This window comes from Rhodoferax sp. GT1R46 (genome assembly GCF_056521285.1).
Genome location: NZ_JBWMBC010000007.1, coordinates 57355 through 115025, shown reverse-complemented (window position 1 = coordinate 115025; position 57671 = coordinate 57355). Strand labels below are relative to the sequence as shown.

48 protein-coding genes (2 of these 48 only partly in view) are annotated in these 57671 nt (G+C 61.1%); 16 read left to right on the top strand and 32 right to left on the bottom strand.

Annotated elements, in window-relative coordinates; all coding sequences use genetic code 11:
- Window positions 1–1036 carry the end of an excinuclease ABC subunit UvrA gene (gene uvrA / locus AC097W_RS15510; RefSeq protein WP_479603650.1) on the top strand. Its footprint begins 2078 nt before the window's first position, so the window shows 1036 of its 3114 coding nt (coding positions 2079–3114); its start codon lies off the left edge, out of view; its stop codon occupies window positions 1034–1036.
- A gap of 19 nt (window positions 1037–1055) precedes the next feature.
- Here uvrA and AC097W_RS15505 read toward each other — a convergent pair whose 3' ends face one another.
- From AC097W_RS15505 to AC097W_RS15470, 8 genes are all read right to left on the bottom strand, one after another.
- The gene (locus AC097W_RS15505) at window positions 1056–5063 is read right to left on the bottom strand and encodes a bifunctional diguanylate cyclase/phosphodiesterase (RefSeq protein ID WP_479603524.1); all 4008 of its coding nucleotides are present in this window, start codon (window positions 5061–5063) and stop codon (window positions 1056–1058) included.
- 83 nt (window positions 5064–5146) lie between these two features.
- Entirely contained in the window at window positions 5147–6676 is a 1530-nt protein-coding gene (locus AC097W_RS15500) for a DUF1501 domain-containing protein (protein WP_479603523.1), read from the bottom strand.
- Between the two features lie 11 nt (window positions 6677–6687).
- Window positions 6688–8499, bottom strand: a complete 1812-nt coding sequence (locus AC097W_RS15495) for a DUF1800 domain-containing protein (protein WP_479603522.1) — start codon at window positions 8497–8499, stop codon at window positions 6688–6690.
- A 123-nt stretch (window positions 8500–8622) separates the two neighbouring features.
- Entirely contained in the window at window positions 8623–9462 is an 840-nt protein-coding gene (gene pyrF, locus AC097W_RS15490; RefSeq protein ID WP_479603521.1) for an orotidine-5'-phosphate decarboxylase, read from the bottom strand.
- 28 nt (window positions 9463–9490) lie between these two features.
- Window positions 9491–10288 (bottom strand): uracil-DNA glycosylase, encoded by a 798-nt coding sequence (locus AC097W_RS15485; protein WP_479603520.1) that lies wholly within the window; start codon window positions 10286–10288, stop codon window positions 9491–9493.
- 14 nt (window positions 10289–10302) lie between these two features.
- Window positions 10303–10770, bottom strand: coding sequence for a ribosomal protein S18-alanine N-acetyltransferase (gene rimI, locus AC097W_RS15480; protein ID WP_479603519.1), 468 nt, complete (start codon window positions 10768–10770; stop codon window positions 10303–10305).
- Window positions 10771–10774: 4 nt separating this feature from the next.
- Complete coding sequence (tsaB, locus tag AC097W_RS15475) at window positions 10775–11539, bottom strand: tRNA (adenosine(37)-N6)-threonylcarbamoyltransferase complex dimerization subunit type 1 TsaB (RefSeq protein ID WP_479603518.1); 765 nt, start codon at window positions 11537–11539, stop codon at window positions 10775–10777.
- A 20-nt stretch (window positions 11540–11559) separates the two neighbouring features.
- Window positions 11560–12612 (bottom strand): DMT family transporter, encoded by a 1053-nt coding sequence (locus AC097W_RS15470; RefSeq protein ID WP_479603517.1) that lies wholly within the window; start codon window positions 12610–12612, stop codon window positions 11560–11562.
- 56 nt (window positions 12613–12668) lie between these two features.
- Between AC097W_RS15470 and dacB the strand changes: the two genes are divergently transcribed.
- Window positions 12669–14075: a D-alanyl-D-alanine carboxypeptidase/D-alanyl-D-alanine endopeptidase gene (dacB, locus tag AC097W_RS15465; RefSeq protein WP_479603516.1), complete on the top strand. Its 1407-nt coding sequence runs from the start codon at window positions 12669–12671 to the stop codon at window positions 14073–14075.
- Between the two features lie 9 nt (window positions 14076–14084).
- Window positions 14085–14357 carry a SemiSWEET transporter gene (locus AC097W_RS15460; protein WP_479603515.1) on the top strand — a complete coding sequence of 91 codons (273 nt, stop codon included), beginning with the start codon at window positions 14085–14087 and terminating at the stop codon, window positions 14355–14357.
- 22 nt (window positions 14358–14379) lie between these two features.
- Here the strand turns inward: AC097W_RS15460 and AC097W_RS15455 are convergent, their stop codons facing one another.
- The 3 genes from AC097W_RS15455 to purE are packed head-to-tail and all read right to left on the bottom strand — an operon-like array spanning window position 14380 to window position 17134.
- Entirely contained in the window at window positions 14380–15444 is a 1065-nt protein-coding gene (locus AC097W_RS15455) for an L-threonylcarbamoyladenylate synthase (protein ID WP_479603514.1), read from the bottom strand.
- Between the two features lie 2 nt (window positions 15445–15446).
- Window positions 15447–16643 carry a 5-(carboxyamino)imidazole ribonucleotide synthase gene (locus AC097W_RS15450; protein WP_479603513.1) on the bottom strand — a complete coding sequence of 399 codons (1197 nt, stop codon included), beginning with the start codon at window positions 16641–16643 and terminating at the stop codon, window positions 15447–15449.
- The gene (gene purE, locus AC097W_RS15445; protein WP_479603512.1) at window positions 16640–17134 is read right to left on the bottom strand and encodes a 5-(carboxyamino)imidazole ribonucleotide mutase; all 495 of its coding nucleotides are present in this window, start codon (window positions 17132–17134) and stop codon (window positions 16640–16642) included. Before purE ends, AC097W_RS15450 begins: the two co-directional genes overlap by 4 nt.
- A 36-nt stretch (window positions 17135–17170) precedes the next feature.
- Here purE and trxA point away from each other — a divergent pair, with 36 nt between their 5' ends.
- Window positions 17171–18127, top strand: coding sequence for a thioredoxin (gene trxA, locus AC097W_RS15440; RefSeq protein WP_479603511.1), 957 nt, complete (start codon window positions 17171–17173; stop codon window positions 18125–18127).
- Between the two features lie 6 nt (window positions 18128–18133).
- Here the strand turns inward: trxA and AC097W_RS15435 are convergent, their stop codons facing one another.
- The 3 genes from AC097W_RS15435 to AC097W_RS15425 all read right to left on the bottom strand — a co-directional run bounded on the left by AC097W_RS15435 (window position 18134) and on the right by AC097W_RS15425 (window position 20660).
- Entirely contained in the window at window positions 18134–18409 is a 276-nt protein-coding gene (locus AC097W_RS15435) for a hypothetical protein (RefSeq protein WP_479603510.1), read from the bottom strand.
- 57 nt (window positions 18410–18466) lie between these two features.
- Window positions 18467–19048, bottom strand: coding sequence for a DJ-1/PfpI family protein (locus tag AC097W_RS15430; RefSeq protein ID WP_479603509.1), 582 nt, complete (start codon window positions 19046–19048; stop codon window positions 18467–18469).
- Window positions 19049–19136: 88 nt separating this feature from the next.
- Window positions 19137–20660: a CoA-acylating methylmalonate-semialdehyde dehydrogenase gene (locus tag AC097W_RS15425; RefSeq protein ID WP_479603508.1), complete on the bottom strand. Its 1524-nt coding sequence runs from the start codon at window positions 20658–20660 to the stop codon at window positions 19137–19139.
- Between the two features lie 130 nt (window positions 20661–20790).
- Here AC097W_RS15425 and AC097W_RS15420 point away from each other — a divergent pair, with 130 nt between their 5' ends.
- The 3 genes from AC097W_RS15420 to AC097W_RS15410 are packed head-to-tail and all read left to right on the top strand — an operon-like array spanning window position 20791 to window position 23137.
- Window positions 20791–21741 carry a LysR family transcriptional regulator gene (locus AC097W_RS15420; RefSeq protein ID WP_479603507.1) on the top strand — a complete coding sequence of 317 codons (951 nt, stop codon included), beginning with the start codon at window positions 20791–20793 and terminating at the stop codon, window positions 21739–21741.
- Window positions 21738–22940, top strand: a complete 1203-nt coding sequence (locus tag AC097W_RS15415; protein ID WP_479603506.1) for a multidrug effflux MFS transporter — start codon at window positions 21738–21740, stop codon at window positions 22938–22940. The genes AC097W_RS15420 and AC097W_RS15415 overlap by 4 nt, the downstream gene beginning before the upstream one ends.
- Window positions 22937–23137, top strand: a complete 201-nt coding sequence (locus AC097W_RS15410) for a hypothetical protein (RefSeq protein WP_479603505.1) — start codon at window positions 22937–22939, stop codon at window positions 23135–23137. The genes AC097W_RS15415 and AC097W_RS15410 overlap by 4 nt, the downstream gene beginning before the upstream one ends.
- 269 nt (window positions 23138–23406) lie before the next feature.
- Here AC097W_RS15410 and AC097W_RS15405 read toward each other — a convergent pair whose 3' ends face one another.
- From AC097W_RS15405 to pyk, 3 genes are all read right to left on the bottom strand, one after another.
- A complete protein-coding gene (locus AC097W_RS15405; protein ID WP_479603504.1) occupies window positions 23407–24315 on the bottom strand; it encodes a phosphoribosylaminoimidazolesuccinocarboxamide synthase in 909 nt (302 codons plus the stop codon).
- A gap of 124 nt (window positions 24316–24439) precedes the next feature.
- Entirely contained in the window at window positions 24440–25504 is a 1065-nt protein-coding gene (fba, locus tag AC097W_RS15400; protein ID WP_479603503.1) for a class II fructose-bisphosphate aldolase, read from the bottom strand.
- Window positions 25505–25596: 92 nt separating this feature from the next.
- Complete coding sequence (pyk, locus tag AC097W_RS15395) at window positions 25597–27030, bottom strand: pyruvate kinase (RefSeq protein WP_479603502.1); 1434 nt, start codon at window positions 27028–27030, stop codon at window positions 25597–25599.
- Window positions 27031–27227: 197 nt separating this feature from the next.
- Here pyk and AC097W_RS15390 point away from each other — a divergent pair, with 197 nt between their 5' ends.
- Entirely contained in the window at window positions 27228–28217 is a 990-nt protein-coding gene (locus AC097W_RS15390; protein ID WP_479603501.1) for a diguanylate cyclase, read from the top strand.
- 10 nt (window positions 28218–28227) lie between these two features.
- The gene (locus tag AC097W_RS15385; protein WP_479603500.1) at window positions 28228–29304 is read left to right on the top strand and encodes a GGDEF domain-containing protein; all 1077 of its coding nucleotides are present in this window, start codon (window positions 28228–28230) and stop codon (window positions 29302–29304) included.
- On the opposite strand, the gene AC097W_RS15380 is transcribed toward AC097W_RS15385, so the two are convergent.
- The 5 genes from AC097W_RS15380 to def are packed head-to-tail and all read right to left on the bottom strand — an operon-like array spanning window position 29305 to window position 33212.
- Window positions 29305–30513 (bottom strand): phosphoglycerate kinase, encoded by a 1209-nt coding sequence (locus tag AC097W_RS15380; RefSeq protein ID WP_479603499.1) that lies wholly within the window; start codon window positions 30511–30513, stop codon window positions 29305–29307.
- A gap of 36 nt (window positions 30514–30549) precedes the next feature.
- Window positions 30550–30912 (bottom strand): AzlD domain-containing protein, encoded by a 363-nt coding sequence (locus AC097W_RS15375; RefSeq protein WP_479603498.1) that lies wholly within the window; start codon window positions 30910–30912, stop codon window positions 30550–30552.
- 2 nt (window positions 30913–30914) lie between these two features.
- Window positions 30915–31661, bottom strand: coding sequence for an AzlC family ABC transporter permease (locus AC097W_RS15370; protein WP_479603497.1), 747 nt, complete (start codon window positions 31659–31661; stop codon window positions 30915–30917).
- A gap of 8 nt (window positions 31662–31669) precedes the next feature.
- On the bottom strand, window positions 31670–32677 hold the full coding sequence (gene fmt, locus AC097W_RS15365) for a methionyl-tRNA formyltransferase (RefSeq protein ID WP_479603496.1): 1008 nt from the start codon (window positions 32675–32677) through the stop codon (window positions 31670–31672).
- A gap of 25 nt (window positions 32678–32702) precedes the next feature.
- Complete coding sequence (gene def / locus AC097W_RS15360; RefSeq protein WP_479603495.1) at window positions 32703–33212, bottom strand: peptide deformylase; 510 nt, start codon at window positions 33210–33212, stop codon at window positions 32703–32705.
- Window positions 33213–33356: 144 nt separating this feature from the next.
- Here def and AC097W_RS15355 point away from each other — a divergent pair, with 144 nt between their 5' ends.
- From AC097W_RS15355 to AC097W_RS15345, 3 genes are all read left to right on the top strand, one after another.
- On the top strand, window positions 33357–34574 hold the full coding sequence (locus AC097W_RS15355) for a LysM peptidoglycan-binding domain-containing protein (protein WP_479603494.1): 1218 nt from the start codon (window positions 33357–33359) through the stop codon (window positions 34572–34574).
- Between the two features lie 30 nt (window positions 34575–34604).
- Window positions 34605–35768: a DNA-processing protein DprA gene (gene dprA / locus AC097W_RS15350; protein WP_479603493.1), complete on the top strand. Its 1164-nt coding sequence runs from the start codon at window positions 34605–34607 to the stop codon at window positions 35766–35768.
- Window positions 35769–35866: 98 nt separating this feature from the next.
- Window positions 35867–36364, top strand: coding sequence for a Smg family protein (locus tag AC097W_RS15345; RefSeq protein WP_479603492.1), 498 nt, complete (start codon window positions 35867–35869; stop codon window positions 36362–36364).
- Window positions 36365–36398: 34 nt separating this feature from the next.
- Here the strand turns inward: AC097W_RS15345 and AC097W_RS15340 are convergent, their stop codons facing one another.
- From AC097W_RS15340 to AC097W_RS15320, 5 genes are all read right to left on the bottom strand, one after another.
- Window positions 36399–38984, bottom strand: a complete 2586-nt coding sequence (locus tag AC097W_RS15340) for a DUF1631 family protein (protein ID WP_479603491.1) — start codon at window positions 38982–38984, stop codon at window positions 36399–36401.
- A gap of 14 nt (window positions 38985–38998) precedes the next feature.
- Window positions 38999–39952 carry a protein translocase subunit SecF gene (secF, locus tag AC097W_RS15335; protein WP_479603490.1) on the bottom strand — a complete coding sequence of 318 codons (954 nt, stop codon included), beginning with the start codon at window positions 39950–39952 and terminating at the stop codon, window positions 38999–39001.
- An 11-nt stretch (window positions 39953–39963) separates the two neighbouring features.
- Complete coding sequence (secD, locus tag AC097W_RS15330) at window positions 39964–41844, bottom strand: protein translocase subunit SecD (protein WP_479603489.1); 1881 nt, start codon at window positions 41842–41844, stop codon at window positions 39964–39966.
- 36 nt (window positions 41845–41880) lie between these two features.
- Entirely contained in the window at window positions 41881–42213 is a 333-nt protein-coding gene (gene yajC, locus AC097W_RS15325) for a preprotein translocase subunit YajC (protein WP_479603488.1), read from the bottom strand.
- A gap of 139 nt (window positions 42214–42352) precedes the next feature.
- Window positions 42353–45994: an indolepyruvate ferredoxin oxidoreductase family protein gene (locus AC097W_RS15320; RefSeq protein ID WP_479603487.1), complete on the bottom strand. Its 3642-nt coding sequence runs from the start codon at window positions 45992–45994 to the stop codon at window positions 42353–42355.
- Window positions 45995–46168: 174 nt separating this feature from the next.
- Between AC097W_RS15320 and AC097W_RS15315 the strand changes: the two genes are divergently transcribed.
- Window positions 46169–46669, top strand: a complete 501-nt coding sequence (locus AC097W_RS15315; RefSeq protein ID WP_479603486.1) for an Lrp/AsnC family transcriptional regulator — start codon at window positions 46169–46171, stop codon at window positions 46667–46669.
- Window positions 46670–46732: 63 nt separating this feature from the next.
- Here AC097W_RS15315 and AC097W_RS15310 read toward each other — a convergent pair whose 3' ends face one another.
- Both AC097W_RS15310 and mltA read right to left on the bottom strand, forming a co-directional pair.
- A complete protein-coding gene (locus tag AC097W_RS15310; protein WP_479603485.1) occupies window positions 46733–47695 on the bottom strand; it encodes a chemotaxis protein in 963 nt (320 codons plus the stop codon).
- Between the two features lie 65 nt (window positions 47696–47760).
- Window positions 47761–48966, bottom strand: a complete 1206-nt coding sequence (gene mltA / locus AC097W_RS15305; protein ID WP_479603484.1) for a murein transglycosylase A — start codon at window positions 48964–48966, stop codon at window positions 47761–47763.
- Here mltA and AC097W_RS15300 point away from each other — a divergent pair.
- Window positions 48899–49066 carry a hypothetical protein gene (locus AC097W_RS15300; protein ID WP_479603483.1) on the top strand — a complete coding sequence of 56 codons (168 nt, stop codon included), beginning with the start codon at window positions 48899–48901 and terminating at the stop codon, window positions 49064–49066. The two genes, mltA and AC097W_RS15300, sit on opposite strands and share 68 nt — an antisense overlap.
- Window positions 49067–49099: 33 nt before the next feature.
- On the opposite strand, the gene AC097W_RS15295 is transcribed toward AC097W_RS15300, so the two are convergent.
- Both AC097W_RS15295 and AC097W_RS15290 read right to left on the bottom strand, forming a co-directional pair.
- On the bottom strand, window positions 49100–49915 hold the full coding sequence (locus tag AC097W_RS15295) for a carbon-nitrogen hydrolase family protein (protein ID WP_479603482.1): 816 nt from the start codon (window positions 49913–49915) through the stop codon (window positions 49100–49102).
- Window positions 49912–54021 carry a YhdP family protein gene (locus tag AC097W_RS15290; RefSeq protein WP_479603481.1) on the bottom strand — a complete coding sequence of 1370 codons (4110 nt, stop codon included), beginning with the start codon at window positions 54019–54021 and terminating at the stop codon, window positions 49912–49914. The genes AC097W_RS15295 and AC097W_RS15290 overlap by 4 nt, the downstream gene beginning before the upstream one ends.
- 15 nt (window positions 54022–54036) lie before the next feature.
- Here AC097W_RS15290 and glnE point away from each other — a divergent pair, with 15 nt between their 5' ends.
- Window positions 54037–56778, top strand: a complete 2742-nt coding sequence (glnE, locus tag AC097W_RS15285) for a bifunctional [glutamate--ammonia ligase]-adenylyl-L-tyrosine phosphorylase/[glutamate--ammonia-ligase] adenylyltransferase (protein ID WP_479603480.1) — start codon at window positions 54037–54039, stop codon at window positions 56776–56778.
- Here the strand turns inward: glnE and rfaE2 are convergent.
- The gene (rfaE2, locus tag AC097W_RS15280; protein WP_479603479.1) at window positions 56775–57269 is read right to left on the bottom strand and encodes a D-glycero-beta-D-manno-heptose 1-phosphate adenylyltransferase; all 495 of its coding nucleotides are present in this window, start codon (window positions 57267–57269) and stop codon (window positions 56775–56777) included. The two genes, glnE and rfaE2, sit on opposite strands and share 4 nt — an antisense overlap.
- 83 nt (window positions 57270–57352) lie before the next feature.
- Here rfaE2 and AC097W_RS15275 point away from each other — a divergent pair, with 83 nt between their 5' ends.
- Window positions 57353–57671, top strand: the 5' portion of a protein-coding gene (locus AC097W_RS15275; RefSeq protein ID WP_479603478.1) for an HD-GYP domain-containing protein. It continues 911 nt past the right edge of the window; only the first 319 of its 1230 coding nucleotides appear in the window; its start codon is at window positions 57353–57355; its stop codon lies off the right edge, out of view.

Here is a 57671-nt window from a genome sequence, read left to right as displayed (position 1 = left end):
CCGCGCCGCGCGCGAAGCCCACCACCAGGCCACGCTGGGCGACCTGCAGGCGCTGCGCGTGGTGGGCGCCACCGGCCACAACCTCAAAAACGTGAGTGTGGACTTCCCGGTGGGCCTGTTCACCTGCGTGACCGGTGTGTCGGGCTCCGGCAAATCCACCCTGGTCAACGACACCCTGTATGCCGCCGTGGCGCGCACCATCTACCGTGCCCACGACGAACCCGCACCGCACCAAGCCATTGAAGGCATTGAGCATTTCGACAAGGTCATCAACGTCGACCAGTCGCCCATTGGCCGCACCCCACGCAGCAATCCGGCGACCTACACCGGCCTGTTCACCCCGATTCGCGAGCTGATGGCCGAAGTGCCCATGGCGCGCGAACGCGGCTATGGCCCGGGGCGTTTCAGTTTCAACGTGGCCGGTGGCCGCTGCGAGGCCTGCCAGGGCGACGGCATGGTGAAGGTGGAGATGCACTTCTTGCCCGATGTGTATGTCCCCTGCGACGTGTGCGCAGGCATGCGTTACAACCGCGAAACGCTGGAAGTGCTCTACAAGGGCAAGAACATTGCGCAGATTTTGAGCCTGACCGTGGAGGCCGCTTTTGACTTTTTGAAAGCGGTGCCCACCATCTCGCGCAAGCTGCAAACCCTGCTGGATGTGGGCCTCTCCTACATCAAGCTGGGGCAAGCCGCGACGACCCTTTCAGGCGGCGAAGCACAGCGCGTGAAACTGGCGCTGGAGCTGAGCAAACGCGACACGGGCCGCACACTCTACATTCTGGATGAGCCCACGACGGGCCTGCACTTTGCCGACATCGATTTGTTGCTCAAAGTGCTGCACCAGTTGCGCGATGCGGGCAACACGATTGTGGTGATTGAGCACAACCTGGACGTCATCAAGACCGCCGACTGGCTGATTGACATGGGGCCTGAAGGTGGTTCCGGTGGCGGCACGGTACTGGGCGTGGGCACGCCCGAGGACATTGCGGCGAACCCGGACAGCCACACCGGAAAATACCTGCAACGACTGCTCTGAAAGGCCGCGGTCGGCAGTGCTAGGTGCGGGCTTGCACAAAGGCTTCGAAATCAAGAGATGCCAGGGGCTTGCTGAAAAAGTACCCCTGCACCTCATCACACCCTTGCTCGCGCAAAAACTCCAGCTGACCCGGCGTCTCCACACCCTCGGCAATGGTCTGAAAACCCAGGCTGCGCGCCAGACCAATGATGGCACCCACAATGGCCTTGTCATCAGGGTCATCGGTAATGTCACGCACAAACGATTGGTCAATCTTGAGCTTGTAGACCTGGAACCGCTTGAGATAGCTCAGTGAAGAATAGCCCGTGCCGAAATCGTCAATCGACATGCGCACGCCGCGCCGGTGCAGCTCGTCCATGATCGTGATGGCACCCACCGGGTCCCCCATTGCCACGCTCTCTGTCAACTCAAGTTCCAGACACTGGGGTGGTAGCCCGACTTCATCCAGTATGGTGGATACCAAATCCGGTAAATTGGCTTGGCGGAACTGCACCGCCGAGAGATTGACCGCAACCAGCGGCACCGACAGACCAGCGGCCTGCCACACCTGCAGTTGGCGGGCTGCGGTGCGCAGCACCCATTCCCCAATCGGCAGAATCAGGCCGCTGTCTTCGGCCACAGGAATGAACTCCGCTGGTGACACATGACCCAGTGTTGGGTGCGTCCAGCGCAGCAAGGCCTCGGCGCCAACAATGCGGCCATCGCGCAACGACACTTGCGGCTGGTAGACCAGATGCAGCTGCTTGTGCTCCAGCGCACGGCTCAATGCATTTTCAAGCTGCAGCGCGCGGGTACTCTGGGCCTGCATTTCTGTTGTGAAAAAGCGGTAGGCGTTGCGCCCGGTCTGCTTGGCCCGGTACATGGCGGTATCGGCTCGCATGGACAACTCCTCGAACGTGTCGCCATCGGCAGGAAAAAGCGCAATCCCGATCGAAAACGTGATGGTCAGCTCCTGCTGTTGAATCAGGTAGCGAGGGGACGTCGCCTCCATCAGCTTGCTTGCCACATGGGCCGCACCACTGGCATCCGTATCGGAGCACAAAATCACGAACTCATCGCCCCCCAGACGGCAAACCGTGTCCTGCTCCCGCAGAGCCGCCTTCAGGCGCTGCGCAACCTGGACCAGCAGTTCATCGCCCACGTGATGGCCCAATGAATCATTCACATTCTTGAACCGGTCCAGGTCCAGAAACATGATGGCCAGCGATTCATGGTTTCGCTGCGCATGGCTGAGTGCGGTTTGGACCCGGTCCTGTAGCAAGCGCCGATTGGGCAGCCCGGTCAAGGGATCGAAGTCGGCGAGTTGCCGAATGTGGGCCTCGTCTTCCTTGCCCTTGCTGATGTCCGTGGCGATGGCGATGTAATTGGTTACTGCTCCGCTACCGTTGCGCAGCGTGCTGATCGACAACCATTCAGGGTACACCGAACCATCCTTACGGCGGTTCCAGATCTCACCCTGCCAGTACCCTTGACCCAGGAGGTTGTCCCACATGGCGCGATAAAAATCCTTGTCCTGGCGCCCGGATGACAGCATGCTCGGGCTGCGCCCCAACGCCTCGGCTTCGGTGTAGCCCGTGGTTTGCAAAAAGGCATCGTTCACACGCATCAGGCAGCCATGGCTGTCAGTGATCATGATGACCTCGTTGCCCTGTTCAAACACTTTGGCGACCAGTTGCAATTGCAGTTCGGCATTTTTCCGCTCAATCGCAATAGCGGTGAGACTCGCGGCCATCTCAATGAGGCCGATCTCGTACGCATCCGGTAAGCAGGGCACATGGTGGTAGATGGCAAAGATGCCCAGTACCTTGGCGTTGCCAGAGAGAATCGGTTCGGACCAACAGGCGGCCAAGCCGGCCTGCGCAGCGACCTGCCTGAACGCGACCCAGTTGGGGTCGCTGGCAATATCACCGGCGATCACGCGGCGACCCGTGAATGCGGCGGCTCCGCAGGAGCCCACCTGCGCACCAATCTGCACGCCGTCGATGGCCTGGTTATAAAACTCCGGCAGGCTGGGCGCAGCACCCAGCTGGAGATGCAGGCCTTCGCCATCCAGCAGCAAGATCGTGCACACGGCGCCCGGCAGTACGTCCTCAAGCCGAAGCACAAAATCCCGCATCACCTGGTCCAGCGGCAAGCTGCTGGTCAACTGTTCCAGCATGAAGCTGCGCAATGCATCCATTTGCTGTGTCCGCACCCGCTCGGTCAGGTCCATGTTGGTACCTGAGACCCGCTCTGCCTGTCCTGAAGCATCCCGCGTGATCAAGCCGCGCACCAGCACCGGGATGTAGTGCCCGTCGCGGTGCTGCAATCGGCATTCGGCAGAAAAACTGTCGCCGCCCCCCCGCAGGTAATCACGCAACAACTTCTCGACGCCAGGAACATCCTCGGGATGCATGACCCGACGCCACAACCCGGAATCCACCGGGAACTGGTCTACGGCGTATCCCAGCATGTGCCACCAGCGGGGCGAGTAGTACAGACGCTGATGCGGACGGTCCCAGTCCCACAAAGCGTCCTGCGATCCTTCCAGAGCCCGCGCCAGCCGGGCTTCTGATTCTGCCGTGCGGGCCTCGGCAAGGGCCCTGGCAGTCTCCCGATCCATGTTCTTGAGCGCAAAGTCGATATCCAAGGCCATTTCCACCAGGAGCGCCTGCACCGTCTTGTCGAAAGCGCAGGCCTGTTCTGCATACACATTGAACGTGCCCACAACCTGGCCATTGCGGTGCAGCGGCAACGCCGCTGACGCTCCCCACCCATGGCGGACACCCTGCGCATGCCACGGAGACGTGATCGGATCCCTCTGATAGTCCTGACACCAGCATGGCGCATTGGACACAATGGCCACAGCGGTGGGTCCGCGGCCATAGGCGCTGCCATCGTCAATAACCACATGCAATTCCGCCACCGTATCTGCACCCTCACCGTAGGCAACCGCCTCCTTGACCTCGCGCTTGTCCAGATCCAAAAGTCCGATCCACGCCATCTTCATGCCGCCATGATCGACTGCGCTGCGACAAACCAGCTCAAAAAGCTGTCGCTCGCTGGTGCTGCGCACGATTGCCTGATTGCAGTCGCTCAGCGCCGCATAGAGACGGGCCGACTGCCCGAGTCGGGCTTCCGAATCCCGGTACGCCTGCACCATGTCATTGAGGCGGCGCTGCGTATGGGCCAGCCATCCCAGCACGCTGTTTTCCGAGCCGGCTTTCAGGGAGATGGCGTCGGTGAAATGCCCCTGACCAATGCGGGTGATGTGTTCGTGTATTGCATCTACGGGGCCGCCCAGTGTCCTGTCCAACACTTTGAATGAGCGCCGAAGCACCCACAGCAGCCCCAGCGCTACCAGGATGAAGGCCATGCGCAGCAAGGTGGCATTGTTCTCCGCCTGGCGAACCGCGGCGAGCGTACGCTGATCGGACAGTAGATAAAACGCATCAATCGGCGCCATGAAGCCGGCCTTGGCACGGTGATAGGCCGCATCATGGAGCAACTGTCCGGCCTTCAGCCGACGCGCTGCAAGGTCAGGCCCGGGTGGCGCAACCAGCGCCATGGCCTCGCGTTCAATCGAAGTCAAAGCGTCCGAGTTCTTCTTGGCCAAAGTGAGTCGCTTCAACTCCTCCGGGCTAAACCCTGCCAACTCCATTCTCCGTACCAAAGGGACACGGGTTTCACCCTCGTTGCCCGCAGTCTTCCCCAGAACGTCAACAGTATCCCAGTAGATTCCACCGTAATTCCCTGGACGCGGCTTGCGACCGTCCCGAATATCCAGAATGTCGAAATAGTGCTGCCGGTAAGCGGGTTCGCCGGTCAGCACATAGGTGCGAACCATGCGGGTCAGGTCGTCCGAAGACTGACGCAGCTCGTCTGCAAGCAAGTAGGACTGGTAGCGCTGCTCGTTGGCGGAGTCAATCCGCTTTTCCGAAAGGACATAAGCAGCAAAAACGGCGATCAGGGCGAGCGCAAACGCGGCGGCAAACCGCAGGTGGGACGAAAACGTGGCAAGCTTGATCGTGGTTTTCAATGGGGACACACCAAGGTTGGTACCGCAGTATGGCGAGTCGACCCATTATGCCCAGCCACCCTGACGTGGGCAATGGCGGCCCCCTGAAGTCCTCAGAGCATGAAACCCAAATCCCTGGGGTAGTCAGCGCGGCCTGCTTCCGAGCCAAAGTTGACAATATTGGGCAGGATTCCCGGCAGTTCGGTCACCGGGTCCACGCCGAACCATTTGGCCATGGTGCCGGCATACTGATCCACAGAGCTACTGGGCAACAGGCGTCCCTGGCCGACGTGCCATTGCTCCTCGGCGGTATAGACACGGGGGTTGCCGGTACCGTCGGTCACGTTCAGTGGCGGCGGCGTGCCATAGAAGGCTTTGCCTTTGACGGCACCGCCCACGACAAAATGGTGACTGCCCCAGCCGTGGTCGGAGCCGTCACCGTTCGATGCCAGCGTGCGGCCAAAATCGGACGCGGTGAAAGTCGTGACCTGGTTGGCTACGCCCATTGATGCTTCTGCGGTCGCTTCATAAAACTGCGTCATGGCATCACTGACCCGCCCCAGGATGGCGGGGTGCTGGGCGATCAGGTTGTCGTGCAGATCAAAGCCACCAATCGACACAAAAAACACCTGCCGCCGCGCACCCAAAACGTTGCGGCCTTTAATGAGTCGGGCCACCATTTTGAGCTGCTGCGACAGACTGTCTGTGCCGAATACGGTGGCGAGCGCTGTTCCGCCACGCGCGGGATCGGTCTGCTGCAAGGCGTTCGAAATCAACAGTTCTGCGTCCAGCGCCCGCCGGGTCACGGCGTTGTATTCATTTTCCAGTTTCTGGCTACCCGCGGCTTGCGATACCAGGGCCTTCAAGGCTGCCGGGACCGCCGTAGAGCCGTAGACGGAGGCGTCAGTTGCCGGGCGAATCTTGATCGCACCACCGGTGCTGACCTGGTACTGCAGGGCAGAAACGCCCGACAGAAAGACTGCATTGCCAGACACCGAAATGCCCGTAAAGAGAGAATTGGTGTTGAGCGACTGGGTCAAAACCTTGTCGTTGATATTGCCGCCCCAGCCCACCTTGGAACCTTCGGGCGAAGACGACTGCCAGATGGACTGCTGGTCGTTGTGCGAAAACAGTTGCGGAGGCCTGGGATAGACCGATCGGGAACCGTTGTACTGGGTGCGGGTCAGCGGCTGAACCAGCGGCCCCACGTTGAGTTGAACCGCCGCCTTTCCGGCATTGAACAAGCCCGCCAGTCCGGTCATGGCCGGGTGCAAGGCGTATTGCCGCGGCTGGTTCAGAACATCCAGCGGGGCAGTCGTGGGCGCCAGCAGCGTTGGCGTCAGTGCGGCTTTGGCCAGAGCAATGCCACCGGCGGTTTGTCCGGCGCCACCACCCCGAATGGTGCTGTATTTGTTGTAACTGGTGTCGTCATAGGGGATGACTGTGTTGGCGTAATCATTCCCGCCAAACATGAAAACGCAAACCAATGCCTTGTAGTCACCCGCTGGCGCATTGAAGGCTGCGGCTTCGCCGATGGCCGCCAAATTGAGCACGAAAGGCAAGGCGGTGCCGGTCAGGGCCAGCTGGCCTGAGCGGCGCAAGAAGGCCCGTCGACTGGGGAGTTGAGAGTCAAATGCATGCATGGCTGGGCTTTCTACTTCTGGATCAGGTATTGGGCACCGGCCATGGTCAGCAGCACTGCGGCACAGACACGGTTGCGTTTGTTGTCCGCAGTGGCGGAGGTCATGGACCCGACAGCCGCCGTAATGGCCGAAACGGTGGCGGGAGACAGCTGCCCGGCGCACAGCAGCAGATTCAGGCGTTGAACCAGTGCGCTGGGATTGGCTGCCGTAGGACTGGTGGCCAGCGCCACCTCGCTCGCATAGGTCGCCTTGATATCGCTCGCCGTGTTGCCCACTCCGTTGCCAATCACGCCCATCATGTAATTCAGGTAGCCGCCGACGCTGCTTTCGTTCACCAGTTGAAACTCCGGCGCCACTTTCCCTGCCGTCAATGCCGTATTCGCCGGCACATAGCCGGGTCGGAAAAAATTAAATACCGAGGGCGAGCGCAGCGGGCTTTGCCCGAGTCGCGAACCGGGATCGCTCAAATCGCCGATTTTCCAGGCCCCGCTGGTGGAGGTCACGCCGAATGTGCGCACCCACTGCACCAGCCGCACCACGGGCTCGCGCAGCTTGCCAAACTCCGGTGCTGTCAGCCCCGCCGGATCACGCGCCTCGTCATCCAGCAGGATGGCTGAAAAGACCTGGGCGAGGTCTCCGCGCACGTTCGCGCCGTTGTTAATAAACTTGGCGGCCACCCGCTGCACATAGGCTGGACTGGGGTTGCTGGTGACCAGCCGCTGGATCATCTGCTTGCAAAAGAACGGCGCCGTGTTGGGGTGGTTGAAAAGCGTATCCAGCGCGGTCTTGAGCGCTGCTGCTGCGGGCGTGTTGGCCGCAATGGTGACGCCTGCAGGCCCGGTCACGCCGGCATTGCCCAGAAGCGTCGCAGCCAGCGTAGAGTGGTTGTTGCCCACCTGTTTCAGTGGCAAACGGGCGAAGTCGGTGCTGGGAACGACCCGGGTACCACCGCCAGTCTGGGCAATCGTCGTCGGGGCGTTCTGGCTCTGGTCCAGGTCATAGCCGGTAAATACGCGGGCCAGGTTACTGACGTCGCCGGGTCCATAGGTGTCGATTCGGTGGCTGGAACCATCCAGCTGCGGTGTGCCATCCGGATTGAGCATATCAAGGCCGACGCTGAACAGCTGCATGACCTCGCGGGCATAGTTTTCGTCCGGTTGACGGGCCGAACTGCCGGAGCCGCTTTCCTTCAGGTTTCCCTTGGTGTTCAGGTAGTAGCCCATGCCCACGTTCAGGGTGATGGCCTCGAGCAAGTCGCGGTAATTGCCCAACGCATGTTTGCACAGCGTATCCCAGTAGCTGGCCATGATGTGGCTGGGCCAGGTAGCGGAAACTCCCGTCAAAGAGACCACAAAGAACTCGGAGAGGGCCAGCGCCACGCGTTTGCGAAGCGGGTCGGGAGCCGTCATGAGCTGGTTCCAGACCATGTAGTCGGCCTGAGCCGTGCTGTCGTAATAGTTGCTGGCGCTCTGAACGTCGCCGTAGCCCTGGATGTTGAGCCAGTCCCAACCCGTGGTGTAGGCCGTCGCTATCTGGGCTTCCAGCCAGCGGGCGTATCCCAGGTTGCGCACAGACGCAATGTCGGCATCGGTCGCCGCAAACTGGGCCTGCTGCAAAAAGCGGGAGGCCTGCTCGTCGCTACTGATAGTGAGGAAGGAGTACCCCGCTGTGGGCACGATGACAGTGCTGCCGGCCACTGGCACCGCAACATAGGGGCTGGACGCGGCCCCGCCGCCTCCACCACCGCAAGCGGCCAGCGCTGCAGCGGCCGCAACTGCAGCAAGGCGGGCCGGCGAAAGCGCGCCTGTCGTATCTTCAACCATTGGGATCTCCTGACGGCACCAACACCGTCGTTGGACCACGCGCCGCAGGTTATCGGCAGGGCATTAAATTCCCTAACGCCTTTACAAACATTTACCCCTCAGACAAGGTTGAAACAAGTCGGCTCAGGAACAGGCCGCCTTCAACAGGTCCCGCGTCAGGACTGCGGCACTGCGCGCAGCCTGCGCATAGTCTTGCGCACTGGAGGCATACAGAATGGCGCGCGAGGAGTTCACCACAATCGGTGCGGTGGTTTCGCCATTGGCACTGCGCCAACCCGCTTTCACCGTGGCGACCGCGTCCCCACCCTGGGCGCCCACGCCTGGAATCAGCAGTGGGAGCGTGGGCGCCACGGCGCGCACACGCTCGATTTCCGCAGGATACGTGGCACCGACCACCAGTCCCAACTGGCCGTTCAGGTTCCAGGAACCCTGCGCCAGGTGGGCGATGTGTTCGTACAAAAGTGGCGAGCCGTCCACCGTGGAGAGGCGCTGGTTTTGCAGGTCGTCGCCGCCGGGGTTGGAGGTGCGGCACAGCAGGAATGCACCCTTGCCGTGGTACTTGAGGTAGGGCTGCACCGAGTCAAATCCCATGAAGGGCGACAAGGTGACCGCATCTGCGCCATAGCGCTCGAATGCTTCAATGGCGTATTGCTCGGCGGTGCTGCCGATGTCGCCCCGCTTGGCATCCAGAATGATGGGCACCTGCGGCGCCGTGCTGCGCATGTGCGCCATCAGTTGCTCCAGCTGGGCCTCGGCACGGTGGGCTGCAAAGTAGGCAATTTGTGGCTTGAATGCAATGACGAGGTCGGCCGTGGCGTCCACAATCGATGCGCAAAAGTCGTAAATCTTGCTGGCATCGCCACGGTAGCGGTCAGGGAATTTGGCGGGATCGGGGTCCAGCCCCACGCACAACAAGGAGCCGTTTTGGCGCTCGGCAGTGCGCAACTGGTCTAGAAAAGTCATGGCCCCTATTGTAGGGAGCGCATGGCGTTCACGCCGCGGCCATTGCCTCAAAAGCCAGGCACAGATCGGCCCAGGCCTTCGCTTTGTCCGCGCTGGCGCGCAACAGCACTTTGGGGTGGTAAGTCACGACGACCGGGATGCCACGGTAACGGTAGACCATGCCGCGCTGCTTGCCCAGCGGCAAAGCCGCTTGTTCCGGGTGTTCCGACAGCAGCACCTGGGTGGCAAACCGGCCCATGGCCAGAATGACCTTGGGCTGCACCAGTGCCACTTCGCGGTGCAAGTAGGCTGCACACTGGGCCAAATCGGCCGCTTGGGGCAACTGCCCCTGGGGCGGGCGGCACTTCACCACATTGGTCAGGTAGGCGCCCTGCCGGCCCGCACCCGTGCGGCTGGCGCCCACGGCTTTGAGCATGTTGTCCAGCAACAGGCCCGCCTGCTCCACAAAGGGTTGGGCGAGGCGATCTTCGTCTTCATCCGGCGGGTCACCCACCACCAGCCAGTCGGCTTGCGCCACGAGAGGCGGATGGAGTGTGGAGTGCTTGCGCCCGGCGCACAAGCTGCAGGCCTGGCAGGTGGCTGCGGCTTGTTGCAGCGCAGGCCAGCCGGTGGATGACAACACCACGGCCTCAACCGGCGGGGCTGCCACGGCAATCGGCGAAGCCACTGCCGGCGCCCTAGGCGCCGCGGGAAGCTGTGCCGGCGCATGCCGCACTGGCGCAACCGGTGTTTGCAGCACTGGCTCGGAAATGGGCAAAGGCAACCAGACGTGCACACCCATCTCCTGCAGCATGGCGCGTTGGCGTTCGTCCAGTTCAAGTTCCATGGTCTTTTCCAGATTCACAATTGCAGGCCCATGACCACCGCATCTTCGCGCTGGCCATGCCCTGATGGATAGTAATCCTTGCGCTGTCCCACGCGCCGGTAACCGTGACTCTCATACACCCGCATGGCGCGTGCATTGCCAACGCGCACCTCCAGCCACAACCATTTGGCCGACTGACCACGCGACCACAGGGTCAGTGCATCCAGCATGACCCGCGCCCAGCCCTGGCCCTGGTACTCCGGCGCCACCGTGATATTGAGCAGGTGCACTTCTTCCACGCCTTTCATGGCAACAAAGTAACCCAAAATCATTTCATCCGCCATCAGGATTTCGGCCTGGTAGCCCGAGTGCAGCGCGTCCAGAAAGTTGGCGCGGTTCCATGGGTGGGCATATGCGCGCTGCTCCACCTGCACCACGTCGTCCAGCCGATCGGCCAGCAGGGCTTCAAACCGCACTTCAACGGCTAGCTTTTGATCGCGCATGAATTCAAACCGCCACAGCAGCCAGGGCAGCCGCCTTTTCAGTGGCGCGCTCCTGCGTCGTTTTGGCTACCTTGTCGCGGATGTAGCTGGGCAAGGCGTGTTCGGCACTCACCGCCTTGCCGGCGGCGAGCAACTGGGGCGCCAGGCGCAACATGGCCGTCGCCGTGGGCAGGGCGGGGAGCCGCAAAGCCGAGGCCGCACCGGGGGCCTGTGCTGCTACGCGCTCGCCATACACGGCAAACACATTGCCGGCCATCACCCACGGAGCATCCGTCTCCGACTGCGCAGGATCGGTGGGAGACAGCGCTTCGGGTCGCACCAGGCGGCTGGCCTGCAACTCGGTCCACTGGCCACCCTCAAAGGCGTAGGTGGCGGCATACATCTCGTCCATGCGGGCATCCAGAAGTGCCGTGATCTGCCCACGCGGCTGAGTGCCCAAAGACGAGAACCGTGCATCTTCCGCTACCGCCAGCAGCGAATCCACCGGAAGCACCGGCACATTCACGCCAAAGGCCAGCCCCTGCGCCACGGAGCACGCGGTGCGCAGGCCGGTAAACGAGCCCGGCCCGCAACCAAAACAGATGGCGTCCAGAGCGTCCAGGCGCAGACCGGCTTGCCCCATGAGATCCAGAATCGTGGCAATCAGGTGGGTGGACGCCTGCGCGCCGCCCGCGCTGGTGTGCTGCCACTGCTGCACGCGCCCGTCCGCCATGCGCGCCACGGCGATGGACATCATCTCGGTTCCCGTATCAAAAGCCAGCAGGTTCATAAATTTAAGCCCAACAAGCCTCAAGCCCTCGTATTGATTGCGGTAGCAGCTATCGGTTTGATAGCAAGTGCTGCGCCCTTGCGCACCCCGAACACAATGCCCGTCGTCACCAGCGCCAGCCCGGCCAGCAAATTCCAGACCAGCGGTTCACCCAGAAAGATGGCCGCTGAAATGGCCGACAAGCCCGGCACCAGCGCGGTGATCATGGTCGAGCGCACCGGGCCATAGTGCTGAATCATCTTGGTAAAGGCAATGCCCGAAAGCACCACCGAACCCACGCCCTGAAACAGCATCTGGAACGCCACATCGTGCAGCGGTGCCACCAACACCTGGCCCGGCACCCAATGCAGCAGCAACAGCGCGGTGTACACCGGCACGTAAGTCACAAAAGCCAGTGCGGTGATGGCGATGGTGGCACGCACGGCGTCGAGCGCAAAGCGGCGCACCAGCACGCTGTAGGTGGACCATACGATGGACGAGAGGATGAACAGCACATCGCCGCGCCAGATGCCGCTGCCATCCAGCGCGTGCAGCAAACTGCTGCCACCGACGAGCAAATCGCCGCCCACAATACACACCAGCCCCAGCGCACGGGTGGGGGTGATGCGCTCACCCAACACCACCACGGCCAGAAGCGCCGTCCACAGGGGCAGGCTGCCCGGCATCAGCACCGAGGCATGGGCAGCCGGCGCGAACACAAAGCCACTGTAGGCCAGCATGGCGTACAGCAGGCCGCCCAACACCCCAATTTGCAGCGTGCGCCGCAAGGGCAAAGGCGACAGGCCGCCCAGCGACGAGCCGGTGCCCAGCGCTTGCGGCACACCGGCTTCCTGCGCGCGAAGGCGGTCCCGCCAGGTCAGCCACAGGCCCCAGGGCAACAGAATCAGGCTGGCACCCCAGATGCGGCTGTAGACGATGTCAAACGGGTTCAGCACGCCACCACGCGCCGGGTCGGCCGAGGCGCGGGCAATGACGATGAACGAGGTCCAGATCACCACCGTGACCACTGCGGCAATCAGACCCACCGCTTTGGGAGACAAGGTGCCGAAAGGAGTTTTGAGTGAAGAAGACATCAAGGGATTATCGGGGAACCGATCGCCAGCCCCATGCTGGCGGGATAATCCTGTCCATGCCCATTCGTGTTTTATTGCTGGCCGCCCCACTGGCCATTCTTTGTGGCCTTGCCACCCCTTTGCAAGCGCAAAACCTGCCTCCGGAAGTAGACGCTGCTCTGGTCCGCGCCAAAGTGCCACGCGATGCAGTGGCCGTGCTGCTGGTGGACGCCCAGGGCCAGAGCGCGCCGCGCCTGAGCCATCGCGCCAACGCACCCATGAATCCCGCCTCGGTGATGAAGCTGGTGACCACTTTTGCGGCACTGGAGCTGCTGGGCCCGGCCTATACGTGGAGCACTCCGGTGTTTGTGGAAGGCGCCGTGCGCGACAGCACGCTGTTTGGCAACCTCTATGTGCAGGGCCAGGGCGACCCCAAGCTGGTGCTGGAACGCCTGTGGCTGCTGCTGCGCCGGGTACAGGGGCTGGGCATTCAGACCATTGCAGGCGACGTGGTGCTGGACCGCAGTGCGTTTGATGTGATACAGACCGACCCGTCAAGCTTTGATGGCGAACCCTTGCGCCCCTACAACGCGGCCCCTGACGCCCTGCTGATCAACTACAAATCGGTGGTGATGACGCTGCTGCCCGAGCTCAGCAGCAACATGGCCCGCATCCAATTTGACCCGCCGCTGGCCGGCGTACAGATGCAGGCCACCGTGCCACTGCTGGCCGGAGACTGCAATGACTACCGCGGCGCGCTCAAAGCCGATTTCAGCGACCCCACCCGTATCCGCTTTGCGGGCGGTTACCCCGCGAGTTGCGGCGAAAAGGTATGGCCCGTGGCGTATACCGACCCCAAAACCTACGCCGCACGCGCGGTGCAGGGCATGTGGCAGGACATGGGTGGCAAGCTGGGGGGCGGCGTTCGCATCGGGCCGGTTCCACCGGCACTGATCGCAGGCAAACCGGCTTTTGAAGTCCGCTCGGCCCCCTTGGCCGAAGTAATTCGTGACATCAACAAATACAGCAACAACGTGATGGCCCAGCAGGTTTTCTTGACGCTGGGGGCTGGCAACTTCGACACAAGCCGCACCGTGGTGCAGAACTGGTGGAAGGACCGTATCAGCCCCACTGATATCCCCGTGCTGGACAACGGCTCGGGCCTTTCGCGCACGGAGCGCATCAGCGCGCAGGCGCTGGGCCGACTGCTGCAAACCGCCTGGGCCTCACCCCTGATGCCCGAGTTGATGGCGTCGCTGCCCATCACGGGCGTGGATGGGACCTTGCGCCGCGTCAAATCCCGGGCGTCAGGCAGTGCGCATTTGAAAACCGGTTCATTGAGCGATGTCGTGGCCGTAGCCGGCTATGTGCACGCCGCAGGCGGCAAGCGCTATGTGCTGGTCGCCCTCATCAACCACCCCAACGCCAAAGCCGCCCGCCCCGCCATCGATGCGCTGGTGGAGTGGGCGGCGAAAGAACGCTAAGGACACACCATGCAACTATCCGATTGGGTCGGCTTTGCCGCCGCGACCCTGACCACCGCCAGCTTTGTACCGCAAGCCTTGCACACCTTCCAGACCAAGGACGTGCGCGGCATCTCGCTGACCATGTACAGCGCCTTCACGGCGGGCGTCGCCCTCTGGCTGGTCTATGGATTGCTGCTGGGCGCGTGGCCCGTGGTGATTGCCAATGCGGTTACCTTGTCGCTGGCTGCGGCGATTTTGCTTATGAAGCTGAAGTACCACGAGGCCCCTCCGCAGGATTAGCAGATCCAGGTGGACACGTCCGTCAGGCCGATGCCCGCTGCAACCGGTCCCGCACACCTTCCCACTCCAGGGTATCGGGCGGGGTTTCCACCCAGATGAGTTTGACGCCGGTGGCATCGAGCTCGCGCAGCACGGAAAACAGTTCGTGCGCCGTGACCGCCGCCGCTTGCGGCATGGTGCGCAGCAGAATCTGGCGTGGTACTTTTTTCAGGGGCGTTCGGGCGTAGACGGCAATGGAGGCATTCGTCGCCTGGTCGATGGCGCCATCCAGCAAGTCGAGCGCGGTGCGCAGTGCTTTGGCGTCCATGAGCCGCACTTTGGCGTTGGGCGCGTAGTGCGACTCCAGTGTTCCAGATGCTCTGGGAGCCAGTCGACCGTTTAAGCCATTTAACCCGCTTCCAGCTTGCGCAGCCAGCTCTTCTTTTGATAGCAATTTCCGACCGCAGGCCTGCTCCACCTGCGCACGGGAAATGGAACCCGGGCGCAGCAACACCGGGGCACCACGCGTGCAGTCGATGATGGTGGACTCAATGCCCAGATCGCAAGGGCCGCCGTCGAGAATCAGCAGGTCGGTTCCCAGTTCGCTTTCCACATGCGCCGCCGTGGTGGGGCTCACGCGGCCAAAACGGTTGGCGCTGGGCGCGGCCAGTCCCCACACGGGCGCTTGCCCCTCAGGCGCATCGTGCAGGGCGCGCAGCACGGCTTGCGCCGCCGGGTGCGCCGGGCAACGCAGACCAATCGAGTTTTGCCCACCAGCGGCGGCGGTGCCCACGCCTTCGCGGCGCGGCAGGATCAGCGTCAACGGGCCGGGCCAGAACGCCGACATGAGCTGCTGCGCAAACGAGGGCACCTGGGCCGCGAAATGCGCCACACCGGCCATGCCGCCGTCCTGCGAGGACACATGCACGATCAGCGGGTGGTCCGCCGGACGGCCTTTGGCAGCAAAAATTTTGGCGACCGCAGCGTCGCTTCCGGCATCCGCCGCCAGGCCATAGACCGTCTCGGTTGGCAAGCCAATCAGGCCACCAGCCCTTATGGATGCTGCGCAAGCAGCTATGGATTCAGGAGCAGAGGCAGACAGGATCATGACTAGAACGCTTCCATGCCCAGCAGGCTCGCGGCCTGCAGAGCTGTCGCGCGCACCTGCTGGATGCTGGCACCGGTCACCGTCAGGTGGCCCATCTTGCGTCCCTTGCTGGCTGTGGCCTTGCCGTACAGGTGCAGATGGACTCCAGGCAGCGCCAACACCTGCGCCCAGGGCGGCTCGCCCGTAGTTTGAACGTTTTGGCCTCCAAGGCCGACGCCGGGCCAGAGGTCGCCCAGCAGGTTGAGCATGATGCTGGGGCTGTGCTGGCGCGGCTGGGTCAGCGGCAGGCCCGCCAGGGTGCGCACCTGCAGCTCGAACTGCGACACGTCGCAGGCGTCCATGCTGTAGTGGCCGCTGTTGTGGGGGCGCGGAGCCATCTCGTTGACCACCAGACCGCCCAGCGCCTGGGCGGCGGGTGAAGTGGGGTCGAGCACAAAGAATTCGACGCACAAAACGCCCACGTAGTGCAGGCCGTTTGCTATCGATTTTGCAGCAGCTACCGCACGTTCCACGAGGGCTGCAGGCAGATTTCCTTCATAAACCTCGGTCACCGCCAGAATACCGTCGCGGTGCAGGTTGCGCTGCACGGGCAGGTTCACGCAGGCGCCGTCCGCGCCGCGCGCCACGATCACCGAGCACTCCAGCTGCAGGGGCAGCATTTTCTCCAGCACGCAGGGCACGTTCTTGAGTTCGGCCCAGGCGGCTTCCAGCGCGGCACGGCTGGCGACGCGAATCTGGCCTTTTCCGTCGTAGCCCATGCGGGCCGTCTTGAGAATGCCGGGCAACAGGTCGGCGTCTACGGCTGCGAGCTGCACGGGCGTCTCGATCACCGCATACGGGGCAACCGGCACGCCGCAGTCCTCAAAATGGGCTTTTTCGCGGGCACGGTCCTGCGCAATGCCCACGGCATTGGCGCTCGGTGACACCGGCAGGGTTTGGGCCAGCTGTGCCAGTGCGGGGGCGGGCACATTCTCGAATTCGGTGGTCACTGCCCTGCACAACTGTGCCAGCTGCTGCAAACCGGCCGGGTCGGTGTAAGCGGTCTGAATGTGGTGGTGGCTCACGCGCCCCGCGGGGCTGAGCGGATCCGGGTCCAGCACGGCGGTGAAATAGCCCATGCGCTGCGCGGCGTGCACAAACATGCGGCCCAGCTGGCCGCCGCCCATCACGCCGAGCGTGATCTCGTTGGCTGCGCTCATAAAGCAGGCGGCACCGTCATGCCCCGGGCTACTTCGGTCTGGTGCGCGCGGTATTCGTCCAGCTTCTTCAGCAAGGCCGGGTTATCCGCTGCCAGCATGGCCACCGCAAACAGCGCCGCGTTGGCCGCGCCCGCCGCGCCAATGGCAAACGTGGCTACCGGCACACCCTTGGGCATTTGCACGATGCTGTGCAGCGAGTCGACGCCCGACAAGTGCTTGCTGGGCACCGGCACGCCCAGCACGGGCACCGTGGTTTTGGCCGCCAGCATGCCCGGCAAATGGGCGGCGCCCCCCGCTCCGGCGATGATGGCGCGCAGGCCACGGCCCACGGCGGCCTCGGCGTAGGCAAACATATCGTCGGGCATGCGATGGGCGGATACCACCCGCGCTTCGTGTTGGACGCCAAAGTGTTGGAGAATCTGGACTGCATGTTGCATGGTGTCCCAGTCGGAGCTGGAACCCATGACGACGCCGATGTGGATGTTTGTCATCCTTGAATTTTACTTTTTCGCCTTGAGCTATCCAAAATGATCAACGTCACTATCGAAAACTTCGACGCCGAAGTGGTTGCCGCCTCTGCCACGGTCCCTGTTCTGGTCGATTTCTGGGCCCCTTGGTGTGGCCCCTGCAAGGTCATCGGACCGGTGCTGGAAAAGGTGGAAACTGAATACGAAGGGCGCTTCAAGCTCGTCAAGATTGACTCCGACGAACAGCAGGAACTCGGCCAGGCTTTTGGCATTCGCAGCATTCCCACCTGCGTGTTGCTGATCGACGGCAAGCCGGTGGACGGCTTCATGGGCGCCAAGACCGAGGGTGAAATCAAGGCGTTTCTCGACAAGCACGTGCCATCGCCCGAGGCGCTGGAAGCCCAAAGCGAAGCCGAAGACGCGCAGGCCCTGATTGCCGCAGGCGACCCGCAAGCCGCGCTGCACAAGCTGCACGAAGCCCTGAGCATCAACCCCGGTAACGACGATGCGCGCTACGACTACGTGAAGCTGCTCATCGAGAGCGACATGCTGGACGATGCAGAGGCCGCGCTGGCCCCGGCACTGGCCGAAATTCCGCGCCAGTTGCGCTTTGAAGCACTCGGACAATTCTTGAATGCTATCAATTTTGTAACTGCAGACGCAAGAGGAGCGTGGGCTCCCGAACAATTTGACGCATTGATAGCCGCCAACAAGCGCGACTTCGACACCCGTCTGGCCAAAGCCCGCGTCTTGATGGTGGGCGGCGACTGGACCGGTGCCATGGACGAGCTGCTGGAAATCATCATGCGCGACAAGGCCTGGGGCGACGCCGTGCCGCGCAAGATGTATGTGGCTATATTGGAACTGCTGACTCCACCCAAACCCAAGGCGAATCCGGCGGACGCGGGCAAGACGGCTGGCGGCATCGAAATTGCCGGCAAGCCGGTAGCCACCCTGGACCCGCAGGCCCAGCTGGTCGCCACTTACCGGCGCAAGCTCAGCATGGCACTGAACTGAGGGGACCTAAGCTACGCGCGTCAACTGCGCGTCGCGCGGCACCACTTCAAACGGCGCGTAGGCCTCCCGCGGCCAGCGCTCGGTATCCAGCACCCGCTGGGCATTGAGGCTGCTGACGGGAATGCTGGCGTCCTGCGGAATACCACCCGAGAGTTGCAACGCCAGATAGCGGCCACAGCACACACGCAAAAACGAGACAAAGTTGTCCACCCCGTGCAGGCGCACGGAGCGGACGCGGCATTCGTACAGATAGGGGTCCGCGCTGATAAAAACCTGGCACATGGTGTGTCTCCCGCTCGTACTTGTGGCCAGCCATCATGCAGCGCCGGGGCGCGGGCGTCAATGTGTGATTTGGGTTCCCAGCGCGGTCAGAAACTGGGCTATCCACGCGGGGTGGGCGGGCCATGCGGGGGCGCTTACCAGGTTGCGGTCGGTGTGGGCACCGTCGATGGCAATGTCGGCATAGGTGCCGCCAGCGCGCTCCACTTCCACGCGGCAAGCGGGGTAGGCGGAGCAGGTGCGGCCCTTGAGTACGTCTGCGCCGGCCAGCAATTGCGCCGCGTGGCAGATGGCCGCCACCGGCTTGTTGGCGTCGAAGAAGTGTTTGACCATGGCCACCACCGCCGGGTAGGTGCGCAGGTACTCGGGGCCACGACCACCGGGCAGCACCAGCGCGTCGTAGGCTTCAGCCTTGATGTCGGCAAATGTGGCGTTGAGTGCGAAGTTGTGGCCGGGCTTTTCACTGTAGGTCTGCGCACCTTCAAAGTCGTGAATAGCGGTCTTGATCTGGTCGCCGGCCTTTTTGTCCGGGCACACCGCATGCACCGTGTGGCCTACGGCCAGCAGTGCCTGAAAGGGCACCATGGTCTCGTAGTCTTCACAGTAGTCACCACAAATCATCAGAATCTTTTTGGCTGCCATCTCTGTCTCCTGGTTGTTGAACGGGAGACCGATTCTTGAGCGCCGCAGGGCGCTTGTGGTGGTACTGGGTTGTTACATCGCGCCGGGGCTACTTCGCCGTCGGCATTACAAATTCGGCGCCCTTGCCAATGCTCTCGGGCCAGCGCTGCATGATGGATTTTTGCTTGGTGTAGAAACGCACGCCTTCTTCGCCATAGGCATGCATGTCGCCAAACAGGCTCTTCTTCCAGCCGCCAAAGCCGTGCCATGCCATGGGCACGGGGATTGGCACGTTGATGCCCACCATGCCCACCTGAATGCGGCGGCTGAATTCACGCGCCACGTTGCCGTCACGGGTGTAGCAGCTTACGCCGTTGCCAAACTCGTGGGCATTGATGAGGTCGACCGCTTCAGCCAGGTCTTTCACGCGCATGCACGACAGAACCGGGCCAAAAATTTCTTCCTTGTAGATGCGCATCTCGGGCGTGACGTGGTCAAACAAGGTGCCGCCCATCCAGAAACCGCTGTCACAGCCTTCACCGGCAGATTTGCCGTTGAAGACGCGGCCATCGGCCAGCAGCGTGGCGCCTTCTTTGACGCCCTGCTCGATGTAACCGGTGATGCGGTCGTGCGCCGCCTGGGTCACGATGGGGCCCATTTCAGCAGCCAGGTTCATGCCGTCGAGCACCTTGAGGGTTTGGGTGCGTGCCAGCAACTTGGGCATGAGTCGCTCGGCCACATCCCCCACCAGAACGGCCACGCTGATGGCCATGCAACGCTCGCCAGCGGAGCCGAATCCTGCGCCAATCAATGCGTCCACCGCCTGGTCAATGTCGGCGTCGGGCATGACCACCATGTGGTTCTTGGCACCGCCCAGGGCTTGCACGCGCTTGCCGTGGTGGGCGCCAGTCTCGTAGATGTGGTTGGCGATGGGTGTGGAGCCGACAAAGCTGATGGCTTTGACGTCCGGATGCTCCAGCAGGGCATCCACGGCCTCCTTGTCACCTTGCACCACGTTGAACACACCGTCGGGCAGGCCGGCTTGTTTGAACAGATCCGCAATCATCAGACTGGCGCTGGGGTCCAGCGGGCTGGGCTTGAGCACGAAGGTGTTGCCCGCGGCAATGGCCACCGGGAACATCCACATGGGCACCATGACCGGGAAGTTGAACGGCGTGATGCCAGCCACCACGCCCAAGGGCTGGCGCAGGGTCCAGTTGTCGATGCCGGTGGAAACCTGGTCGGTAAAGTCACCCTTCAAAAGCTGGGGCATGCCGCAGGCAAATTCGACGATGTCAATGCCGCGGGACACTTCGCCCTGCGCATCGGTAAACACCTTGCCATGCTCGGCGGTGATGACGCGTGCCAGTTCATCCTTGCTCTGGTTGAGCAGTTCCAGGAACTTGAACATGATGCGGGCGCGGCGAATGGGCGGCGTGTCGGACCAGGCGGGAAACGCAGCCTTTGCCGACGCGACCGCTGCATTCACGTCTGCTGCATTGCCCAGGCGAATCTGGCGCGCCACGGCACCCGTCGCGGGGTTGTAGACCGGTTGGGTGCGCGTGCTGGAGCCTGCAGTGCGCACGCCCTGGATGTATTGGGCGACTTCGGTGGCGTCTGAATAATGCGTCATGGTGTGTCTCGTCGTGTGGTGAATGAAACGTCCGCAAGCTGCGGCAATGGAGTGCAGTTTAGGGACACTGCCGGCACAGTACAAGACCTTCCAACTGAACTGATTGTTTTATTTGGTGAACAATAGACGAATGACCGAGCAAAAAATAAATGACCTCTGGAGCCACCTGCATTGGCTCAATGTGCTGGCGCAGCAAGGCAGCTACACCGCCGCTGCCGCCCGGCTGGGCGTGAGCAAAGCCGCCATGAGCCAGCACATTGCCGAGCTGGAGCGCACCGCGGGCGTACCCCTGGTCCAGCGCACCACGCGCAGTGTGCGCCTGACCGAGGCGGGGCAGCGCCTGGTGGACGACACGCGCGCCCCATTCGAGCAGATTGCCCAGAGCTTTGCCGAAGTGCGCGACCTGGCCGGGGTACCACGCGGTCTGCTGCGCGTCACGGCGCCTGTGGCATTTGCACGCCAGCAGCTGGTGCCGCGGCTGGCGGACTTTCTGCGTGACTACCCTGAAGTGCGGCTTGAATTGGAGTTGTCTGACCGATTGAGTTCGCTGGCCACCGAAGGCTTTGATCTCGCAATTCGACACACCGCGGCGCCGCCCGACACCCATGTGGCCTGGGAGCTGTGCCCCACGCGCACGGTGCTGGTGGCCAGCCGCGCTTACCTGCGCCGCAGGGGGGTGCCCACCACACCGCATGACCTGCTCACCCACAGTTGCCTGCATTACCCGCGCACCCAGGACAGACCGGCCTGGACGTTCGAGCCGACCGAACCCGGTCATGCCACTGAGCGCGTAACGGTGCCTGTGTCCGGGCAGTTATCAGCCAACAACAGTGAAGCGTTGCGGGACGCCGCTTTGTCCAACCTCGGCATCGCGTTACTGCCAGATTTCACCGCGCAGGCGTGTCTGCAGACGGGCAAGCTGGTGCAGGTGCTGCCGCAATGGAAACCGGTTGGCGCATTCGCGGAGCAGTTGTACGCCATTCGCCCTTACTCGGCCCATGTGCCACGCGCCGCCACCGTCTTTGTTGCGTATCTTCGCCAGGCGCTGGCCGGTGGTTTTCAAGCAGGAATCCAGTCATGAAGTCCCATTTTTTCCGAACGGCTCTGGTGTTGGGCTTGCTGTCTGCCATTGGCCCCTTTGCCATCGACATGTATTTACCGGCACTGCCATCCATCGGGCAGAGCCTGAACGCGTCGGTCAGTGCCGTTCAGGCCAGTTTGATGGCATTCTTTGTCGCCATGGGTGTTGGACAGATCATCTACGGCCCCGTCTCCGACATGGTGGGCCGCAAGGCACCGCTGGTCTTTGGCCTGTTGCTGTTTGCGGCGGGCAGCGTGGGCTGCGCACTGGCGCCCGACATTCACACCCTGATCATGCTGCGCTTCGTGCAGGGCCTGGGAGCATGCGCGGGCATGGTGGTGCCGCGTGCAGTGGTGCGTGACCTGCACACCGGGAACGATGCGGCGCGCCTCATGTCGCTGCTGATGTTGGTGTTCAGTGTGTCACCTATTCTGGCCCCGCTGATGGGCAGCTTCCTGATCGAATGGAGCGGCTGGCGCAGCGTGTTTTGGGCCGTAACGGTGGCGGCCGCTTTAGGTCTGGTTTTGCTGGCAACCAGTCTGCCGGAAACCCGGCCCGCGGCGCAACGCGTCCACAGCAGTGTGCGTAGCGCATTGTCGGGCTACGGCGTGCTGCTGCGCGACCGCCATTTCATGGGGCTGGTGCTGATTGGTGCTTTTGGCATCTCCAGCTTTTTTGCCTACCTCGCCAATTCATCGTTCGTTCTGATCGACCACTACGGGCTCACCCCCCGCCAGTACAGCTACGCTTTTGCGGCGAACGCGGCCTCATTCATCGGCATGTCACAACTCACGGGGCGACTGGCGGGCCGCTTTGGCCTGGTGCCCATGGTGAAGGTGGCCGTTGCCGGCTATGCGACGGTAATGGTGCTGCTATTGGTGCTGAATCTGTCAGGCATAGACCGACTGGATGTGCTCATGGGCCTGCTGTTTGTCGGGTATGGCTTTCTTGGACTGGTGATGCCCACTACAGCGGTGCTGGCGCTGGAAGAACATGGCGCCATTGCAGGCACCGCATCGGCGCTCATGGGTACCTTGCAGTTTGTAACTGGCGCGGCCGTCATGGCGCTGGTAGGCGTGTTTGTGGATGGAAGCGCGCGCCCGATGGTCATCGGCATTGCCAGCTCTGCCGTGATCGCCTTTGTGCTGACGGTCAGGACTTTGGGCAACCCTGTAGCCGCGAAGGCAGATGTCCGATGAGCATTGCCGATCTGCCTGCAGTCGCCCTGCCGGAGGCCCGTCCTTCAGAACACCCAATCACGACGCAATACAGCCTGGACGAAGCGACACGGTCATTGGTGCTGCTGTCGGCAGCGAGCTGCGCTGTGCTGACACTTTTTGCTGCCATCGATGGTGATCTTCGGAGCGGCCATGAGTCTCTACGACGTGGCGATTAACACCGAAGGCTCGGCAACCGAAAATTTGAGCGGACGCGCCATCATGCGTAGCCTGCACGGAATGACAAGAGGTTCACCCGTCGCAAGACCAGGCTTCATTCATCGGCTATAGCGGCTTCAGGGTTGGGCCGCCGCTGATCGGCGGCATTGCGCACGGCACATCATCCACTCGTGCGCCGGAGTTTGCTCCTGTTTTTATAGCTGCTTGCGCCCTATACACGGGGGCTCAAGCCACTTTCCGCATCATTTCTCCGCGCAGACCTCGCCAGTCAGGCTGTCAGTCGCTCCAGCGCTTCCTGGTACTTGGCGGCGGTTTTGGCGATTACCGCATCCGGTACGCGCGGGGCGGGTGGGGTTTTGCTCCATGGCTTGCCATCTACTTGGGCCTGCTCCAGCCAGTCGCGCACAAACTGCTTGTCGTAGCTGGGCGGGTTGGTACCCTCCTGGTAACTTTCCTGCGGCCAGAAGCGCGACGAGTCGGGGGTGAGCACTTCGTCCATCAGGGTCAGCGTGCCGTCCTTGTCCAGGCCAAACTCGAATTTGGTATCTGCAATGATGATGCCCTTGGTCAGCGCAAATTCTGCCGCCGCCTTGTAGATGGCAATACTGATGTCGCGAATGCGGGTGGCCAGGTCCAGACCAATCATCTCGACGGTTTTCTCAAACGTAATGTTCTCGTCGTGGTCGCCCACCGCCGCCTTGGCAGCCGGGGTGTAGATGGGCTCGGGCAACTTGGAGGCGTTCTTCAGGCCCGCAGGCAGTTTGACGCCACAGACGGCACTGTTTTCCTGGTATTCCTTCCAGCCACTGCCAGCCAGATAGCCGCGCACCACAGCCTCCACAGGAAGGGGTTTGAGGCGCTTGACCAGCATGGAGCGGCCTTCGACCTGGGGCAACTCCCCCGGTGTGACGACGCTCTCGGGCGCATCTCCGGTCAGGTGGATCGGGCAGAGGTTCAGACCCTTGGGGCCGAGCTTGTCAAACCAGAACAGCGCCATTTGCGTGAGCAGCTTGCCTTTGCCGGGGATGGGCTCGCCCATAATGACATCAAAGGCGCTCAGACGGTCGCTGGCCACCATCAGGATGCGGTCATCTCCCACGGCATAGTTGTCACGGACCTTGCCACGGGCAAGCAGGGGCAGGGAGGTCAGGGCAGAGGTGTGTACGGTAGAGGTCATGATCGCAAATCAGGGCAAAAACGGGATTCCACAATGAAAAAGGCCCGCTGAACAGTCAACGGGCCTGAAACTATTCCTGCCGATTATCGCAAGGAACGGAGGTTTTGGGAGCCTTGACGCCCCATCACTGCACGGTTTGCGCCAATTCGCCTCGTGCGTACTGTGCGGCCACCACGGCCAGACTGTTGCCCTTGATCTTGGCCGCCTGGCCTTCGCAACCGAACTGGATATAGCGCTGTTTGCAGATTTGCTTGGCTGCCTCGCGGGCGGGCTTGAGCCAATCGCGCATGTCGAACTTGTCCGGGTTTTCGAACAGGAACTTGCGCACCGCAGCGGTCATGGCCAGCCGGATGTCGGTGTCGATATTGATCTTGCGCACGCCAAACTGGATGGCCTTCTGGATCTCTTCCACCGGCACGCCGTAGGTCTCTTTCATGGAGCCGCCGTACTGGTTGATGATCGCCAGCAAGTCTTGCGGAACGCTGCTGGAGCCGTGCATGACCAGGTGGGTGTTGGGCAAACGGCGGTTGATTTCCTTGACGCGGTCGATCGCCAGAATGTCGCCTGTGGGCTTGCGCGTGAACTTGTAGGCGCCATGGCTGGTACCAATGGCGATGGCTAGGGCGTCGAGCTGGGTGCGTTTGACAAAATCTGCCGCCTGCTCGGGGTCGGTCAGCATCTGCTCGCGCGTCATGGTGGCGTCAGTGCCGTGGCCGTCCTCCTTGTCGCCCTTCATGGTCTCAAGAGACCCCAGACAGCCCAGTTCACCTTCCACCGTGACACCGGTGGCATGGGCCATTTGCACGACCTTGCGGGTGACTTCCACGTTGTACTCGTAGCTGGCAATGGTTTTGCCATCACCCATCAGGGAGCCGTCCATCATCACCGAGCTGAAGCCCAGATTAATGGCACCCTGGCACACTTCGGGGTTCTGCCCGTGGTCCTGGTGCATCACCAGCGGAATATGGGGATAGGACTCGATGGCGGCCTGAATCAAATGCTTGATAAAAGGTTCGCCCGCGTACTTGCGGGCACCAGCGCTGGCTTGCAGAATAACCGGGGCGCCCACCTCGTCGGCCGCCGACATCACCGCCTGAACCTGCTCCAGGTTGTTGACGTTGAAAGCTGGAATGCCGTAGCCATTGACGGCTGCGTGGTCCAGCAGTTCGCGCATTGAAACGAGTGCCATGATGAATCCCTATGAAGTTGGTAACCGCTTGGTAATTTTTACCGTTACCGCATTTTAAACATCACGGGAAAACGCGAGGCTTACTCCGCCACTTACTCCACCCGGCAGATTTTCAGCATATTGGTGCCGCCTGGCGAGCCCATGGGCTCGCCGCAGGTAATGGCATAGACATCACCCTTCTGGACGATGCCACGCGCCTTGAGGTGGTTCTCGGCTTCGCGCAGTGCGGTATCACGGTCGGCACTGGTGTCAATAAAGAGCGGACGCACATTGCGGTAAAGCGCCATTCTGCGCTGCGTCGCCACTTTGGATGTCAGCGCATAAATGGGCACACGTATCAAGTGCCGGCTCATCCACAGGGCAGTGGAACCGCTGTCGGTCATGGCGACGATGGCTTTGGCGCCCAGGTGGTGGGCGGTGAAGAGCGCCCCCATGGCGATCGTCTGATCAATGCGGCTAAAGGTTTTTCCAGTGAAATCCGCCTCAATTTCGAAGTCCTCGTGGCCTTCGGCGGCATGGCAAATTTTTGCCATTTCAACAATGGTTTCCAGCGGGTACCTGCCCGCGGCGGTCTCGGCAGACAGCATCACGGCGTCGGTACCGTCCAGCACGGCATTGGCCACATCGCTCACTTCTGCGCGGGTGGGCACCGGGTTGGTGATCATGGATTCCATCATCTGCGTCGCGGTGATCACGAACCGGTCGTTTTCCCGTGCCAGCTTGATCATGCGTTTTTGCAGACCAGGGACCAGCGCGTTACCTACCTCCACGGCCAGGTCACCACGGGCGACCATGATGCCATCGCTGGCCAGCAAGATTTCTTCCAGACGGGGTATCGCTTCAGCCCGCTCGATCTTGGCAATCAGACCCGGCTTGTGGTTGTATTCAGCTGCAGCCACGTTGCAGAGCTGGCGCGCCATTTCCATATCGGTGGCGTTTTTAGGGAAGCTCACGGCAACGTAATCGGCCTGAAAGCTCATGGCCGTGCGAATGTCGTCCATATCCTTCGCCGTCAGGGCTGGTGCGGTCAGGCCCCCGCCTTGCTTGTTGATGCCTTTGTTGTTGGACAGCTCACCGCCCAGCTTGACGGTGGTGTGCACCGCTTCGCCCTTGACGGCATCCACCGTGATCACGATCAGCCCGTCATTCAGCAAGAGCACGTCGCCAGCCTTGACCTCACGCGGCAGTGCCTTGTAGTCCAATCCCACTGCATCAATGTCACCCAGTTCAGTACGAGCCGCGTCCAGCACAAATTTCTGACCCGGCTCCAGGAATACCTTGCCCTCGGCAAACTTGCCCACGCGAATTTTGGGACCCTGCAGGTCCGCCATGATGGCAACCTCCCGGCCCGCGCGGTGGGCGGCTTCCCGGACCAACTTGGCGCGATCAATATGATCCTGCGCCTTGCCGTGGCTGAAATTCAGACGCACCACATTGACACCGGCACGAATCATCTGCTCCAGCAAAGCGGGGTCACTCGAAGCGGGGCCCAGGGTGGCAACAATCTTGGTAGCGCGACGTGGCATGAATCAGTCTCCTTGTATTTGGAGGTCATTTTCACATGGATACCGGTAACAGGAGGTTACAGCCGAGCGTCAACTTGTACCGCTGGGTGCTGATTTCCCGGGAGAGAAGGCAGGGCGGGGAAACCCTCTTCTGCCTCAGCACAAGGTGTGGTTCAATAGGAAACTCTGCATCAATAACTCTACCCAGCAATTTTTCCATGATCGCTCTCGACACGCCAATGGATGCATTGCTGGACAGCACCCATGGCAAGCCGAGGTTACTGGTGGTGGACGACCAACCCATCAATATCCAGGTCATGCACCAGGTGTTTGCTGGCGACTACCAAGTCTTCATGGCGACCAGCGGTGCCCAGGCTCTTGCGGTTTGCAGGAATAACCCCCCAGATCTGGTGCTTCTGGATATCGTCATGCCGGGTATGGACGGTTTTGAGGTGTGCGCACAACTCAAGGCCCATGAGGCAACAGCCAACATCCCTGTCATTTTTGTGACCGCACATACGGATGCAGCACAGGAGACGCATGGATTGAGTCTGGGCGCAGTGGACTTTATCGCCAAGCCGATCAATCCGGCCGTAGTACGCGCCCGGGTAAAAACCCATCTCACTCTTAAATTTCAGTCCGATTTGCTGCGAAAACTGGTGTTTCTGGACGGACTTTCCGGCGTATATAACCGACGGTATTTTGATCAGCAATTGTCTGTGGAATGGGCGCGCGTAGCGCGCAGCAAATTGCCCCTGTCCGTCATCATGCTGGATGTAGATTTTTTCAAGCGATTCAACGACCGGTACGGACACCAGGCTGGCGACGACTGCCTGCGCCAGATTGCCGGAGTACTGAAATCGTGCCTGAAGCGGCCTGCTGATCTGGTGGCACGCTATGGAGGCGAAGAGTTCGCCTGCATTCTGCCCGACACCAAATTTGACGACGCAATGGCTCTGGCGACGAATATGGAGCGCCGGGTACGGGAACAAGAAATTGCCCATGAGAATTCGGATGTAGCCCCAGTAGTGACGATCAGCATCGGTTTGTCTACCCTGGCTGGGGACTTCGATGGCGGCGCCTTGGCATTGGTCGGACTGGCCGATACCCAGCTCTACAACGCAAAGCAAAGCGGCCGCGGACGTGTATGTGGTGCCGTCCTCCAAGGCTCTGCCCTGAGCCAGGTGCCCGTTCACGATGGGGAGTAGAGGCGAGGTCATGGACAACTTGCCAGAAATCCGTGCCGCGCACCTGGTTGACCACCTGGTCCGCCTCAGCGGGCTTCGCAGTCGGGATGATCTGTTACGGGGTCTTACGCTGGCATTGATTGAGTCAACCAGCGCGCGCAGGGTTGAAATACACAGCCTCGTCCTGGATGAGAACCAGCGTTTCTGGCAAATGCTGACGTGCGCCGTTGCAGGCGAAAAGGTCCGGATCGTCTCAAACACCATGCAAACCGATCCGAGCGCGCTGACTCCTATCGACAGCGAACCTGAGCGCCTGCGCTGCGTGGACCGCGCAGAAATACGGGTTGCAATACCTGCGGCGCCCCAACAGGGCCAACTGACACGCTTTCCCGTAATGCTGTCCGCAGAGACCCACCCCTGGGGGGTAGTCGAATTGCAGTCGGAAGCCCCTTTGGGGAAGTCAGAGGTAGTGGCGGCCCAACGACTGATTGCCCTCTATGGCAATATCGTCGACATGCTGGATTACAGCGAATGCGACGCACTGACCGGGTTGTGGAACCGCAAACCGTTCGACGACCTTTTTTACAAGTCGCTTTCATCAACACAGACCACTGAAGAACCCCCGACCCCCGTAGAGCATCGCGCGGCAACGCCGGCCAGTGGTTTCTGGCTGGCGATGGTTGACATAGACCATTTCAAACAGGTCAATGACAATTACGGCCATCTGATTGGCGATGAAGTCCTGATCCTGGTCGCCCGAATCCTCAAAACATCTTTTCGGGCCTACGACCGCGTTTACCGTTTTGGCGGGGAAGAATTTGTGGTGGTCTTGCGCTGCAACGACCACGACGCAGCAGTCGTTGCCATGGAACGTTTTCGCGTCGCCATGGCCAATTACGCGTTTCCACAAGCGGGGCACATCACTGCCAGTCTTGGCCTGACCGAGATCGTGGCGGGAGACTCTCCCGCCGCCGCCTGCGAGCGGGCCGACCGCGCTGTCTACTATGCCAAGCACCATGGTCGCAATCAAGTTTGCAGCGAGGCAGACCTGCTTCGCAGGGGGCTCCTCACGACCGACCTGAAGGTCGGCGAGGTCGAACTCTTCTGATCAGCCCGCTGCGCGGCGAGACAGCACCTCAAAGGCCGGCAGGGTTTTACCTTCCAGAACCTCCAGAAATGCGCCTCCGCCGGTAGAGATGTAGCTCACCTGCTCCTCGATCCCATACTTGGCGATCGCGGCCAGCGTGTCGCCGCCGCCGGCAATGGAGAAAGCGCTGGACTCGGCAATGGCATGTGCAATCACCTTGGTTCCGTTTTCAAATGCGGCAAACTCGAATACGCCCACAGGGCCGTTCCACACAATGGTGCCAGCCGACTTGAGCTGATGTGCCAACGCTTGCGCAGTTTGCGGGCCAATGTCCAGAATCAGGTCGTCATCAGCCACATCGGTTGCCGCCTTGATGGTTGCAGGGGTGTCAGCAGAAAAGGTCTTGGCAGTCACCACGTCGGTCGGAATGGGCACCGCAGCGCCGCGGGCCTTCATGGCCTCCATGACTGCGCGGGCTTCCTCCAGCAATCCCGGTTCGGCCAGGCTTTTACCAATATTCAGACCCGCAGCCAGCATGAAGGTGTTGGCAATGCCGCCACCCACGATCAACTGGTCCACTTTGTCGGCCAGGCTCTTCAAGATGGTCAGTTTGGTGGACACCTTGGACCCCGCCACAATCGCCACCAGTGGGCGCTTGGGAGCCAACAGTGCTTTTGAGATGGCATCCATCTCGGCCGCCAGCAGGGGTCCGGCGCAGGCAATGGGTGCGTACTGGGCAATGCCATAGGTAGAAGCCTCGGCGCGGTGGGCAGTGCCAAAAGCATCGTGAACAAAAATATCGCACAGGGCGGCCATCTTGCGGGAAAGGGATTCGTCGTTCTTTTTCTCGCCCTTGTTAACGCGGCAGTTCTCCAACAGCACCAGTTGACCGGGGACCAGCGCTTTCCCATCCAACAGTACACCGTCAACCCAATTGCTGACCAGTGGAATGCTACGCCCCATGAGTTCCGCCATGCGTGCAGCTACCGGGGCCAGCGAATCGGCCGGCGTGAAAGCGCCTTCGGTGGGACGACCCAAATGGGAGGTCACCATGACAGATGCCCCGGCGTCCAGTGCCATCTGGATGCAGGGGATGCTGGCACGAATGCGGGTGTCTTCGGTAATATGGCCTGCGTCGTCTTGCGGCACGTTCAAATCGGCACGGATGAAAACACGTTTGCCGGCAACTTGGCCACTGGCGCACAGATCGGAAAAGCGGATGACGTTCATGAAAAACCTCGGGTTAATGGGGGGATTGTAAAAGCGCTACCAGCCCAGGCCAATGTGTAGCGGCAGGTACACCGCCATGCCCGTGACGATGGTACCCAGCACGACCTGTCCAGCACCCCGACGCCAGAAGAAATAGCCGACACCCGCCAGCGCGGCGTACAGCCGGGCATCCTGCAAGGTATGAATCAGAACACCCTGGGTCATCACAATCTCGGGAACAATGACCGCCGACAGGGCTGCAATGGGGGCATATTGCAAACCGCGCTGCGCCCAGTGGGGCAAAGACCAGTTTTTCTCGGAGATAAAGAAGAACGAGCGCGCAATGACGGTGATGCACGCCAGGCCCACGATGGTGGCCAGGGTCCAGACATCGGTCTCACCGGCGAAAAAATCGTTCATGGTCAACGCCCGCCGCGCCTTGGCGCATTGGACGGCGGCAGCATCGACTCTTCCAGAAGCAGGCACACCGCCACTGCGGCGGCGATAGCCACCAGAATATTGAGCTTCAGGGGCAGGGCAAAGGCAGCCACCGCAGCGGTACCCGCAACGGTGGCTGACACCCAGCGCAAGCGGCTCGATGCCAGTGAGCACAGCATGCCGACCAGCGCCAGAATGCCCGCAAACCCCAAGCCCCATTGCGCCGGAATAGCGTTAGCCAATACGACACCCAGCACGCTGAAAAAGGTCCAGCTGAACCAGTTGATACCGCCGTTGCCCGCCAGATACGCCATTTGGGCGGCATGCCCCCGGGCGTCGGTCGCGGGCTTGGTGAAACGTTTGACAAACAATACGTAGGTCAAATCCGCCGTCAGGTAGCCGGTCACCAGCCGCTGCCAGCGCGGCAGGTGCATCACATAGGGCCGCATGTGCACACTGAACACCACAAACCGCAAATTCACGCACAACCCGGTGGCCAGAATCACCCACATGGGTGCTCCCGCCAAAATCAGCGGAATGGCCGCCAGCTGGGAACTGCCGGCAAACACGATCAGGGCCATGAGAAGCGCCTCAAAGGTGCTCATGCCGGACTTGACCATCGCCACGCCCGTCATCAACCCCCATGCGGCAATCCCGGGTGCGACGCCCAGCATGTCGGTGAAACCCTGGCGAAATTCAGGGTGCCGGTAATTGGCGCGCAGAAAAAACATGCCGAAGGTCAGCCCAGCCGCATGCCTGGCTGAACGTCAAAGCCGCGCAGGAAGTCTGCCACCGGCAGCCTCTTGCCACCAGGACGCTGCAACTCCGTCAAAATTGCTATCGAATTCATAGCTACTACCGCAATACCCTCGGGGGCTACCGCCACAATAGTGCCCGAATCCACTGGCATACTGGCCGCAGACGCTGCGCGCGCCTGATCAGACGACGCCACATGGGCAGACCACACTTTGATGGTTTCACCATTCAGCACGGTGCTGGCCCCAGGAAATGGATTGAATGCCCGCACCCGCCGAGCGATGATCTGCGCGCTCTGGTGCCAGTCGATCGCCGCCTCGTGTTTTTCAATCTTGTGGGCGTACGTGACTCCTGCTTCAGGCTGGGTTTGGGGCTGCAGGCGCCCTGCAGCCGCCCGATCCAGCGCCTGCACCACCATGTCAGCACCCCTATTCGCCAACTGATCATGCAGGAAGCCCGTGGTGTCCTGCTCGCCAATCGGCACGCTTTGCACCAGCAGCATGTCCCCGGTGTCCAGGCCGGCATCCATTTGCATGATGGTGACCCCGGTTTCGGTATCGCCCGCCTCAATGGCGCGGTGAATCGGTGCAGCACCCCGCCAGCGCGGCAACAAGGAGCCGTGAATATTCAAGCACCCCAAGCGACGCTGACCATTCGTGCGCGACGCCACCATGTCATCCAGCACCCATTGCGGCAGGATCAGACCGTAGGCGGCTACTACCATGACGTCAGCGTCTGCCTCAGCCATAGCCTGGCGCGCAGCCTCTGCGTCCTGCGGATACTTGCCATCCAGTCGCAAGCTGCGCGGTTGCGCCACGGGGATTGCGTGGTCCAGGGCGAACTGCTTGACTGCCGAAGGGTGCAGTTTCATGCCGCGTCCAGCCGGGCGATCGGGTTGGGTCAGGACCAGGGGAATGGTGTGTCCACTGGCGTGCAAACGTTCAAGAGCCACCCGGGCGAATTCGGGCGTACCCGCGAAGATAACCCTCATGACGCGCAGCGGGCGGGCGATGCCCTCATCGCTCATCCTCGCGTTGGGCCTTGAGCATTTTTTTCTTGATGCGGTTGCGCTTGAGTGGCGAAAGGTACTCCACGAACACCTTGCCCATCAAGTGATCCATTTCGTGCTGGATACAAACCGCCAGCAACTCGTCGGCTTCAATCGTTCGTACTTGCCCATTGAGGTCCATTGCCCGCACATGGACAGCGTCAAAACGCTCCACGCCGTCGTAAATGCCAGGCACGGACAGGCAACCTTCCTCATTGACGTGGGTGGTGGGGCTGGTCCAGACGAGTTCGGGGTTGATCAGCACCAGCGGCTCGTCGCGCTCCTCGGACACGTCAATCACGATCAGACGTTCATGAACATCGATTTGTGTGGCCGCCAGGCCGATGCCCTTGGCGTCGTACATCGTTTCAATCATGTCGGCGGCGATCGCACGGATGCGCGCATCCACTGTGGCAACCGGTTTGGCAACCTTGTGCAACTTGGGGTCTGGATAACAAAGAATGGAAAGTAAAGCCATGGGTTCTTTTTCGAAGATGTCGCTATTTTCGCCACTTTTAGGGCTCGCAGCACAGTCCATCCGCCAAAAACGTTGCCGAATCAAGGGCTTGAGCGCAAAATCGTGCGTAAATTATCAAGTTACTCCTTCGGACTGCGGCACGATATGACGACACATCTAATGGCGAAATCCACAGTGGCAATAGCCGCGCTGACTACATTGGTCAGTGCGTTAGTGGCCGCTCCCGCATGGGGGCAGAACTTTCCGATCACCCCCGATCAAAGGCAAACAGCCAATCAGGTAGCCGATAAAGGCGTGCCGCTGAACGAACTGGCCGCCAGCGCACCCGATCGCTACACGGTCAAAAGCGGCGACACGCTGTGGGCCATTTCCGGTTTGTTTCTGAAGCGTGCGTGGCGCTGGCCCGAGTTGTGGGGCATGAATCTGAGCGACATCAAGAACCCGCACCTGATTTATCCCGGGCAGATTCTGGTTCTGGAACGCAAAAACGGCGTTGCCCGCCTGCGTGTCGAGGGCGCACAGGTCACCGACGAAGCCCCCACGGACACCGTGCGTGTATCCCCACGAACCCGGTATGAGGCTCTCCCCAACGGGGCACTCTCCACTTTGCAACCCAACGTGATCGAGGCCTTCCTGTCTGAAGCAATCATCGTGGATGAAATGGGGCTCAGGGCGGCGCCCCGCATCGTATCCACCCAGGAAGGGCGTGTGATGGTGACTACGGGAGACCGCGCCTACGCGCGCGGACCGAGCGGAAAACCCTTAATGGACGATCAGCCACAACTGCAGCAGTTCCGTATCTTTCGCAGTGCGACGCCATTGAAAGATCCAACAACCGGTGAGGTGCTGGGATACGAAGCGCAGTACGTGGGCAAAGCCACGCTGGTGCGCGGCGAAACAACGGCTGAGATTGAAAACAAAGACGGCTCGCTGAGCAATGCGGTTGTGCCGGCCACCATAGACATCATGGCAGCCAAAGCGGAGATGCGGACGGACGACCGCATGCTACCCGAGCCTCCCCGCCAGTTGCAGACTTACACACCCCACGCGCCAGAAGCCCAAATGAGTGGTCGAATCGTGTCGGTCTATGGTGATGCCGTAGTAAACGCTGCGCAGAATCAAGTCGTCGCAATCAACCGTGGCACCCGAGACGGCATGGAAGTCGGTCATGTCATGGCCATCCTCAAAGATGGCGCGCGCATGGTGGACAAGTCCGATGAAGCGCGCCCCGTGATGAAGCTACCCAACGAACGTAACGGGCTGCTGATGGTTTTCCGCACATTTGATCGCTTGTCCTATGCGCTGATACTAGAAATCACCGATGGCGTTCGCGTGGGCGATCGCCTGACCAACCCGCGCTGACCAGCTTCCGCGACATATCGAGTGCAATTGATGGACCGCGAAGAACTCGCTGTCTGGTTGCGTTTGCACCTGACGCCAGGCGTGGGTAATGCAACCGCACGCAGGCTGTTAACTGCATTTGGCCTGCCGAATCGCATCTTTGAACAGCCCGCAGCCACATTGGGCCAGGTTGCAAGCGCCCAGCAAAGTGCCGCTCTGCAACGGGAACCTCCAGAGTTGCCGCCGCTGTTGACCACCACGTGGGAGTGGCTTCAGGCTGACCCAGAGCGAAACAGAGTGCTCACGCTCGGTGATCCGGCCTACCCGCAATCACTGCTCAACATGGAAGATCCGCCTTTGCTGCTGTACGGTATGGGAACGCCCGCGGCCTGGCAAAGTGGCGGGCTGGCCTTGTGTGCTCCGCGCTCGATCGCCGTGGTGGGAAGCCGCAACCCGACACCACAGGGTGCGGCCAACGCCCGGCAGTTTTCTCAAGCGCTCGCAGAGGCCGGGCTGACCATCGTTTCGGGTCTTGCACTGGGTGTCGACGGCGCAGCCCACGAAGGGGCGCTCGACGGAGCACCCACCGGTCAATTGGCCACCATTGCCGTGGTGGGGACCGGACTGGACCGCGTTTACCCTAAACAGCACCTGAACCTGGCTCACCGCATCGCGCAGCGTGGGGTATTGCTCAGCGAATACGCGCTGGGCACACCCCCGGTTCCCGCCAACTTCCCCAAGCGCAACCGCCTCATTGCGGGGCTTTCTTGCGGCACGCTGGTGGTCGAAGCGGCATTGAAGTCCGGCTCATTGATCACGGCACGGCTGGCAGCCGAACAAGGCAAGGACGTTTTCGCCATACCGGGGTCTATCCATTCCACCCAGGCACGCGGCTGCCACGCTCTCATCAAACAAGGTGCCAAACTGGTGGAGAACGCACAGGACGTACTCGAAGAACTGCAACTGGGGCACGCTACGAATGCCACACCGGATTTGGCAGATGGCCAGACAAATGGTACTGAGGCGACCGGTCTTTCTGATTCGGTGAACGACTTGCTCGGCGCTTTGGGCTATGACCCCACCGGGCTGGATGCGTTACAGGCCCGCACCGGCCTGGACACACCGACGCTCCAGGCCCAACTAATGGAGCTCGAAATACATGGCCATGTCGCGCGCTTGCCGGGTGGGCTGTTTCAGCGGATAGCACGTGGTTGATGGGTGTGAATTTGCGTACCCACGCTGGCTAAACGCGGAATAGCGGGGCAAGTCCATCAGACCGTGCGAAGCAGAATTTTCTGCGCTATATTGGCACCATGTTTGAAGTACTTGTGTTCGTCTACGAAAACTATTACGCCGGGGACAGTTGCCCTGAACCGGCGCATCTGGAGCGTAAGCTCAATGCCGTTGGTTTTGAGTCAGAAGAGATCGACGATGCGATGACGTGGCTCAACGGCCTCAACACTGCGGCGCGCGGTTCATCTGGTTGCGTCAGCACTTCGCAGCCCACACCGCCTGAGCCTTGGCTGCGGGAGCCTTCCCCTGCCAGTGTCCGTATCTACCCTGCGGCCGAGCAAAATCATTTGGGTACCCAATGCTTGGGTTTTATCAGTTTCCTGGAGTCTGCCGGCGTATTGCCAGCGCCCATGCGCGAGGTCGTTATTGATCGCGCCATGGCGGCTCCTGGCTCACCCGTGTCACTGGACGACCTGAAAATTATCATCCTGATGGTGTACTGGAGCTTCGGACAGGAGCCTGATGCGTTGGTTCTCGACGAGTTGTGCGACGACTTGTGCGAACGCGTAGCCCACTAGCCGCCAGGGCTGTTCGCCAACCACCCTGATCCGATCAGGCCAACAACCGTTCGGGGTTGGCTTCCAGCTTGGTCATGGCGTCGCGCGTAGCACGCACGGTTAGCGTTTCTTCTTCTTGCGGCAGGAGCAGGCCCGCTTGCAGATAGGCCGCGAGACGACCTGCCTGAATCAAGAAGCTCTTGCCTGAGGTTGCGGCAAACAAATTCAAATGCTTGCGGTCGCTGCGCCAGGCAAACTGTACCTGCGTGATCTGATTGTTGTGGTCCAAGGTGTACCAGGAGCCCAGTTGCAACTCCTGCGCCCAGGCCAGCATGGCCGCAGTAGGTTTTGATCCGCCATTCGCAACCACTTCGATGTCCGACGCATCGATGCCAAGCATCATCTCGATGCTCTCCGAATCCAGTGGCAAATCACCCATACCATCTTCACTGACAAAATCTTCCAAATTGCCCAACCGCTGGGCCATGGCGTCAATCTTGGCTTGTGGGATGGCTTGCGTCTTGGACATAAACGCATCGGCCAGGGTGTCACTGATCGTCTTGACGTGGCGCTCCTGCTCAGAGGGCGCCATTGCAAGCAAAGTCATGCCCGAACGCAGGCGCAACAGCAAATTGGGCAGATCCTGAATAACGCGTGCGCGGTCAGCACGGTTGGGCTTAGCGCTGGCCGCCCATACCAGATCAGTCGCCGATTTTTTTAGCGTCAATGTATCCGCGTGTTGTGGACCCTTACGCACCGCCGCTACCGCCAGCACCTCAGCCCAAACCTTGAACAGGAAATCCCTGATCTCATCACGCACGGGCATGTCCTTGAGCATGTTGCGCATCTCAATGGTGTATTGAATGGTGAGCGTCTCCTTTTGCTCCACCTGTTGCGCAACGCTCACCACCTTCTTGGCAGGTCCTTTCTCGGTCAGGAACTTGCCCAGGAATTTCTGAAATTCATCGTAAACAATCTGGTACACCTTCTTACCCGTTTCCGGGTACTGCTCGATCACTTGCACGATGCGCTTGATTTCAGTCTCCATCGCGCCACCATGTACACCCGCTGAATCGAACCCCATCACGCACGACCCCATGCGGTCAATCAACAAGCGCGCCGGGTGCGTGGTGGTGCCAAAAAAATCGGGATCTTCCAGCGCGACCCGCAGCACCGGCATTTGCAGGCGGGCAAACCACACTCGAATGCCGGGGGGAATGCGTTCTTCGGCAAGGATCGCCTGAAACATCAGGGCAACGATTTCAATCGTCGCCTTTTCACCCTTGGTCTCCGCTTTCTTTTTGAGCTCAGCCGTCTTCTCGCGCAGGTCACCCGCTACCCGCGCCATCCCCGCGGGGCTGAAATCCTGATAAAGGGTGCCTCCTGACGCGTAGGCGGCAGCGTGTCCTGGACGGGGAGGCGCAAGTGCTGCAGCCAAGGCTGGTGATGGCGCCTGATGCGCAGTACCTGAAAAATCCCCACCGCCGTGGCTGACAAACATGCGGCGAATCTGTCCAATGACCCCCTGCGCCCGGCTACGGGCACGCGCCAAAGGCGTGTTGGACGTCATCATCCGGGTTTCATCGGAAGCCCCGTAATTTTGCCCCGGCCCGCTTTGCCCTCCAGCTCCCTGTTTCCAGAATGGCGCGGACGGAGAAGATGTCGGTCCCTGTCCGCCGGAACTTGGCGGGCCTGCGGACGCGGCCTCTCCCCCGGCTTGGGCCGCATTGGCGCCAGCTTGGCCCCAACCCAAACGACCACCGAAAAGCCCACCCCCACGTGGCGCAGGCGCCCCATTACCGGAGCCGGACGGAGCCACACCCTGGTTTGATCGTCCCCCCGGACTGCCGTATGTTTGACCTGGCGCGTAGGAACTGCCATCACCAGCATCACCATATGCCCCAAGTGGAACCCCACCAGATTGCATGGGAGCATTCGACGAATCCACCGATGGCCGTGACCGCGGCGGCGTCGCACTGCGCACCCTGGCTTTGACGCGGTCCTTCAACTCGATTGTGGGCATGACACCCTTTTTAATGAGCACCTCATTGGCGTTGGCATAAGCCACCGTCAAACGGTCTATCAGCAGCTTCTGAACGACGTCATTGACCATAGGCCAAGAGTCGCCCGGCATACCCGAAGTAGCCCATTGCTCCACCATCAGCAAAACCAGTACTTCCGGACGCAAGACATCACGTCCGTCCAACTCTTCTGTGCCTTCCAGGAAGCGCATGCGGAGTTTCAGATCTTCCAGTTGCGCGCCGACTTTCTCCATGACCGCCAGCACCATGCGCGAAGCCAGAATCTTGTTCTCAACCACTTCGGTGCCAACCAATTCCAGTCCGCCGGATTCCGCCTTGGCAGCACTCTCCGATTTTCGGTCTTTGGGAGGATCCAGACAATCCCGCCACACCTTCATGGTGCCATCCAGCCAGACCGGGCGACACCGTTTGTAGGCCATCCAGGTGTCGCGTCGCGCCTGGCTTTCCCGCGCATTGGCGGGCTCATCCATCAAGGCGGTAATCCGTTCATGCACCGCGCCACTGATCTCGATCATGGCCTTTCCGGCCTCGGCGACGAAGCGTTCGCGCACCGCTCTGGCGAACTGCAATCGGGGTGACAGGCTGGGTGGGGTTGCCATGGGTCAGGAAGCGGTCAAACAGTCGCGCCCGCGTTAGGATCGCTGGGATCCTCTTCCTTCTTGACCGGGCCCTTGATCAGGTCTTCACGTTGAATACCGAGCCACATCGCAATGGCTGCGGCCACAAAGACGGAGGAGTAAATGCCGAACAAAATACCAATCGTCAATGCCAGCGCGAAATAGTGCAATGTCGCGCCACCAAACAACAACATGGACAAAACCATCAATTGGGTAGAGCCGTGGGTAATGATGGTGCGGCTGATGGTCGACGTGATCGCGTTATCGATGATCTGCGTCGTGTTCATCTTGCGATAGCGGCGGAAGTTTTCACGGATCCGGTCAAAGATCACCACCGATTCGTTCACCGAATAGCCCAGCACGGCGAGCACTGCAGCGAGTACCGGCAGCGAGAACTCCCACTGAAAAAATGCGAAAAATCCGAGAATAATGACCACGTCATGCAAGTTGGCAATGATGGCAGCCACCGCAAACTTCCACTCGAAGCGCAACGACAGGTAGAGCATGATGCCGACGACCACACTCGCCAGTGCCTTGAGGCCATCGGCCGCCAGTTCGTCTCCCACCTGGGGGCCGACAAACTCGGTTCGGCGCAGATTGGCTGAAGCATCGCCCCCCTTCAGGGCGGCCAGAACGCGTTCACTTTGCTGGCCGGAACTGCTGCCTTTTTGAACGGGCATGCGGATCAGTACATCCTGCGCATTGCCAAAGTTCTGCACCTGCACATCGTTGATGCCCAGGGACGCAACCGTGGTTCGAATGGCGTTGAGGTCTGCAGGCTGGGAGTAGCTCACCTCCATCAGCGTGCCGCCGGTGAATTCCACCGACAAATGCAAACCCCGGGAAAACAGAAAGAAGACGGCCGCCAGAAAAGTAACCAGCGAGATCAGATTGAACACCAACGCATGCCGCATGAACGGAATGTCGCGGTGGATTTTGAAAAATTCCATGCCGTTTCCCTTTAGTCTGCCGAGACCTGATTGCCAGAATCAGGCCGCCAAACCGTCCCTATGGACACATTTTTGAGTTTCTTTTGTCGACCGTACCATAAATTTACCACTCCCCGGGAGAAGAACACCCCGGAAAACATGCTGGTCAGGATACCCAGACAATGCACCACAGCAAAACCCCGCACCGGCCCGGAACCAAACGCCAGCAATGCCAACCCGGCAATCAAGGTGGTCACGTTGGAGTCAATGATGGTAGCCCACGCACGGTCATATCCGGCATGGATGGCTGCTTGCGGGGACGCCCCATTGCGTAATTCTTCACGGATGCGCTCGTTGATCAGCACATTGGCGTCGATCGCCATACCCAGCACCAGCGCCATGGCGGCCATTCCAGGCAAAGTCAAGGTGGCTTGCAGCATGGAGAGCACCGCCACCAGCAGCAACAAGTTAAACGCGAGCGCGATGCTGGAAATCACCCCAAACAACATGTAATAGGCACACATGAAGATCGTGACCGCCACAAAGCCCCACGTCACACTGTTGAAGCCTTTGGCAATATTCTCAGCGCCCAGGCTCGGGCCTATCGTTCGCTCCTCGATGATTTCCATGGGCGCAGCGAGCGATCCGGCGCGCAGCAACAAAGCCGTGTCGTTAGCTTCCACTGTGGTCATGCGACCGGAAATCTGGACCCGTCCGCCGCCAATTTCCGAGCGAATGACCGGCGCCGTGACCACTTCGCCCTTACCCTTCTCGAACAGGAGAATGGCCATGCGTTTGCCGATGCTTTCACGGGTTACATCGCGAAAGATGCGAGCGCCCTTGGCATCGAGCGACAGATTGACGGATGGTTCCTGGGTTTGGCTGTCAAAGCCCGGCTGGGCATCCGTCAGATTTTCTCCCGTCAACAGGACCTGTTTCTTGACAATAACCGCTTGCCCGTTGCGTTCCAGATACCGCTCGGAACCAAATGGCACCGGACCGGTTCCCTGCTCAGCCGCGCGAGCTTCCGTGCCTTCATCCACCATACGGATTTCCAGAGTGGCGGTGCGCCCCAGAATATCTTTGGCCTTGGCTGTGTCCTGCACGCCGGGCAACTGGACCACGATGCGGTCCTGGCCCTGCTGCTGAATCACCGGTTCTGCAACGCCCAACTCGTTGATCCGGTTGTGCAGCGTGGTGATGTTCTGTTTGAGCGCCTGGTCCTGCACCGCGCGCGCCGCCACTGGCTTGATGGATGCCACCATCTTGAACTCGGCGCCCTCTGGAGACTCGACCGTCGTCAGATCAGGAAACTGGTCTTGAATGACACGCTTGGCCACCTCTACGGTCTGGGTATCGCGGAAACGGATTTCAATCGTCTGACCATTGCGGTTGATACCGCTGTGGCGTACGTTCTTTTCCCGCAGGATGGTGCGAATATCGCCCGACAGGGACTCCGCTTTCTTGGACAGCGCCGCCTGCATGTCGACTTGCAGCATGAAGTGCACGCCACCACGCAAGTCCAGCCCCAGGTACATGGGGGAAGCGTGCAGGGCGGTCAGCCACGCGGGTGAGCGGGACAGCAGATTGAGCGCCACCACATAGCCGGGTTCTGCCGCATCGGGGTTGAGCGATTTCTGGATCGCATCCTTGGCCTTCAGCTGCACATCGGTGCTGCCGAAACGGGCCTTGATGGAGGTGCCTTCGAGAGCAACCGCGTCTGCCGCAATACCTGCGGTCTTGAGTGCCTCTTCCACGCGGGACAGGGCAGCGGCATCAAGCTTCATCGATGACTTGGCCACCGATATCTGCACGGCAGGCGCCTCACCAAACACATTGGGCAAAGCGTACAGGCCGCCCACCACGAGCGCGATCAGAATGATCGCGTATTTCCACACCGGATAACGGTTCATGATCGCGCTTAAAAAGGTAGAGGGAAGTTGCGAGGACTACTTGATCGTGCCCTTAGGCAAGACCTGTACCACGGCGCTGCGTTGAATTTGTACTTCAACGCCATTGGACACTTCCAGACCCAGGTAGTTGTCGCCCAGCTTGCTGACTTTACCCAGCAAACCACCGGAGGTCACGACTTCGTCCCCTTTGGTGACCGCCTCAATCATGGCGCGGTGCTCTTTCTGCTTCTTCATCTGGGGACGAATCATCACGAAATACAACACCACGAACATCAGCACCAATGGCAGCATGCTCATCAGCGAGGACTGCATGTCTCCGCCAGCGGCAGCAGCGGGGGCGGTTTGGGCAAAAGCAGAAGAAATGAACACAGGCAACTCCACAAAACAAGGGATAACGACAAACCCGCACCCTGACACAGGGTGGCCCGCTGACTAGCGCGCGCAGGGGAGAACAGCCCGCGATTGTAAGCGGGCCGTGTTCATCGCAATTCTGCCGCCCGGCTTGGCCCTAAGAGATTTGGGGACCCGTTCGGTGGAACTGCGCTTGCAGAACATTCCATTGCTGGCGTGCCGCGACCAGATGCCGCTCCTTGACATGCCCAAACCCCCGTATTTGCTCCGGTACGCGGGCGAACGCCAGCGCTGCATCCCTATTTTCCTGCGTCAACAAGGACAACATGCCTTCAATAACACCTTGATACTCTTGTGCGAGCGCCCGCTCCTGGCGGCGCTCGGCGGTGTAACCGAAAACATCCAGCGGACCGCCGCGCAAGACCTTGAGCGGCGCAAGCAGGCGGAAGGCCGTTTGCATCCAGGGTCCAAAACTGCGTTTTTGCAGTTCGCCCGCCGCGTTGCGGGGCGACAGCAAGGGCGGCGCCAAGTGGTAATGGAGCGTGAAGTCGCCTTCAAACTGGGCACCGACCTTGGCGAGGAAGGCCGTGTCGGTGTGCAGGCGTGCCACCTCGTATTCGTCCTTGTAGGCCATGAGCTTGAACAGGTAACGGGCGACTGCCTGGGTCAGCGGTAGCTCGGGTTGTCTTGCGGCCACGATGGAAGCCGAGACGGGCAAAGCCTCTTCGACGCGGCGCACCTGATCCACAAAGTGGGCGTAACGCGCTGCATAGGCCGCATTCTGGTACCCCGTCAGGAATGCGACACGCTTGTGCACCATCTCATCCAGGGGCTGTATTGCGCGGGGCGTAAATGCCACGACCTGACCGGGATTGAGCAGTTTTTGAACAGCAGGCCAATCGTGCGCAGCCTGCCGGCCCCAGGCAAAAGCGGCCTTGTTGTTCTCCACCGCGACGGCATTGAGTTCGATGGCGCGGATCAACGAGGCCAGCGCCAACGGGATCCAGCCTTTTTGCCACGCATAGCCCAACATGATGGGGTTGGTGTAAATGCTGTCACCCATGAACTGGGTGGCCATGGCGTCGGCATCAAAGGTCCCGACGCATTCCTTGCCCACCACCTCGGCGATTTCTGCCAGGCAATCCTGCCCAGGATTGGTCCAGTTGGCATTGTGCACAAAAGCTGCTGTGGGCGCGCTATGGGAGTTCAGTGCGACATGGGTGCGCCCACGGCGCATGCGCAGGGCGGTTTCTTTGCCGGCCACCACAATGGGGTCGCAACCAATAATCAAATCGGCCGAGGCCATGCCCACACGGGTGGTGCGAATGGCATCCTGCGTGGGGGCGATCAGCACATGGCTCCAGGTGGCACCGCCTTTTTGGGCCAGGCCACCTGCATCTTGCGTGACCACGCCTTTGCCATCCAGATGGGCGGCGACACCCAGCAGCTGGCCTATGGTGATGACGCCGGTGCCACCCACGCCCGCGACAACAATCCCCCAAGCACCGACGGCGCTCTCCGCACCCAGCTGGTGAAGCTGCGGCTCAGGCAGCGCCCCCAGCTCAAACGGCGAGGGCGCGGCACCCTTGGCTTTCTTGCGCAGCTGCCCGCCTTCCACCGTCACGAAACTGGGACAAAAGCCGTTGACGCAGCTGTAATCCTTGTTGCAGGTGCTCTGGTTGATCTGGCGCTTGCGGCCGAATTCGGTTTCCAGCGGCTCCACGCTCATGCAATTGCTCTTGACGCTGCAGTCGCCACAGCCTTCGCACACCAGCTCATTGATGACTACGCGCTTGGTCGGGTCCACCAGCGTGCCCCGCTTGCGGCGGCGGCGCTTCTCAGTCGCGCAGGTCTGGTCGTAAATGATGACGGTAGTGCCTTTGATTTCCCGAAACTCACGCTGGATGCGGTCCAGCTCATCACGGTGGTGCACGCCCACTCCGTCGACGAGTTTGACACCGTCGTACTTCTCGGGCTCGTCGGTCACTACTACGATTTTGATAGCGCCCTCCGCCCGCATGGACTGGGCTATCTGCACAACGGAGTGCCCTTCAGGGCGCTCGCCCACCTGCTGGCCACCGGTCATGGCGACCGCATCGTTGTAAAGAATCTTGTAGGTGATGTTGACCCCAGCGGCAATGGCCTGGCGCACCGCCAGCAGCCCGCTGTGAAAGTAGGTGCCATCGCCCAGATTGGCAAACATGTGCTGGTCGTGACTGAAAGGCTGCTGCCCGACCCACGGCACGCCCTCGCCGCCCATCTGCGTGAAGCCCACGGTGGCGCGGTCCATCCAGATCGTCATGAAGTGGCAGCCAATACCTGCCATGGCGCGTGAGCCCTCGGGCACCTTGGTGCTGGTGTTGTGCGGGCAACCGGAACAAAACCAGGGCTGGCGCTCGGCCCCCTTGACCCCGCTCACTTCCAGCACCTGCATCGCACTTTCCTTGGCATTCAGAATGGCCAGCTGCGAATCCACGCGTGCCGTGGTGTCCGCATCCAGCCCCAGCTTCTTGAGGCGCTGGGCAATGGCGCGGGCGATGATGGCGGGCGACAAATCGGCATTGGCACGCAAGAGGGTGCTGGCGATGGGGTTGGGCATGGACCACTCGCCACCGCTGCCATATTCCGACCGCTGTCCGTCCGCCGATCCCACCTCGTTGAACTTGCCCAGCACTGTGGGGCGCACATCGGCGCGCCAGTTGTACAGCTCTTCCTTCAGCTGGTATTCAATGACCTGGCGCTTTTCTTCCACCACCAGAATCTCTTGCAGGCCAGTGGCAAATTCGCGCGTAAGTTGCGCCTCCAGCGGCCACACCACACCCACCTTGTGCAGGCGGATGCCAATGCGCCGGCAAGTGGCGTCGTCCAGCCCCAAATCCAGCAGCGCCTGGCGCGTATCGTTGTAGGCCTTGCCGCTGGCCATCAGGCCAAAGCGGTCGTTCGGCCCCTCAATCACGTTGTAGTTCAGGCGGTTGGCACGGATGTAGGCCAGCGCGGCATACCATTTGTAGTCAAAAAGGCGCGCCTCCTGCGCCAGCGCCGCGTCGGGCCAGCGGATGTGCACGCCGCCCTGGGGCATCACAAAGTCCGTCGGGATTTTGATGTGCACCCGGTCCGGGTCAATCATCACGGTCGCGCTGGATTCGACGATCTCCTGAATCGTCTTCATGCCCGCCCACACACCCGAGAAGCGGCTCATGGCGAAGGCGTGGATACCCAGGTCCAGAATCTCCTGCACATTGGCCGGGAAGAACACCGGCGTGCCACAAGCCTTGAAGATGTGGTCGCTCTGGTGCGCCGCGGTGGAGCTTTTGGAAATGTGGTCATCCCCGGCCACCGCAATCACGCCGCCCCAGGGCGTGGTGCCGGCCATGTTGGCGTGTTTGAACACGTCCGAGCAGCGGTCCACACCCGGGCCCTTGCCGTACCAGATGCCAAACACGCCATCGTATTTGTTGCTGCCCGGCGGGGCAAAGCCCAGTTGCTGCGTACCCCACAGGGCGGTGGCCGCCAGCTCTTCGTTCACGCCCGGCTGGAACACCACGTGGTGCGCCTTGAGGTATTTTTCGGCCTTGACCAGGGACTGGTCATAGGTTCCCAGCGGCGAGCCCCGGTAGCCGCTGATGAAACCCGCCGTGTTTTTACCCACGCGCATATCGCGCACGCGCTGCAGCATGGGCAGCTTGACCAGCGCTTGCACGCCGCTCATGAAGGCGTGCCCGTAATCCAGGGAATATTTGTCGTCGAGGGTGACGGTCTCCAGCGATTGGCGGATGTGGGGGGGCAGCGGTGCGTTCATGGTGGCTTGTCTCCGGGCTATGGGCTTTACGTTGGCTTGCACGATCAAGGATGTCCTTCGTGGGGACTCCTTTTTTTGATGGGTCAGTGTATGCGCGACTCGCAGAACTGTCTTTGCGTTCTTTGCCTGATTCAGGCTATCCTTAGAAAGGATCTTGCGCAAAAAGACGGGAATATGGAAACTCTGGACAAATTCGACCTCGCCATCCTGGGCGAACTGCAAAGCGATGGCCGGCTCACCAATGCCGAACTCGCCTCGCGCGTGGGCTTGTCAGCCGCACCGTGCTGGCGTCGCGTGCGTGCACTGGAAGACAGTGGGTTCATCACCGGCTACCGTGCCGAGATCAGCCGCCACAAGATCGGGCTGGGCGTGCTCGCCTTTGTGCGGCTCGACGCTGCGCAAAACACCGGGGAGATTTTGCGCACACTGGAAGACGCCATTCGCAACATTCCCGAAGTGGTGAGCTGCCACTACATCAGCGGCACCGGCACGTTTGAGTTGCAGGTGGTGAGCCGCGACCTCAATACCTTCAGCCAGTTCGCACGCGACGTGCTGATCAACCTGCCCAATGTAAAAGACCTCCACACCAGCTTTTCACTGGGGGAGGTCAAAGCCAGCAGCGCCTTGCCACTGGGTCACCTGATGCGCACCGCTCCTCAGGATTCAAGGAAATAAGGGCCTCAGCCCTCGTGGATACTGCGCAAGCAGCTATTTATTTGATAGCGTCTGCGCCTTACATCAGCGCGTGTTGCGCTCCAGAACCTGGCGAATGGTGGCACCCAGCTCTTCGGCTACAAACTTGGCAATGTAGGCATCTGCGCCGACGCTCTTCACATGCCCTTCGTTGGTGGTGCCGGTGAGTGAAGAGTGGATGATGACCGGAATTCCCTTGAAACGCCCATCCTGCTTGATGTTGCGGGTGAGCGTGAAACCGTCCATGACCGGCATTTCCAGATCGGTCAGTACCAGGGCCACTCTATCCTGGATGGAACTGCCCTCGGCATTCGCTTTGGCGGTCATCGCCTCCAGTGTGTCCCAGGCCTCCTTGCCGGTTTTGGCCATGACATACGGCACGCCCATGGATTTGAGACCCTGCTCAATCATCATGCGCGCCACGGCCGAGTCATCGGCCGCGAGAACAACGGTACCGGGGGGCAAGCGCACTTGGGGCACACCCTCTCCGCTGTCGCTCGTCTTTTGCTCCTGCGGCAGCACATCGCGCAAAATCTGCTCCACGTCCAGCACTTGGGCCAGGCGGGTGTTTTCCGCGCTGCCATCAAGGCGCGCAATGCTGGTCACCAGGCCACCGCCACTGTTCTCGGCAGACAGCACGTGCTTCCACTCCAGGCGCACAATTTCATTGACTTCTTCGACTGCGAAGGCCTGGGTTGTGCGGGCAAACTCGGTGACCAGCAAAATGCCCAGTCCCTTGGTCGGCTTGCAACCCACCACCGCCGGCAGATTGATGACCGTGATCATCTGGCCACGAATATTCGCCACGCCCATGACGGTAGGGGGCATGTTGACCATGGCGGTGATTTCCGGCATGACCAGAATCTCACGAACCTTGAACACGTTGATTCCAAACAACTCGCGACGATCGGTTCCCGGTGCTTCGCCCAAACGAAACAGCAACAGCTCAAACATGCTGTTACCCGCCAGGTTGGTCCGTTCATCAATGTCTCGCATGCTTGTATTCATGGCTTTTTCCGTTGTTGACCGCTTGAAGATGCAGTTACGTGCCGTGGATGGTAACGTGATCTGGCCTATTTGGGCCACAAGACCCACATCTGCAGAGGCTGTTTCAGTCGCCCAGCCAGTTCGCCGGCCTCGGCCCCTGCGCCCGCAAAGTAGTCGGCCCGGACCGCTCCCACAATAGCGCTCCCCGTATCCTGCGCCAGCACCAGTTTTTGCAGGTTCACCTGTACCCCGCGGGAAGCCAGCCAGACCGGTGTGCCATAGGGAATGCTGCCGGGGTCCACCGCGATGGAGCGCCCGGGCGTCAGCGCCACGCCTTGTGCACCGCGTGGGCCACCGGCCGTATCCATATTGGCAATGGCTTCTTCCTTGAAAAACGTCATGCGCGGGTTGCTCCACAGGAGTTCCTGCTGGCGCTGCGGGTTTTGCACCAGCCAGGCCTTGATGCCGGGCCAGGAAGCGTCCCTGATCAGGCCCTGATCCAACAGCCAGCGACCCACGCTGCGGTAAGGGTGGTCATTGGTGCCGGCATATGCCAGACGCACCCAGCGCTGACCCCCACCTGGCTGAGCGATCCGGATGCGCCCGGAGCCTTGAATCTGTAGTATCAACGCGTCCACCGGGTCCGCCACATAGGCAATCACCCGACCCTTGAGGGCTGCTTGGGCCTCGGGCAAGGTGTCCATTTCCTGGCGGGTGAACCAGGGCTTGCGCTGCGCCAGACCGGCCGGAGGCTGGTATAGCGGCACAGTAAAGCCGGCCACCGGCTCACGGCTGGCCTCGAGCACCGGTTCGAAGTAGGCTGTCAGCAAGCCACCGGCGTCGCCCTGTGCCGTCTCCACCCGGTAGGGCTGCAGGCGCGCCAGCATCCAGGCGCGCTGCTCCTGCGGACTGCCAATGCTCAGGCGGCGCACCTCGGAGCACAAAGCAGCGTGTGGAGCGACCGGTCGCTCACAACTCTTGAGCCAGGCGTTCCAGGCTTCAAACAGGGTGTCATCGGCGAAGCCCGGCAGGTCGGACCATGGCGCAGGAACCCAGCGACTTTTGGCCTGGTTGATCACGCCGGAGGCATCAGCCGGCACAGTGCGCACCCCCTCGACCCGGGGCGGGATTGACAGGGGCGCACTGCCGCAGGCGGCCAGTGTTCCTACAATCAATGCAATTCCTACCCTTCCCACCATTCGCCAACAGGCGAGGAGCCGCTGTATGACATTGCTATTGCTGGAAGCCCTGGGGGCCGGCTTGTTGTTCATTGGAATCATCTGGTGGACCATGTTTTCGGGCCGTGACAACGGTGAGCTGCCACGCTCGCCCGATACGCCGCCTGCGCCGCCAGGCAGTGCAGAGAAAAATACAGACAAAAGTGACCTGTAGCCCCCGTGCAGTATGCGTGAGAAGCTCCTGAATTCATAGCACCCGGTGCTGTAAGGAGGGCAACTGGGAGCGGCACTGCACCAGGGTCTGGAAATCAAGCTCGGCACACACCACGCCTGCTTCCTGCGCGCGTTCGGCCAGAATTTTCCCCCAGGGATCGATGAGCAGGCTCTGCCCCCATGTGCGCCGTCCGCTGGGGTGCACGCCGCCCTGGGCCGCCGCGGCCACAAACGCCAGATTCTCGATGGCACGGGCCCGCAGCAACACTTCCCAGTGCGCCTGACCGGTGGTATGGGTGAAGGCGCTGGGCACCAGGATCAGGTGCACGCCGTGCTGCGCATGGGTGCGGTACAGCTCGGCAAAACGCAGGTCATAGCACACGCTCAGGCCCACCTGCCAGACGTTCCCGTCCCGAGAGGGCAAATCAAACCGGGTGGGTGTCGCGCCCCGGCTGAGCACGCGGGATTCGTCGTACGACTCACGTCCATTGTCATAGCGAAACAAATGAATCTTGTCGTAGCGCGCCACGCACGCGCCCTGCGGGTTGAACACCAGGCTGCTGTTGTAGACCCGGTCGGGCTCGGGGGCCGTCAGCGGCAGCGTGCCCGCCACCAGCCACAAGCCCAAATCCCGCGCCGTACCCGACAAAAATTGTTGGATAGGACCGGCACCAAACTCCTCCTGAATAGCCAGCTTGTCGGTGTCGTGCTGGCCAATCAGGCAGAAGTATTCCGGCAGCACCGCCAACTCGGCTCCAGCCTGTGCGGCTTGCTCCAGCAGCGCACGGGCCTGCTGCAAATTGTCGTCCAGGTTTCCCGTGGACACCATCTGGATGGCTGCGACTTTCATTTTGACTCCTCAGGTTTTCCCGTCTTGCGGTCCACTTTGGACACACGGGGATCGACCCAGGTGCCGTCGATCAGGAATTCCTGGGTGGCGGCCTCGATCAGTGGTTTGCGCAATATGAGCTGGGCCAGAAACGTGGTCAGCCCGACGACCGGGTTGATGGCCGATGCAATCAGCGAAGCGCTGCCTGCGTTAATTTCCGGAACCACCACCACCTTGATCGCCTGGGTTTCCCTGGCAATGTCCGCCTGGCCTTCCATCAGCACGGCGGCGTTGACGCCCTTCATTTGCAGGTTGTTGGTGCGCGCGATACCCTGGTTAATGGCCACATCGCCGCGCAGAAAGTCAAAGGCAAAGCCTTCACTGAAGACATCCCTGAAATCCAGGGCCAGCCTTCGGGGCAGCGACTGCAGGCTCAAAACGCCCAGCAGCTTGGCGATACCCGGATCGGCCTTGAGGAACTGGCCTTCTTCCACATTCACATTGAAACTACCGCCCAGGCTGGGATAGTCCAGCGTGATGGGCGAGCCCATCCAGGCCACCTGACCTTCGATCTTGCCGCGCCCCCGGCGTATCACGCCCTTCATGCCAAAACGTTGCAGCAGCTCACCGGAATCATTCATGTCGAGCTTGAAATTCAGGACGGTGCGGCGCCGCTCCTTGATGTTGCGACCGGCCGCAGGAGCAGGCTGGGTACTGACATTGGTCCAGTTGCCTCCCGCCGTCAAAGTGGCCTCTGGGGTAATGATGTTGAAACGGTTCAGGCGCCACTCGCGAACCGGCTCTCGTCCGGCTCCGGTGGCCAGATTGACGGCGTCCATTTCCACACGGCCCAGCTTCTTGCCCCGGAGTTCAAAGTCTTCCACCACGACATCCAGCGCAGGAATGCTGGCGGGCTGCTCGTCGAGCAGGCTCTCGACGTCTTGTGCCGTGCTCTGCCCGATGGCGAGGCGCGCCAGGCGGCCATACAGGCGTCCGGGTGTTGCCCCGCTTGACTGGCGGTATTCCACATACCCATTGAGCTCCGATGCATTGATGTTGGCCCGCCACAGCAGCCCTTCTCGCCCGGCACCTACCACCACGTTGTTGAGTTTGCGTCCGCCCAGCGTGAGCTCGCGTGCGCGCACCGCCATGCTGGTCGGCAAGTACCCCATGCCCGCAGCCGCCGATTGGGGGGCCTGCGCGGCCAGACTGCCCACCGAAAGGTCCGCACCCGAAGCGCGGGACAATACGGTGGACCAGGCGTCCAGATCCACGCTGGTCATGCTGATATTGGCCAGCACCCCATCCGGGGGAAGCGGTGCAGACTCATCGGCAGCCAGGCCCACCCCGATGGCACCCCGCAGCACGCGGGGCTCAATACCCGACACATCCCGCACGTATACGATGTTGGCCAGGCGTCCCACGTCGAGCTGGATCTGGTCTTGCACATGCACGCCATCCAGCGCGCCAGGCCCCACGGTCGACCGCACCACCGAGGTTTCCAGACGCAAGGGCAATTGCGCCTCGGCCGATTTGCCAAACGGCGCAGGCAGGGTCAAGGCCAGGCCACTCAGGTTGCTGTTGATCAGCAACTCCGCCACGCCACTGCGCAGGCCCAGCACGGCGGTGTATGCGGCAGATCCGGTGGCGTACTGTGCCAGCCCGGCGGCAAAACCCAACTCGCGGGCTTGTCGCAGACCTTCTGCCGTGGCCGTGCCTTGCATGCGCAGAACCTGCGGCGCCGCTTTGGCGCCTGCCCCATTGCTGAGGAAACTCAGGCCTCCTTCGATGCGCACATCACCACCTAGCGCCCTGGCCTGCCCACCGGCAACTGAAAATCCCGATTCAGAAAATGACACGACGCCGCGTGACCGTGTCAGTCGGGGCGTCTCGGGCGTTACCTGCAGATCATTTCCCGCCAAAGTAATGCTCCCTTGTACCGTGGCACGAGCCACCGCAGCAATGGGAAAACCCAACTTCAGTCGGTAGTCGGCCGGCCCCGTGAAGCTTGCATGGGCCAGTGCCTTTCCCATGTAGCCGCTCAAGGGGGAGCCATTCACAACGCTCAGTGTGTCCTCCATTGGACCCTGGAATTCTGCGTTAACGGACACGGTCGCACCGTCATACAACTTGTTCACAACCCCCTCTGCCTTGCTGATCCGCAATGCAGTGCCCTGTCCCAAAATGGCACGGGTTGCCTTGATCTGCAGCACGTCATGGTCGATGAGAAACTCGCCTGTCAGCTGGGTCAGAGCCGGCCAGGGCAGGCTGTCCTTGGGCAGCACACTGGCGGGTGCGTAAGTGAACGCAACGTCTTTCACATTGGCAGAAATGCGGAAATCACCCTGCTTGGCGGTGGCAAAGGGGAAATCCTGCAGATTCCCCTTGACCTTGAATTTGACTCCGGACGCAGTGCCACCGGTAACCGCATCGCGCACATAGTCACGCACGTCCCGGTGCAGCGCCAGCGGGAGATAGCGGTATACACGGGCGCCCTCCGCCCGGCTGAGGGTACCCTGCAGATCCAGCGCACCCGGAAACCGCCCGACCCCTTCAGTGCTGCCGGCAACGACCGCACCGGTTTGCCATTTGACTTGAAGTTCTCCCTGGGCGTCGGCATTGCTGAAGCGCAGACTGGGCACCGTCACGCTGATTTGCGCAGCATCCCGCTTCCACTGCACCTCGCCCGCGAGTTGATCAACCGCAATCACCGGGTCATCAAATACACCGGGGAAATCGATGCTGCCACCCTGCACGGCAACCATCGCCTTGCCTCCGGACTGGTTGACATCGAAATCGATATCAGCCCTTTTGAATCCGGGTCTGGCGCCGGCTCCATCGGTCTGAGCCGCCAGCTCCAGCTGCGTCGCGCGCCCTTTGACGGCGAATTGGGTCGGCTGCTCAGGCGGTCCCTGCCAGCTCGCCTGAACCTGTTCAACCAGGCCTTTGGGCGCCAGCTCGGTCAGCGCCGTGTGCACGGCTTCGCCCAGCGGCAGGCGGTTGGCAATCTGGGCCATGGCGGCCAGATCCAGCCGATCGGCAAGCAGTTCTCCACGGGCCGGGATGCGGCGGTCACCATCGAACAGGCTCACGCGAACATTGCCACCAGGCCAGTGCAATCCATCGCCCGTGTCAAATTGCAGCCCCAGGGTTGAATACTCCATCCCCCCTTCCACCACTCTGACACCCAGACGACCCGCGACCTGTTGCAATGTCAGCGCCTCCAGTTTCGGATCAACCTTGACGTTCACGCCGTTCAGCGCCAAATCGGCCGTCGCACCAGTCAAGGCACCGCGGGTCACGTCCACCCATGCGCGCATGGCACCCGAGCCTTGCGCCACGTCCACCGGAAGATCGGCATAACGCCGCAACTGTGCCAAGTCGACTTGCGCGAAATTCGCATACAACTGCCCTTGCCACTCCCGCCACAACCCGACATTGCGGGACAAAAGTGGGTGCCTGAAAATACCCGAGACACTGAGGCGGGAGCCCCAATCAGCGGGCGGATTGGCATCCACCCGCATGGAATGGGTGCGGTGCTGATTGCGCAGCACCCAATTCACGTCCGTCAAAGTCAGCATGGGAACGTCCCGCTGTTCGTCGGTCCAATTCACCACGCCACGTCGAATCACCAGCTCCGCCTGGGAAAAAACCCAATTCGCGCCCGACCCGTCTTTTTCGGCGCCGTCGGATAAAGAGAATCCCGCCACCCAGATTCGTCCATCCAGAGAGCGCCGCACGTCCAGCACGGGTCGATCAATCGTCAGTTGCTCGAAGCCCAGTCCCAATACCGATCGCGGTGACAGCGAGGCCGAGACGGACGGCAGCCGCAGGGCTTCGCGTCCCTGCGCGTCCACCAAGACGACATCATTCAGCTTAAACGACGGAATCAACCCGTTTGACGTGGCCGCAATCGCGCCGATGCGTACGGTGATGCCCAGGGCCGCCGAAGCCCGTTGCTCGAGCATCGGACGAAGCTCGGCGATTCGCGGCACAATCAGAAAATGCAGCCCCCCCCAGACAATGGCCAACACAATCCACGCAGCCACCAGCAGCCATAAAGCCAAGCGCACGGTCGCCGCGCCGACCCTGAAAAGGGGCGAGGGAGTTGGCGTGAATTCAGTCATCGTGAAAATGAAACCATGTCAGGAATTATGACCCGCAATGCATCTCCCAATCTGGCTGAGGGCTCACGCTTCGGACAGCGGATTCGACGTCGCTACGCCCAGCAGCTGGGGCTGCTTCCCCGGGGCATACCGACGCGCGCCACCATGCAGCAGCTTTTCGATGCGTTGCGCGCGGGCGGCACAGACGTGGGCACCGGATTGCGTACGCTGCGCCAGCTGGTTCTGGAGCGCTTGGTGGAGCTGGACTGCATGGAGCACGCCAGCCTGGAGGCCGTCACCGCCACCATGACCGAACTGGCGGAATTTGCGCTGGACGCAGCCTTTGTGGAGAGCGCCCGATTGCTGACCCAGGTGCACGGGGAGCCCCGGACGCCCCAAGGAGGTCCCGTGGAACTCTGTATCGTCGGCATGGGAAAACTGGGGGCCCGCGAACTCAATGTGTCCAGCGACATCGACCTGATCTACATCTACGACCAGGATGGCGACACCGCTGGCGACGCCAACGGCAGGGGCCACATTTCCAACCAGGAATATTTTGGCAAGGTGGTGCGCTCCATCTTTGCCCTGATCGGCGACACCACGGACCACGGCTTCGTTTTTCGCGTAGACCTGGCGCTGCGCCCGAATGGCAACTCGGGCCCTCCCGTTGTCTCGCTCGGGGCACTGGAAGAATACTTTCATGTTCAGGGACGGGAGTGGGAGCGCTTTGCCTGGCTCAAAAGCCGGGTTGTGGCGCCTGCCCAGGCCATTGGTTCACCCTGTGCACAAAGCCTGCGTGCCGTCGTGACGCCCTTTGTTTTCAGGCGCTATCTGGACTACAACGTCTTTGATTCGCTGCGCGTCTTGCACCGCCAGATTCGCGACCACGCCACCAAGCGCAGTGCCGGAAAACCGGAGCGCAGCAACGACGTCAAGCTGTCACGCGGCGGCATTCGGGAAATTGAATTCACCGTGCAGCTGTTGCAGGTGGTTCGCGGTGGTCAGTTTCCCGAGTTGCGCACTCGCCCCACCCTGAGCGCCTTGCAGCGACTGGCCACAGCGGGGCTGATGCCCCAGACCACGGCCGACGCACTGGCAAGAGCCTATGTATTCCTTCGCAAGGTGGAACACCGCATCCAGTATCTGGACGACCAGCAGACCCACGTTCTTCCCACATCCGATGCCGACCTGGAGTGGATGGCCCGGACCCTGGATTTCGAAAACAGCTGCGCCTTCCTGGGCGAGTTGGACACGCACCGCGAACTGGTTGCGCAGGAGTTTGATGCGCTTCTGGGTGGCGCCCATCAGGAGTGCAAGGGCTGCGGCGGCCAGGGCCCCACACCCGGCGCAACCGATTTCGACGAACTACTGGAGCAGTTGAGCGGGCGCTTTCGCGAGCGGGTAGCCGTTTGGCGAGACCACCCCCGGGTGCTGGCACTGCGCGAAGCGTCACGTGCGCGTCTGGCGCGGTTGGTGATACGCACGGCGCAATGGGTCGCTGAGGGCAAAGTGAGCGAGGAAGCCGCGGTGCGGATTGCCGACTGGATCGAACCCTTGCTGCGTCGCGAGAGCTACCTGGCTCTGTTGCTGGAGCGTCCGAACGTGCACGAACGCCTGCTGCACATGCTGGGGGCGGCGCGTTGGCCCGCACGTTACTTGCTGAAACATCCCGGCGTCATCGACGAACTGGCCGGCAACGCCATGTTTGAAGAGCGATTCGATGCGGCCGACTTTGAACAGGAATTGGAGCGCCGACGCACCGCGTTGCAGGGCAGCGCAGAAGATGACGATGAGGCGTTGCTGAACCTGCTGCGCAGAGCCCATCACGCCGAAGTATTCCGCACACTCGCGCGCGACGTGGAGGGGCGTCTGAGCGTAGAACAGGTGGCCGACGACTTGAGCGCGCTGGCCGAAGCGGTGTTGCGAATCACCACACGGTGGTGCTGGGAACGGTTGAAGAACCGCCATCGCCCTGACTACCGCTTTGCCATCATTGCCTACGGCAAGCTGGGAGGGAAAGAGCTGGGTTACGGCAGTGACCTGGACATCGTGTTTGTGTATGACGATGCGGACGAACGGGCATCCGAGGTGTACGGCGCGCTGGTGCGCAAGTTGATCAATTGGCTGACCGTCAAGACCGGCGAGGGTGATCTGTACGAGATCGACACGGCCCTGCGCCCCAACGGCAATTCAGGGCTGCTGGTGACCAGTTTCGATGCCTATGCGAACTACCAGCAACAACGCGGCAGCAACACTGCATGGACCTGGGAGCACCAGGCCATGACCCGTGCGCGTTTCGTTCTGGGGGACGCGGCCTTGCAAACCCGTTTTGAGGCGGTGCGCGAGGCCGTCATTGGTGCGAAGCGCGACCGTCTGGGCCTGCGCGAGGAGATTGGCAGCATGCGGGCCAAGGTGCGCGCCAGCCATCCGGTTCGAGGGGAGCAATTTGATGTGAAGCACAGCCCTGGGGGCATGGTCGACATTGAATTTGCCGTGCAGTTCCTGGTATTGTCCGAGGGATGCCATCACGCGGAACTGCTGGCCAACGTGGGCAACATTGGACTCCTGATCCGCGCTCAGGCATGCGGTTTGCTGTCAGAACCGATTGGAGAAAATGCCGCCCACGCCTACCGCAGCTTGCGTCAGATTCAGCACCGTGCGCGCCTGAATGAAGAACCCACGCAGGTGGACAAGACTGCAGTGGAAAGCGAGCGAAGGGCAGGGCTTGCCCTGTGGGCTGCTGTGTTTGAAACCCCCACAGTGGCCGCTGCCACCTAACGCGCCCGGATTTTTTCCAGAAGGCGGGTGGTCGAGTAGCCCGCCACGAACGGCAGGGCCAGTGCATGGCCACCCCAGGACTTGACAAGAGCCGTCTCCGGCAGTTTTTCCATGTCGTAATCTCCGCCTTTGACCAGAATCTCCGGCCGGATTTCCGCAATTAGTTGCTCGGGCGTGTCTTCGTCAAAACAGGTCACCAGGCTCACCGACTGCTGGCTGGCCATAACCACGGCGCGGTCCGTTTCATTGTTGAGCGGCCGGTCGTCGCCTTTGCCCAGGCGCCGTACCGATGCATCGGTATTCAATGCCACGATCAGGCTCCCGCCCAAATCACGCGCCTGCGCCAGATACATGACATGACCGCGGTGCAGCACATCGAAAACACCATTGGTAAAAACCCAGGGCTTGGGCAGGCCACCCAACTGCAAAGCCAGATTTTCGCGATGACAGATTTTGGCCAGAAATGCGGGGAGGTTATCGTGGGTTTCCATGACTGGAATGCTAGCAGCAAGCCCACTGACCTCAAGAGTGGCGCGCTTTGGTCGATCTGACAATGCATAATCTTCCGCGATCCATGCAACTTATTCCTGTCAGCGTCGAGTCCATCCGCATCAACCAGCCCCTGCCGTTCCCCCTGATGGACAAGAACGGGGTGTTGCTGGCAAAAAGGTCCTTCATCATTGAGTCCCGGGAAGCGTTGGCTGAAATTTCCCAGCGCGGGGGCGGTCTTTTCATTGATGTTGCCGACTCGGAGGCTCACCACCGCGCCTATGTAGAGCGTCTGCATGGCCTGGTGCGCGACGGAAAGTCATTGGGCGAGATCGCCAATGCCAAAATTACCGGAAACCCGCTTGGCGGGCGCGTTGCGCAGGACGACGAACGTCCCGATTGGC

Bases quoted from the DNA above. Each gene is read 5' to 3' on its own strand.
- AC097W_RS15315 (WP_479603486.1), top strand. From the start codon at position 46,169: ATGGAAACTCTGGACAAATTCGACCTCGCCATCCTGGGCGAACTGCAA.
- AC097W_RS15415 (WP_479603506.1), top strand. From the start codon at position 21,738: ATGAAGTCCCATTTTTTCCGAACGGCTCTGGTGTTGGGCTTGCTGTCT.
- AC097W_RS15295 (WP_479603482.1), bottom strand. From the start codon at position 49,915: ATGAAAGTCGCAGCCATCCAGATGGTGTCCACGGGAAACCTGGACGAC.
- trxA (WP_479603511.1), top strand. From the start codon at position 17,171: ATGATCAACGTCACTATCGAAAACTTCGACGCCGAAGTGGTTGCCGCC.
- pyrF (WP_479603521.1), bottom strand. From the start codon at position 9,462: ATGACTTTTCTAGACCAGTTGCGCACTGCCGAGCGCCAAAACGGCTCC.
- AC097W_RS15405 (WP_479603504.1), bottom strand. From the start codon at position 24,315: ATGACCTCTACCGTACACACCTCTGCCCTGACCTCCCTGCCCCTGCTT.
- tsaB (WP_479603518.1), bottom strand. From the start codon at position 11,539: ATGAACCTGCTGGCTTTTGATACGGGAACCGAGATGATGTCCATCGCC.
- AC097W_RS15485 (WP_479603520.1), bottom strand. From the start codon at position 10,288: ATGGAACTTGAACTGGACGAACGCCAACGCGCCATGCTGCAGGAGATG.
- AC097W_RS15310 (WP_479603485.1), bottom strand. From the start codon at position 47,695: ATGAATACAAGCATGCGAGACATTGATGAACGGACCAACCTGGCGGGT.
- AC097W_RS15470 (WP_479603517.1), bottom strand. From the start codon at position 12,612: ATGTCTTCTTCACTCAAAACTCCTTTCGGCACCTTGTCTCCCAAAGCG.
- secF (WP_479603490.1), bottom strand. From the start codon at position 39,952: ATGGAATTTTTCAAAATCCACCGCGACATTCCGTTCATGCGGCATGCG.
- purE (WP_479603512.1), bottom strand. From the start codon at position 17,134: ATGACAAACATCCACATCGGCGTCGTCATGGGTTCCAGCTCCGACTGG.
- AC097W_RS15500 (WP_479603523.1), bottom strand. From the start codon at position 6,676: ATGCATGCATTTGACTCTCAACTCCCCAGTCGACGGGCCTTCTTGCGC.
- AC097W_RS15370 (WP_479603497.1), bottom strand. From the start codon at position 31,661: ATGTTTTTTCTGCGCGCCAATTACCGGCACCCTGAATTTCGCCAGGGT.
- pyk (WP_479603502.1), bottom strand. From the start codon at position 27,030: ATGCCACGTCGCGCTACCAAGATTGTTGCCACCCTGGGCCCCGCTTCG.
- AC097W_RS15380 (WP_479603499.1), bottom strand. From the start codon at position 30,513: ATGAACGTCATCCGCTTTTCCGATCTGTGCGCCAGTGGCCAAGTTGCC.
- AC097W_RS15410 (WP_479603505.1), top strand. From the start codon at position 22,937: ATGAGCATTGCCGATCTGCCTGCAGTCGCCCTGCCGGAGGCCCGTCCT.
- AC097W_RS15420 (WP_479603507.1), top strand. From the start codon at position 20,791: ATGACCGAGCAAAAAATAAATGACCTCTGGAGCCACCTGCATTGGCTC.
- AC097W_RS15495 (WP_479603522.1), bottom strand. From the start codon at position 8,499: ATGGTTGAAGATACGACAGGCGCGCTTTCGCCGGCCCGCCTTGCTGCA.
- AC097W_RS15390 (WP_479603501.1), top strand. From the start codon at position 27,228: ATGATCGCTCTCGACACGCCAATGGATGCATTGCTGGACAGCACCCAT.
- dprA (WP_479603493.1), top strand. From the start codon at position 34,605: ATGGACCGCGAAGAACTCGCTGTCTGGTTGCGTTTGCACCTGACGCCA.
- mltA (WP_479603484.1), bottom strand. From the start codon at position 48,966: ATGGTCCACCAGATGATTCCAATGAACAACAAGCCGGCCCCCAGGGCT.
- AC097W_RS15290 (WP_479603481.1), bottom strand. From the start codon at position 54,021: ATGACTGAATTCACGCCAACTCCCTCGCCCCTTTTCAGGGTCGGCGCG.
- AC097W_RS15345 (WP_479603492.1), top strand. From the start codon at position 35,867: ATGTTTGAAGTACTTGTGTTCGTCTACGAAAACTATTACGCCGGGGAC.
- AC097W_RS15355 (WP_479603494.1), top strand. From the start codon at position 33,357: ATGACGACACATCTAATGGCGAAATCCACAGTGGCAATAGCCGCGCTG.
- AC097W_RS15300 (WP_479603483.1), top strand. From the start codon at position 48,899: ATGACATTGCTATTGCTGGAAGCCCTGGGGGCCGGCTTGTTGTTCATT.
- AC097W_RS15340 (WP_479603491.1), bottom strand. From the start codon at position 38,984: ATGGCAACCCCACCCAGCCTGTCACCCCGATTGCAGTTCGCCAGAGCG.
- AC097W_RS15450 (WP_479603513.1), bottom strand. From the start codon at position 16,643: ATGAGCGCAGCCAACGAGATCACGCTCGGCGTGATGGGCGGCGGCCAG.
- secD (WP_479603489.1), bottom strand. From the start codon at position 41,844: ATGAACCGTTATCCGGTGTGGAAATACGCGATCATTCTGATCGCGCTC.
- rimI (WP_479603519.1), bottom strand. From the start codon at position 10,770: ATGCGCGATCAAAAGCTAGCCGTTGAAGTGCGGTTTGAAGCCCTGCTG.
- rfaE2 (WP_479603479.1), bottom strand. From the start codon at position 57,269: ATGGAAACCCACGATAACCTCCCCGCATTTCTGGCCAAAATCTGTCAT.
- AC097W_RS15425 (WP_479603508.1), bottom strand. From the start codon at position 20,660: ATGACGCATTATTCAGACGCCACCGAAGTCGCCCAATACATCCAGGGC.
- AC097W_RS15455 (WP_479603514.1), bottom strand. From the start codon at position 15,444: ATGATCCTGTCTGCCTCTGCTCCTGAATCCATAGCTGCTTGCGCAGCA.
- AC097W_RS15435 (WP_479603510.1), bottom strand. From the start codon at position 18,409: ATGTGCCAGGTTTTTATCAGCGCGGACCCCTATCTGTACGAATGCCGC.
- dacB (WP_479603516.1), top strand. From the start codon at position 12,669: ATGCCCATTCGTGTTTTATTGCTGGCCGCCCCACTGGCCATTCTTTGT.
- AC097W_RS15385 (WP_479603500.1), top strand. From the start codon at position 28,228: ATGGACAACTTGCCAGAAATCCGTGCCGCGCACCTGGTTGACCACCTG.
- fba (WP_479603503.1), bottom strand. From the start codon at position 25,504: ATGGCACTCGTTTCAATGCGCGAACTGCTGGACCACGCAGCCGTCAAT.
- AC097W_RS15460 (WP_479603515.1), top strand. From the start codon at position 14,085: ATGCAACTATCCGATTGGGTCGGCTTTGCCGCCGCGACCCTGACCACC.
- glnE (WP_479603480.1), top strand. From the start codon at position 54,037: ATGTCAGGAATTATGACCCGCAATGCATCTCCCAATCTGGCTGAGGGC.
- fmt (WP_479603496.1), bottom strand. From the start codon at position 32,677: ATGAGGGTTATCTTCGCGGGTACGCCCGAATTCGCCCGGGTGGCTCTT.
- AC097W_RS15375 (WP_479603498.1), bottom strand. From the start codon at position 30,912: ATGAACGATTTTTTCGCCGGTGAGACCGATGTCTGGACCCTGGCCACC.
- AC097W_RS15430 (WP_479603509.1), bottom strand. From the start codon at position 19,048: ATGGCAGCCAAAAAGATTCTGATGATTTGTGGTGACTACTGTGAAGAC.
- AC097W_RS15320 (WP_479603487.1), bottom strand. From the start codon at position 45,994: ATGAACGCACCGCTGCCCCCCCACATCCGCCAATCGCTGGAGACCGTC.
- def (WP_479603495.1), bottom strand. From the start codon at position 33,212: ATGGCTTTACTTTCCATTCTTTGTTATCCAGACCCCAAGTTGCACAAG.